The organism is Pseudomonas sp. TE3552 (genome assembly GCF_056278945.1).
In genome coordinates this window covers 2700392-2754899 of the sequence record NZ_JBWBQJ010000001.1, presented here as the reverse complement: position 1 = coordinate 2754899, position 54508 = coordinate 2700392, and the positions used below count along the sequence as shown (strand labels likewise).

55 protein-coding genes (1 of these 55 only partly in view) are annotated in these 54508 nt (G+C 60.0%); 27 read left to right on the top strand and 28 right to left on the bottom strand.

Annotation, left to right across the window (positions count from 1 at the left end; translation table 11 throughout):
- Positions 1 to 182: 182 nt before the first annotated feature.
- From ACZ9BB_RS12160 to ACZ9BB_RS12150, 3 genes are all read left to right on the top strand, one after another.
- Complete coding sequence (locus tag ACZ9BB_RS12160) at positions 183 to 581, top strand: DUF1801 domain-containing protein (RefSeq protein ID WP_476213991.1); 399 nt, start codon at positions 183 to 185, stop codon at positions 579 to 581.
- Positions 582 to 704: 123 nt separating this feature from the next.
- Positions 705 to 1625 carry a bifunctional helix-turn-helix transcriptional regulator/GNAT family N-acetyltransferase gene (locus tag ACZ9BB_RS12155; protein WP_476218283.1) on the top strand — a complete coding sequence of 307 codons (921 nt, stop codon included), beginning with the start codon at positions 705 to 707 and terminating at the stop codon, positions 1623 to 1625.
- Positions 1626 to 1933: 308 nt separating this feature from the next.
- On the top strand, positions 1934 to 2446 hold the full coding sequence (locus ACZ9BB_RS12150) for a hypothetical protein (protein ID WP_476213990.1): 513 nt from the start codon (positions 1934 to 1936) through the stop codon (positions 2444 to 2446).
- A 134-nt stretch (positions 2447 to 2580) separates the two neighbouring features.
- On the opposite strand, the gene ACZ9BB_RS12145 is transcribed toward ACZ9BB_RS12150, so the two are convergent.
- Both ACZ9BB_RS12145 and ACZ9BB_RS12140 read right to left on the bottom strand, forming a co-directional pair.
- On the bottom strand, positions 2581 to 3228 hold the full coding sequence (locus tag ACZ9BB_RS12145; protein ID WP_007904465.1) for a helix-turn-helix domain-containing protein: 648 nt from the start codon (positions 3226 to 3228) through the stop codon (positions 2581 to 2583).
- Positions 3225 to 3386, bottom strand: coding sequence for a hypothetical protein (locus ACZ9BB_RS12140; protein WP_008011108.1), 162 nt, complete (start codon positions 3384 to 3386; stop codon positions 3225 to 3227). The genes ACZ9BB_RS12145 and ACZ9BB_RS12140 overlap by 4 nt, the downstream gene beginning before the upstream one ends.
- 232 nt (positions 3387 to 3618) lie before the next feature.
- Here ACZ9BB_RS12140 and ACZ9BB_RS12135 point away from each other — a divergent pair, with 232 nt between their 5' ends.
- Positions 3619 to 3834: a TOBE domain-containing protein gene (locus ACZ9BB_RS12135; protein ID WP_007904463.1), complete on the top strand. Its 216-nt coding sequence runs from the start codon at positions 3619 to 3621 to the stop codon at positions 3832 to 3834.
- Positions 3835 to 3987: 153 nt separating this feature from the next.
- Positions 3988 to 5007: an ABC transporter substrate-binding protein gene (locus tag ACZ9BB_RS12130; RefSeq protein WP_476213989.1), complete on the top strand. Its 1020-nt coding sequence runs from the start codon at positions 3988 to 3990 to the stop codon at positions 5005 to 5007.
- 5 nt (positions 5008 to 5012) lie between these two features.
- Here ACZ9BB_RS12130 and ACZ9BB_RS12125 read toward each other — a convergent pair whose 3' ends face one another.
- Positions 5013 to 5873 carry a LysR substrate-binding domain-containing protein gene (locus tag ACZ9BB_RS12125; protein ID WP_008011114.1) on the bottom strand — a complete coding sequence of 287 codons (861 nt, stop codon included), beginning with the start codon at positions 5871 to 5873 and terminating at the stop codon, positions 5013 to 5015.
- Positions 5874 to 6125: 252 nt separating this feature from the next.
- Between ACZ9BB_RS12125 and ACZ9BB_RS12120 the strand changes: the two genes are divergently transcribed.
- The 9 genes from ACZ9BB_RS12120 (at position 6126) to metC (ending at position 16497) form a co-directional block, all read left to right on the top strand.
- Positions 6126 to 6968: a transporter substrate-binding domain-containing protein gene (locus tag ACZ9BB_RS12120; protein ID WP_476213988.1), complete on the top strand. Its 843-nt coding sequence runs from the start codon at positions 6126 to 6128 to the stop codon at positions 6966 to 6968.
- Between the two features lie 64 nt (positions 6969 to 7032).
- On the top strand, positions 7033 to 7884 hold the full coding sequence (locus tag ACZ9BB_RS12115; RefSeq protein ID WP_476213987.1) for a transporter substrate-binding domain-containing protein: 852 nt from the start codon (positions 7033 to 7035) through the stop codon (positions 7882 to 7884).
- Positions 7881 to 9305 (top strand): FAD-binding oxidoreductase, encoded by a 1425-nt coding sequence (locus ACZ9BB_RS12110; RefSeq protein ID WP_476213986.1) that lies wholly within the window; start codon positions 7881 to 7883, stop codon positions 9303 to 9305. Before ACZ9BB_RS12115 ends, ACZ9BB_RS12110 begins: the two co-directional genes overlap by 4 nt.
- The gene (locus ACZ9BB_RS12105) at positions 9302 to 10513 is read left to right on the top strand and encodes an aminotransferase class I/II-fold pyridoxal phosphate-dependent enzyme (RefSeq protein ID WP_476213985.1); all 1212 of its coding nucleotides are present in this window, start codon (positions 9302 to 9304) and stop codon (positions 10511 to 10513) included. Before ACZ9BB_RS12110 ends, ACZ9BB_RS12105 begins: the two co-directional genes overlap by 4 nt.
- Positions 10510 to 11244 (top strand): amino acid ABC transporter permease, encoded by a 735-nt coding sequence (locus tag ACZ9BB_RS12100; protein WP_476213984.1) that lies wholly within the window; start codon positions 10510 to 10512, stop codon positions 11242 to 11244. Before ACZ9BB_RS12105 ends, ACZ9BB_RS12100 begins: the two co-directional genes overlap by 4 nt.
- Positions 11234 to 12022 (top strand): amino acid ABC transporter permease, encoded by a 789-nt coding sequence (locus ACZ9BB_RS12095; protein ID WP_476213983.1) that lies wholly within the window; start codon positions 11234 to 11236, stop codon positions 12020 to 12022. Before ACZ9BB_RS12100 ends, ACZ9BB_RS12095 begins: the two co-directional genes overlap by 11 nt.
- A complete protein-coding gene (locus ACZ9BB_RS12090) occupies positions 12009 to 12845 on the top strand; it encodes an amino acid ABC transporter ATP-binding protein (protein WP_476213982.1) in 837 nt (278 codons plus the stop codon). The genes ACZ9BB_RS12095 and ACZ9BB_RS12090 overlap by 14 nt, the downstream gene beginning before the upstream one ends.
- A gap of 17 nt (positions 12846 to 12862) precedes the next feature.
- Complete coding sequence (locus ACZ9BB_RS12085) at positions 12863 to 13459, top strand: cysteine dioxygenase family protein (protein WP_476213981.1); 597 nt, start codon at positions 12863 to 12865, stop codon at positions 13457 to 13459.
- Between the two features lie 278 nt (positions 13460 to 13737).
- Positions 13738 to 16497, top strand: coding sequence for a cystathionine beta-lyase (metC, locus tag ACZ9BB_RS12080; RefSeq protein WP_476213980.1), 2760 nt, complete (start codon positions 13738 to 13740; stop codon positions 16495 to 16497).
- Here metC and ACZ9BB_RS12075 read toward each other — a convergent pair.
- The 4 genes from ACZ9BB_RS12075 to ACZ9BB_RS12060 all read right to left on the bottom strand — a co-directional run bounded on the left by ACZ9BB_RS12075 (position 16494) and on the right by ACZ9BB_RS12060 (position 19831).
- Entirely contained in the window at positions 16494 to 17681 is a 1188-nt protein-coding gene (locus ACZ9BB_RS12075) for an MFS transporter (protein WP_476213979.1), read from the bottom strand. The two genes, metC and ACZ9BB_RS12075, sit on opposite strands and share 4 nt — an antisense overlap.
- 43 nt (positions 17682 to 17724) lie before the next feature.
- The gene (locus tag ACZ9BB_RS12070) at positions 17725 to 18423 is read right to left on the bottom strand and encodes a dienelactone hydrolase family protein (protein ID WP_476213978.1); all 699 of its coding nucleotides are present in this window, start codon (positions 18421 to 18423) and stop codon (positions 17725 to 17727) included.
- 47 nt (positions 18424 to 18470) lie between these two features.
- On the bottom strand, positions 18471 to 18986 hold the full coding sequence (locus ACZ9BB_RS12065; protein ID WP_476213977.1) for an HvfX family Cu-binding RiPP maturation protein: 516 nt from the start codon (positions 18984 to 18986) through the stop codon (positions 18471 to 18473).
- Between the two features lie 215 nt (positions 18987 to 19201).
- Positions 19202 to 19831 carry a ferric reductase-like transmembrane domain-containing protein gene (locus tag ACZ9BB_RS12060; protein WP_476213976.1) on the bottom strand — a complete coding sequence of 210 codons (630 nt, stop codon included), beginning with the start codon at positions 19829 to 19831 and terminating at the stop codon, positions 19202 to 19204.
- A gap of 229 nt (positions 19832 to 20060) precedes the next feature.
- Here ACZ9BB_RS12060 and glsB point away from each other — a divergent pair, with 229 nt between their 5' ends.
- The 4 genes from glsB to ACZ9BB_RS12040 all read left to right on the top strand — a co-directional run bounded on the left by glsB (position 20061) and on the right by ACZ9BB_RS12040 (position 24322).
- The gene (gene glsB / locus ACZ9BB_RS12055) at positions 20061 to 20969 is read left to right on the top strand and encodes a glutaminase B (protein WP_476213975.1); all 909 of its coding nucleotides are present in this window, start codon (positions 20061 to 20063) and stop codon (positions 20967 to 20969) included.
- Positions 20970 to 21056: 87 nt separating this feature from the next.
- Positions 21057 to 22175 (top strand): DUF3616 domain-containing protein, encoded by a 1119-nt coding sequence (locus ACZ9BB_RS12050; RefSeq protein WP_476213974.1) that lies wholly within the window; start codon positions 21057 to 21059, stop codon positions 22173 to 22175.
- Positions 22176 to 22258: 83 nt separating this feature from the next.
- Entirely contained in the window at positions 22259 to 23761 is a 1503-nt protein-coding gene (locus tag ACZ9BB_RS12045) for an aldehyde dehydrogenase family protein (RefSeq protein ID WP_476213973.1), read from the top strand.
- Between the two features lie 219 nt (positions 23762 to 23980).
- Positions 23981 to 24322 (top strand): BON domain-containing protein, encoded by a 342-nt coding sequence (locus tag ACZ9BB_RS12040; protein WP_008006780.1) that lies wholly within the window; start codon positions 23981 to 23983, stop codon positions 24320 to 24322.
- 91 nt (positions 24323 to 24413) lie between these two features.
- Here the strand turns inward: ACZ9BB_RS12040 and ACZ9BB_RS12035 are convergent, their stop codons facing one another.
- Entirely contained in the window at positions 24414 to 25073 is a 660-nt protein-coding gene (locus tag ACZ9BB_RS12035; protein WP_476213972.1) for a carbonic anhydrase, read from the bottom strand.
- A gap of 76 nt (positions 25074 to 25149) precedes the next feature.
- Positions 25150 to 25617, bottom strand: coding sequence for a cyanase (gene cynS / locus ACZ9BB_RS12030; RefSeq protein ID WP_476213971.1), 468 nt, complete (start codon positions 25615 to 25617; stop codon positions 25150 to 25152).
- A 119-nt stretch (positions 25618 to 25736) separates the two neighbouring features.
- Between cynS and cynR the strand changes: the two genes are divergently transcribed.
- Positions 25737 to 26621 carry a transcriptional regulator CynR gene (gene cynR / locus ACZ9BB_RS12025; RefSeq protein ID WP_476213970.1) on the top strand — a complete coding sequence of 295 codons (885 nt, stop codon included), beginning with the start codon at positions 25737 to 25739 and terminating at the stop codon, positions 26619 to 26621.
- Between the two features lies 1 nt (position 26622).
- Here the strand turns inward: cynR and ACZ9BB_RS12020 are convergent, their stop codons facing one another.
- From ACZ9BB_RS12020 to ACZ9BB_RS12005, 4 genes are all read right to left on the bottom strand, one after another.
- Positions 26623 to 26925 (bottom strand): hypothetical protein, encoded by a 303-nt coding sequence (locus ACZ9BB_RS12020; RefSeq protein ID WP_476213969.1) that lies wholly within the window; start codon positions 26923 to 26925, stop codon positions 26623 to 26625.
- Between the two features lie 149 nt (positions 26926 to 27074).
- Positions 27075 to 27404, bottom strand: coding sequence for a hypothetical protein (locus ACZ9BB_RS12015; RefSeq protein WP_476213968.1), 330 nt, complete (start codon positions 27402 to 27404; stop codon positions 27075 to 27077).
- 461 nt (positions 27405 to 27865) lie between these two features.
- Positions 27866 to 28399 (bottom strand): GNAT family N-acetyltransferase, encoded by a 534-nt coding sequence (locus tag ACZ9BB_RS12010; RefSeq protein ID WP_476213967.1) that lies wholly within the window; start codon positions 28397 to 28399, stop codon positions 27866 to 27868.
- 78 nt (positions 28400 to 28477) lie between these two features.
- Positions 28478 to 30427 carry a DNA topoisomerase III gene (locus tag ACZ9BB_RS12005; RefSeq protein WP_476213966.1) on the bottom strand — a complete coding sequence of 650 codons (1950 nt, stop codon included), beginning with the start codon at positions 30425 to 30427 and terminating at the stop codon, positions 28478 to 28480.
- Positions 30428 to 30665: 238 nt separating this feature from the next.
- Between ACZ9BB_RS12005 and ACZ9BB_RS12000 the strand changes: the two genes are divergently transcribed.
- Positions 30666 to 31028, top strand: coding sequence for a DUF427 domain-containing protein (locus ACZ9BB_RS12000; protein ID WP_476213965.1), 363 nt, complete (start codon positions 30666 to 30668; stop codon positions 31026 to 31028).
- 254 nt (positions 31029 to 31282) lie between these two features.
- On the opposite strand, the gene ACZ9BB_RS11995 is transcribed toward ACZ9BB_RS12000, so the two are convergent.
- Positions 31283 to 32905: an MFS transporter gene (locus tag ACZ9BB_RS11995; protein ID WP_476213964.1), complete on the bottom strand. Its 1623-nt coding sequence runs from the start codon at positions 32903 to 32905 to the stop codon at positions 31283 to 31285.
- 152 nt (positions 32906 to 33057) lie between these two features.
- Complete coding sequence (locus ACZ9BB_RS11990; protein WP_476213963.1) at positions 33058 to 34707, bottom strand: GMC family oxidoreductase; 1650 nt, start codon at positions 34705 to 34707, stop codon at positions 33058 to 33060.
- 133 nt (positions 34708 to 34840) lie between these two features.
- Here ACZ9BB_RS11990 and ACZ9BB_RS11985 point away from each other — a divergent pair, with 133 nt between their 5' ends.
- Positions 34841 to 35737 carry a LysR family transcriptional regulator gene (locus ACZ9BB_RS11985; protein ID WP_476213962.1) on the top strand — a complete coding sequence of 299 codons (897 nt, stop codon included), beginning with the start codon at positions 34841 to 34843 and terminating at the stop codon, positions 35735 to 35737.
- A gap of 668 nt (positions 35738 to 36405) precedes the next feature.
- Positions 36406 to 36765 carry a DUF6124 family protein gene (locus ACZ9BB_RS11980; RefSeq protein WP_476213961.1) on the top strand — a complete coding sequence of 120 codons (360 nt, stop codon included), beginning with the start codon at positions 36406 to 36408 and terminating at the stop codon, positions 36763 to 36765.
- A 199-nt stretch (positions 36766 to 36964) separates the two neighbouring features.
- Here ACZ9BB_RS11980 and ACZ9BB_RS11975 read toward each other — a convergent pair whose 3' ends face one another.
- Complete coding sequence (locus tag ACZ9BB_RS11975) at positions 36965 to 38059, bottom strand: DNA alkylation repair protein (protein WP_476213960.1); 1095 nt, start codon at positions 38057 to 38059, stop codon at positions 36965 to 36967.
- 88 nt (positions 38060 to 38147) lie between these two features.
- Positions 38148 to 39956, bottom strand: a complete 1809-nt coding sequence (locus tag ACZ9BB_RS11970; protein ID WP_476218281.1) for a monovalent cation:proton antiporter-2 (CPA2) family protein — start codon at positions 39954 to 39956, stop codon at positions 38148 to 38150.
- Positions 39957 to 40151: 195 nt separating this feature from the next.
- On the opposite strand from ACZ9BB_RS11970, the gene ACZ9BB_RS11965 reads away from it, so the two are divergent.
- Positions 40152 to 41066, top strand: coding sequence for a LysR family transcriptional regulator (locus ACZ9BB_RS11965; RefSeq protein WP_007940114.1), 915 nt, complete (start codon positions 40152 to 40154; stop codon positions 41064 to 41066).
- Here ACZ9BB_RS11965 and ACZ9BB_RS11960 read toward each other — a convergent pair.
- Entirely contained in the window at positions 41056 to 41832 is a 777-nt protein-coding gene (locus ACZ9BB_RS11960; RefSeq protein WP_476213959.1) for a substrate-binding domain-containing protein, read from the bottom strand. The two genes, ACZ9BB_RS11965 and ACZ9BB_RS11960, sit on opposite strands and share 11 nt — an antisense overlap.
- Positions 41833 to 41864: 32 nt before the next feature.
- Positions 41865 to 43157, bottom strand: coding sequence for a tricarballylate/proton symporter TcuC (gene tcuC / locus ACZ9BB_RS11955; protein ID WP_476213958.1), 1293 nt, complete (start codon positions 43155 to 43157; stop codon positions 41865 to 41867).
- Positions 43158 to 43537: 380 nt separating this feature from the next.
- Here tcuC and ACZ9BB_RS11950 point away from each other — a divergent pair, with 380 nt between their 5' ends.
- Together ACZ9BB_RS11950 and ACZ9BB_RS11945 are read left to right on the top strand one after the other, a co-directional pair.
- Positions 43538 to 44002: a hypothetical protein gene (locus ACZ9BB_RS11950; RefSeq protein ID WP_476213957.1), complete on the top strand. Its 465-nt coding sequence runs from the start codon at positions 43538 to 43540 to the stop codon at positions 44000 to 44002.
- Between the two features lie 96 nt (positions 44003 to 44098).
- Positions 44099 to 44437 carry an FKBP-type peptidyl-prolyl cis-trans isomerase gene (locus tag ACZ9BB_RS11945; RefSeq protein WP_018929733.1) on the top strand — a complete coding sequence of 113 codons (339 nt, stop codon included), beginning with the start codon at positions 44099 to 44101 and terminating at the stop codon, positions 44435 to 44437.
- A gap of 193 nt (positions 44438 to 44630) precedes the next feature.
- Here ACZ9BB_RS11945 and ACZ9BB_RS11940 read toward each other — a convergent pair whose 3' ends face one another.
- From ACZ9BB_RS11940 to ACZ9BB_RS11930, 3 genes are all read right to left on the bottom strand, one after another.
- Positions 44631 to 44966 carry a hypothetical protein gene (locus ACZ9BB_RS11940; RefSeq protein WP_476213956.1) on the bottom strand — a complete coding sequence of 112 codons (336 nt, stop codon included), beginning with the start codon at positions 44964 to 44966 and terminating at the stop codon, positions 44631 to 44633.
- A gap of 157 nt (positions 44967 to 45123) precedes the next feature.
- Positions 45124 to 45408: a DUF6124 family protein gene (locus ACZ9BB_RS11935; RefSeq protein ID WP_476213955.1), complete on the bottom strand. Its 285-nt coding sequence runs from the start codon at positions 45406 to 45408 to the stop codon at positions 45124 to 45126.
- 344 nt (positions 45409 to 45752) lie between these two features.
- Positions 45753 to 46874, bottom strand: a complete 1122-nt coding sequence (locus ACZ9BB_RS11930) for a cytochrome P450 (RefSeq protein ID WP_476213954.1) — start codon at positions 46872 to 46874, stop codon at positions 45753 to 45755.
- An 81-nt stretch (positions 46875 to 46955) separates the two neighbouring features.
- Between ACZ9BB_RS11930 and ACZ9BB_RS11925 the strand changes: the two genes are divergently transcribed.
- Complete coding sequence (locus ACZ9BB_RS11925) at positions 46956 to 47720, top strand: ArsR/SmtB family transcription factor (protein ID WP_476213953.1); 765 nt, start codon at positions 46956 to 46958, stop codon at positions 47718 to 47720.
- On the opposite strand, the gene ACZ9BB_RS11920 is transcribed toward ACZ9BB_RS11925, so the two are convergent.
- A complete protein-coding gene (locus ACZ9BB_RS11920) occupies positions 47717 to 48325 on the bottom strand; it encodes a LysE family translocator (RefSeq protein WP_476213952.1) in 609 nt (202 codons plus the stop codon). The genes ACZ9BB_RS11925 and ACZ9BB_RS11920 overlap by 4 nt on opposite strands.
- Before the next feature lie 104 nt (positions 48326 to 48429).
- Here ACZ9BB_RS11920 and ACZ9BB_RS11915 point away from each other — a divergent pair, with 104 nt between their 5' ends.
- The gene (locus ACZ9BB_RS11915; RefSeq protein WP_476213951.1) at positions 48430 to 49356 is read left to right on the top strand and encodes a LysR substrate-binding domain-containing protein; all 927 of its coding nucleotides are present in this window, start codon (positions 48430 to 48432) and stop codon (positions 49354 to 49356) included.
- Here the strand turns inward: ACZ9BB_RS11915 and ACZ9BB_RS11910 are convergent.
- The 5 genes from ACZ9BB_RS11910 to ACZ9BB_RS11890 all read right to left on the bottom strand — a co-directional run.
- Complete coding sequence (locus tag ACZ9BB_RS11910) at positions 49346 to 49687, bottom strand: hypothetical protein (RefSeq protein WP_476213950.1); 342 nt, start codon at positions 49685 to 49687, stop codon at positions 49346 to 49348. The genes ACZ9BB_RS11915 and ACZ9BB_RS11910 overlap by 11 nt on opposite strands.
- A 135-nt stretch (positions 49688 to 49822) precedes the next feature.
- Positions 49823 to 50842 (bottom strand): branched-chain amino acid aminotransferase, encoded by a 1020-nt coding sequence (locus ACZ9BB_RS11905; protein WP_476213949.1) that lies wholly within the window; start codon positions 50840 to 50842, stop codon positions 49823 to 49825.
- 288 nt (positions 50843 to 51130) lie between these two features.
- Positions 51131 to 52513: a dihydrolipoyl dehydrogenase gene (gene lpdA / locus ACZ9BB_RS11900; RefSeq protein ID WP_476213948.1), complete on the bottom strand. Its 1383-nt coding sequence runs from the start codon at positions 52511 to 52513 to the stop codon at positions 51131 to 51133.
- Positions 52514 to 52516: 3 nt separating this feature from the next.
- The gene (locus ACZ9BB_RS11895) at positions 52517 to 53791 is read right to left on the bottom strand and encodes a dihydrolipoamide acetyltransferase family protein (protein ID WP_476213947.1); all 1275 of its coding nucleotides are present in this window, start codon (positions 53789 to 53791) and stop codon (positions 52517 to 52519) included.
- On the bottom strand, positions 53792 to 54508 hold the 3' portion of the coding sequence (locus tag ACZ9BB_RS11890) for an alpha-ketoacid dehydrogenase subunit beta (protein ID WP_476213946.1). The gene runs 342 nt beyond the window's last position; 717 of the gene's 1059 nt are visible here — the last part of the coding sequence; its start codon lies beyond the right edge, outside the window — the gene reads right to left on this strand; its stop codon occupies positions 53792 to 53794.

Sequence of the window (54508 nt, the reverse complement as noted above, 5' to 3'; positions counted from 1 at the left end):
TCGCAGAACATCAGATTTGCGATGCCGCTCACTTTTCCACCGGCGTGTACCGCGTATGTGTCCTGATCCAGCGAGTCTTGTAACGCTGTGTAAGATCGCCAAAGAAAATACAGACCGTTACACATCACCGGCCTGGCTCTGCGGACGCAACTTGATGACCACCCTGAGGAGTGACAACCATCATGAAGAAGTTCGACACAAAGGACGGCGGGGAGGAAGGCTCTGCCTCTGCGCTGATAGAAGCGAAAATCAAGGCGTTGACTGACTGGCGGGGTGAGACCCTCGCTCGGGTTCGAACGCTGATCAAGCAGGCCGACCCGGAAGTGGTCGAGGAATTGAAATGGAGAGGGGTTCCGGTGTGGTCGCACGCCGGCATCATCTGCACCGGTGAGACGTACAAGAATGTCGTAAAGATGACCTTCGCCAAGGGTGCTTCGCTGGAGGATCCTTCAGGTCTTTTCAACGCCAGCCTCGAAGGCAACACCCGACGTGCCATCGATTTGCATGAGGGTGAGCGGATTGATGAGCACGCATTAAAGGCACTCATTCGCGCGGCGGTGGCGCTCAATATGTCGGTGTGAATCGCCTCAATTGACGATCACTTGGTTGTGCTATACAACTAAGTGATCGTTTCGTTCGAGGTGCTTGCCGTGACTCATTCCCCATCAGACCTGATTAACCAGGTCCGTTCAGCATCGCGTCTCATGGTGCGAGAGTTGGGCTTCATGCAAGCCACGCTGGCGGCGACGGACTATCCACCTTCGTCCGTTCACACGATCGTGGAGATCGGAGAGCGGAATTCGTTGACGGCAGTAGAGCTTGTGGAGCTGCTTGGTCTGGAAAAGTCCAGTGTGAGCCGGATGGTGCGCAAGCTCATCGAGGCCGGCGAGATCGAAGAAATTCCACATGAGGAGGATGCGCGCTCCAAGAAACTGCGACTCACGGCGCAGGGCAAGAAAACCCTGCGAGCCATTGATTCGTTCGCCAGGGAACAGGTGCGCGCAGCCCTGGCTTGCCTGACACATGAGCAACAGCAAACGGTGAGCGAGGGCATCGCCCACTATGCCTTCGCCCTGCAAGCTCATCGACTCGGCACGGAGTCGCGACCGTCGGCGCAACTGGACATAGCGCGAGGCTACCGACCCGGAATCATCGGCCGCATTGTGCAAATGCATGCTGACTACTACGCCAGGCATTCGAACTTCGGCCAGCCGTTCGAGAGTCTGGTCGCATCAGACATGGCGGAGTTGATGGGGCGTTTGCACAATCCGCGCAACGAGGTTTGGGTGGCTTTGGACGGCCAGCGAATTGTAGGTTCCATCGCGATAGATGGCGAAGGAGAGGGCGGCGAAGCGATCCTGCGCTGTTTCATTCTGGATGACTCGGCGCGAGGCAAAGGGGCAGGCAAGCGCTTGTTGGCTGAAGCGATAAAATTCTGTGACGAACACGGCTTTTGCGCGACACGGCTTTGGACGTTCAAAGGTCTTGATGTCGCTCGTAAACTGTATGAAGACTCCGGTTTTAAACTGGAGCAGGAGCAAGAGGGGGAGCAATGGGGGGGAAGAGTTACCGAGCAGTGTTTTGTGCGGCCTGGCCCATCTTCTTTGGCAGCACGTGTGGAATAAGTCCAAGACCCCCGAACCAGAGCCGTCGGATAAAAAACGGCACTGTTTAGATCGATTATTTCTTTCGGCTATTTATATAGCGCTCGGTCGAATATCCATAACCGACAAAACCATGCTCTGGTTTTGATTCCATATGCGATGAAATCCATAGGGGCGTTACAGCAGACAGCTGCGTCCCGACCACGCCACTACAGCGGTTTCAACATCAAATCCTGCTGCTCGGCCATCATCTTGTCGTCCCTGCGCCAGTCCTTAGAATCCGCCCCATCAGCTTCGTCCAACTATCGAATCGCTTAGGGAGTTACACCATGATGAACGCCATGCAGATGCCAATGCCGATGATGAACGCCAACATGCCGATGATGCCAATGACGGGCATGCCGATGATGATGGCGACCATGAGCTGCGAAATGATGGACGACGGCATGATGTGCAAAATGATGCCGGCAATGGGCATGGACATGGCCATGTTCAAGAACAGCGCTGAAATGATGCAGATGATGATGAACTGCGGCATGCCGATGATGATGCACTGCGGCAATATGAGCATGATGTGCATGTCCCAGGCGAGCATGGCCATGCCGATGATGAACATGATGATGCCAATGCCGATGATGGGCATGCCGATGCCCTCGATGAAGTGCGTGATGGAGTGCCGCATCGAAGCCGACTGCATGATGTGCAAAATCATGCCGATGGCCGGCATGAACATGGACATGATGAAAAGCTGCTGCGCCTTGATGATGAAAATGATGAACGATTGCAGCATGCCGATGATGATGAGCTGCAATGGCATGCCAATGATGTGCTGCACCTGCTGATCCCGGCAAACAGCACAAAAAAGCCCCCGCGACCTTATGGTCGCGGGGGCTTTTTCATTTCACAGGCACCACATTCCCCTGTGGAGCGAGGCTCGCCCGCGCTCCCGCCGGGGATCTGCGATGCATTCAGGTGTTTAATCCAGGCGTTCCGGATAGGTCACCACCAGATAAGCCACCGCCTCGCTGTCGGCGGGGTTGCGGTAGCGGTGGGGCTGGTCGGCGTAGAACAGGATCGAGTCGCCGGTAGACAGCAGGTAACGTTCATCGTTGACGCTGATTTCCAGCACGCCCTGCGACACCACCAGGTTTTCCTGGACACCGGGGCCATGCCCCTCGCTGTGGTCTTCGCCCAAAGGGCTCAGGCGCAGTTCGTAAAACTCCGATTGGCGTGCCACGTCGAACGGGAACAGGGCGCGGCTGACAAAGGCTCCGCTGGCGCTGACCAAGCGTTTGCTCTCTCGCGCCGACAGCACGGCCACACCTTCGAAGGCCCGATGCTCCAGAAAGGCGGCCACCGAGACCTTCAGGCCTTTGGCAATTTTGCACAGTACTTTGATGGACGGCACGCTGCGTCCAGACTCGATCTGCGCGAGCATTGCCCGACTCACACCGCATTGCCGGGCCAGCGCGTCGAGGGACAAGTGACGCTTGCCCCGCAGCCGTTGCAGGTTCTGTGCGACCCGCTCACAGATCGGGTCTTCCTCCAGTGGTTCCAGATTATTCAAGTCCGTCACGGGTTCGTCTGCACTCGCCAGAAAACGCGAGGGTTGCTGCGCGTTCATGCGTGACGGGTCTCGGTCGAATGAGCGGCCTGGACCCATTGATAGGCCTGTAGACCGGCGTTGCGTGCGTACATCTCCCACATGGCCCGTGCCCGTTGCTGAGCCTGTTTGCGTTTGCGGTAACTGGCGAAGTCGATGAGGTTGTCAGTCGGATTCATGGGGCACTTCACTGTGGTGATGAATGACGGGATGAGCTGAGAGTACGTGGATATTTTTATAACGATAAATACTGATTTTGTATTTGTTAATTCATTTTGGTTATTTGAATTTATATTCCATTAAGGAATAAACAGATAATTATCTATTCCTTTTGTTGTTGGTTCAGGTGGTGCACTTTGAGGGCCTGCACATCCATGTGGATGCGCCCGACACCAGACAGGAAGCCTCATCATGACTATCAAAGCGATCAACGTCCGCAACCAGTTCAAGGGTGTCATCAAGGAAATACTAGAGGGCGAAGTGGTATCCGAAATCGACGTGCAAACCGCTTCCGGGATCGTCACCTCGGTGATTACCACCCGTTCGGTGCGCGACCTTGAATTGAAGGTGGGGAGCGAGGTGATTGCCTTCGTCAAATCCACCGAGGTGTCGATCGCCAAGCTCTGAAATTGAAATTTGAGTGACGAAAATCCTGTGGGAGCGTGGCTTGCCCGCGAAGAACGATGACGCGTAATACCTGAAAAACTGCGGTGCATTCTTCGCGGGCAAGCCACGCTCCCACAGGGTCTGCGTCTTGACTTCCATAACGTTGAGGTTTTCATGGCGACTCCTTTCAAGCGCTCCGCATTGGCACGGTTGGCAGCCTCCGTGGCTGCGGTGAGTGCGTTACTCAGCCCTGGCGCTCAGGCCGAAGGCAAAATCAGCATTGCCCAGCAATTTGGTATCGGTTACCTGATCCTGGACGTGGTGCGCGATCAGCAGCTCATCGAGAAACATGGCAAGGAGCAGGGCCTCGACATCAAGGTCGACTGGAGCAGCATCTCGGGTGCCACGGCGATGAACGAGGCGTTGTTGGCTGGTGCGCTGGATGTGGTGTCGGCCGGCGTGCCGCCGATGCTGACGATCTGGGACCGGACCAAGGGCAAACAGAACGTCAAGGCCATCGCCTCGCTGGGGTCGATGCCCAATTACCTGCTGACCAATAATCCGAACGTAAAAAGCCTCAAGGACTTCACCGAAAAGGACCGCATCGCGGTACCGGCTGCAGGGGTAGGTTTCCAGTCGCGCACTTTACAAATCGAAACGGCGAAACAGTTTGGCGCGCAAAACTTCAAGAAGTTTGACGACATCTCGATCAGTCTCGCCCACCCGGATGCGACGTCGGCGCTGATTGCCGGCGGTTCGGAGATCAACTCACATTTCTCCAGTCCGCCGTTCCAGTACCAGGAGCTGCAGAGTCCCAACGTACACAAGGTGCTGAGTTCCTACGACGTATTGGGTGGCCAGGCCACGTTTAACGTGCTGTACACCACCGAGAAATTCCACGACGAAAACCCGAAAACCTACAAGGCGTTTTACGCGGCACTCGCCGAGGCCGAGAAAATAATCAAGGCCGATAAGCCCGCAGCCGCCCAGACCTATATCCGAGTGGAACAATCGAAGCTGGCGCTGCCACTGGTTGAGAAAATCGTCGCCGACCCTGAAATCGACTTCACCGTCGTGCCCCAGCGCACCTTCATCTACGCCGAGAAACTCCAGGAACTCGGTGTGCTGAAAAACAAGGCTGCCAGCTGGAAGGATTACTTCTTTGAAGAAGCACACAGCAGCGAGGGAAGCTGAGCGGGTCAGAGCCCCCGGCTGCTTCTGATCAACTCATAGGCCCGACGCACCAGCGGATTCACGGTGTTGGGCCGAATCCACAAGTGGTAGGTCACGTCCGGCAGCCGTGGCAGGCCATCGGTCTCGCCGAGTACGCGCATGTCCGGGCCGAGCATTTCCATGCTTCTGGGCGTGACGCCCAGCCCGGCACGGGTCGCGGCTTTGATGCCGATCAGGTTCGACGCCAGGTACGCCTGGCGCCATGGAATATTGGCGCGCTCCAGCGCCTCAAGGGCGTACCGACGATAAATACTCGGCTCATCCACCAGGATCAGCGGCAAGGGCTCGCCGGGCGTATGGATGTACTGCGCCGAGCAGATCCACCACACCGGCGAGGTGCGCAAGGCAAAGCCTTCGAGCGTCGGGTCTTGGCGAGTGGAAATCACCATGTCGACCTTGCCCCGGTGTAGGTCATCCATCAAAAACGGACTGCGGCCGACATCGATCTCCAGGCGCAAACGAGGGGCCGAGCGAGCGATGTGGCTGAGGATCGGCGGCAGGATGGTGTCGGCAATGTCATGGGGCGAGCCGATGCGCAATACACCGCTCAAGTTGCTTTCGCGCAGCGAGTTCAATGCATCGTCGTTGAGCGAAAGCATCTGCCGTGCATGGCGCAGCAACTGCAAACCGGGTTCGGTGAGTTGCTTCTGTCGCCCGCGCTTCTCGAACAGGCTCACCCCCACTTGTTGTTCCAGGCGTTGCATGTGTTGGGTGACCGACGACTGCGTGCGCGCCAGTTGCGCGCCGGCCTCGGCAAAGCTGTGGTGATCGACCACGGCAATGAAGGTGCGCAGTAATTCGAGATCGAGGGTAGATGAGGTCGACATGGCCATTCCCGAGGCTGTTTTTATATCAAGGCTGCAAACATAAACATTACATTTATTTATGTGTTTTTGGCGATATTTTATTGTGAAAGCCAAAAATGTCAGTGGTTGCGGGTGTTTCGAAGATTGTCGTTTGGCGGCAATACGGCAAGTTATAACGATATTAGATATTTGAATTTCCGTTACATCAACGCTGTACCTAGGATGCCTTCACATCAGGTCGGGGGACGCCGATCATTCCATGAGGGGAAATCCATGTTGCTTGAGCGCTCACCTGTAAAACGATTGTTGCCTGCCATGCTGGGCGCCTTGATCTCATTGGCCGCCTGTGCCGGTGCTCAGGCTGATGCAACGCTGGACAAGATCCAGCAACGCCATGTGCTGACAGTGGGGGTTGTACTGTCCGGCGGCCCCTTTGGCAGTATCGATCCGGGTACCCAGAAGCCACGGGGTTTGAACGTCGACCTCGCTCAGGAGCTGGGCCGGCAATTGGGCGCCGAGGTGCAACTGGTGCCGGTATTGCCCGCCAATCGCGTGCAGTTTTTGCAGCAGGGCAAAGTTGATCTGCTGATAGCCAACATGGAATGGACGGCTGAACGCGGCGAGATTCTAGGTTTTGTGCCGACGCCGTTCTACCGTGTCGGCGGTACCGCGGCGCTGCTCAAGGACAGCAAGATCACCCGTTGGGAAGACCTCAAAGGCCAACCCGTTTGCACCTCCCAGGGCAGTAGCTACATCAAGCCGCTCACCGAGTTGGGCGTTGAGATCAAGGCCTTCAAGAGCTCGTCGGAATCCTTGCTCGCGTTGCGTGGCAACAACTGCGTCGCGGCGGTGCATGACGCCACGCTGATCAACCCGTTGATCGCCGACAACGCCGAATGGCAGGGCTATCGCGCGCTCAGCCCGGAACTCAACCCGGCCCCTTCAGTGATCTGGACCCGACCAGGCGAAAGCGATACCCAGGCTCGACTCGACCCGATCGTCAAGGAGCTGCATCGCAGCGGTTGGCTGATCGAAGCCCAGACCCGCAACCGCATCACCCCCGCGTCACCGGCCTTGGTGGATTTACAGAAACAGTTCCAGGCCAACGGTGCCTGACCGGTTCACCTCATCGTTTCAATAAGCCGCCGACTGGCTCGGCGGTCGTTCAAGGAAGTCGTGCATGAACCGATATTTTTCCGCCAGAGGCCTGGCCACGTTGTGCCTGGCAGGATACGCCGTGCTTGGCGCCAGCCTCGCTCAGGCCGACGGCACACTGGACAAGATCGAGCAACGCCACGCCATCAGCGTCGGGGTGATTCTCAGTGGCCCGCCATTCGGCACTCTCGACCCCAAGACCGGCGAACACCTGGGGTACAACGTCGAACTGGCCAAGGGCATCGCCAAGGCGCTGGGCGTCGAGGCGCAAACGGTTTCTGTGCTGGCGCCCAACCGGGTGCAGTTCCTGCAACAGGGCAAGGTCGACATCCTGATCGCCAATATGCAGTTCACCGAAGAGCGTGCCGAGATTCTCGATTACGTGCCCACGCCTTATGAAGAAGTCGGCGGTGCCGCGTTGATTCGCAAAGGTGCGGGCATCACCCAGTGGGCCGACCTCAAGGACAAACCGGTGTGCGTGTCCCAGGGCAGCAACTTCATCAAGCCGTTGCAGGAAACCTACGGCGCACAGATCAAGGCATTCCGTAGCCAGTCCGAATCGCTGTTGTCGTTGCGCGGCAATGGTTGCGTGGCGGCGGTGCATGTCAGTCCGACCATGCATACCCTGTTGAGCGATGCCGAGTGGGCCGGGTTTGAGATCCCGCTGCCGGGTGATTTGATCCCGTCGAACTCGGTGATCTGGATCCGCAAGGGCGAACGCGATACCCAGGCGAAACTGGATGCCATCGTGCGCGACTGGCACCGCAGCGGCTGGTTGATCGAATTGGGCGAGCGCACCGGCATGGCGCCGTCGCAGGCCTTGCGTGACCTGCACGAGCAATACCGCAACGCGGCGCCGCTGGCTGTGCGGCCATGAGTCGGCCGTTGTTCGTCGCCTTGCAGCAACTGCTCGGCGCCCGTCATGTGCAGAGCAACGAAGAGGCCGCCGCGTACCTGACCGACAAACAGGGCCGTTATGCGGGGCAGGTGATTGCCGCTGTCCATCCGGCCAGCACCGAAGAAGTCGCGGCGGTGGTTCGTGCCTGTGTGGCTTGTGATACGCCGGTGGTGGTGCAGGGCGGCAACACCGGGCTGATGGGCGGCGCGACCCCGGACGCCAGTGGGCGTGCGGTGTTGTTGCTGCTCGACCGGATGAATCGCGTAAGGGCGGTGGACACCGACAACGACACCTTGACCGTCGAGGCGGGCTGCATTCTGCAAACCATTCAGGATGTCGCCCGTGACGCCGGGCGTCTGTTCCCGCTGAGCCTGGGCGCCGAAGGCAGCTGCACCATCGGCGGTAATCTGGGCACCAATGCCGGCGGCACCGCGGTGCTGCGTTACGGCAATACCCGCGAATTGACCCTCGGCCTGGAAGTGGTCACCGCTCAGGGTGAAATCTGGAATGGCTTGCGCGGTTTGCGCAAGGACAACACTGGCTACGACTTGCGCGACCTGTTTATCGGCAGCGAAGGCACCCTCGGCATTATCACCGCCGCGACCCTGAAACTGTTCCCGCTGCCCAAGGCCCAAGCCACGGCGCTGCTAGCCTTCGATTCGTTGGCCCAGGCGGTGACGTTCCTGTCCCATGCCCGCGCCGGTTTCGGTGCCAGCCTCACCGCGTTCGAACTGCTCAGTGCCGAGTGTCTCGTGCTGCTGCGCGAGCAGTTTGCCGAAGGTCCGCAACCCTTTCCAGGCGCCCGCCAGCCTTGGTTCGCGCTGTTGGAATTATCCGATAACCATAGCGAAAGCCATGCCCGCGAAGCGTTTGAACAGGTACTGGGCGAAGCCTTCGAACAGAGCTTGCTGGCCGATGCGCTGATCGCCGAAAGCCTCGCCCAGAGCCAGGCGTTGTGGCTATTGCGCGAAAACATGAGCGAGGCGCAGCAACGAGCCGGTCGCAACATGAAGCACGATATCTCGGTGCCGATTTCCCAGGTGGTGGCGTTTGTCGCCCATACCGATGCTTTGTTGCAGCGTCATTTTCCCGGTGTGCGGCATTACACCTTCGGCCATCTGGGCGACGGTAACCTGCACTACAACGTCGCCCATCCGCAGGGTTCGACGGTCGAGGCGCACATGATCCATTACGCGGCACTCAGCCAACTGGTGCACGACAGCGCCCATGCCCATGGCGGATCCATCAGCGCCGAACACGGTATTGGCCAGCGCAAGCGGGAGCTGCTCGGGCGCTACAAAAGTCCGGTGGAGCTCAACCTGATGCGGCGGATCAAGCAGGCCCTGGACCCGAAAAACCTGCTCAATCCGGGCAAGGTACTGGAGGCGGTCGAGTCATGAATGTTCGCCTGTCCAAACGCGTGCAGCGCGTCTCGCTGTCGGCCAATGCCGCCGCCAAATTCCAAGCCACGGCCCTGCGCGAGGCCGGTCGCGACATCCTCGACCTGACCACCGGCGAGCCGGATTTCGACACCCCGGAACACATCAAGCAGGCCGCTTATGCCGCCATCGCTGGCGGTGCCACCAAGTACACGCCGACACCGGGCGTGAAGGCCTTGCGAATTGCGGTGCAACGCAAGCTCCGGCAAGAAAACCATCTGGACTACCCGCTGGAATCGATCGTGATTGCCAACGGTGCCAAACAGATCATCTTCAATGCCTTCGCCGCCACCCTCGATGACGGCGATGAAGTACTGGTGCCAACGCCTTACTGGCCGTCGTTTCCGGACAGCGTGCGCTTCAATGGCGGCGAGCCGGTGTTTATCGAATGCGGGCTGGTGCAGGGTTGCAAGCTGACCGCCGAACAATTGGCGCTACACATCGGCAAGCGAACTCGCTGGCTGATCCTCAACGGCCCCGGCAACCCCAGTGGCGCGGTATACAGCGCGGCCGAGTTGCAAGCCTTGGCCGAGGTGCTGCGGCACCATCCTCAGGTGCTGATTCTGCTGGATGAGCTCTACGAACATATCCGCTTCGACGGTCGGCCGGCCCAGAGCCTGCTCAACGTCGCGCCGGATTTGCAGTCGCGCTGCCTGCTGGTGGGCGGTGTGTCCAAGACCTACGCCATGACCGGTTGGCGAATCGGTTTCGGTGCCGGCCCGCAAGCGCTGACCCATGCGATGACCGTCGTGCAATCACAATCCACCTCGGGCGCTTCTTCGGTAGGGCAAGCCGCCGCGTTGGCAGCCTTCGACGGTGGGCTGGATTTCTTGCGGTCGCAGGTCGCGGCCTATCAGCAACGCCGGGATTTACTGGTGAGTGCTTTACGCAAAGTCGACGGCCTCGAAGTGCTCGAACCTCAAGGTGGCTTCTTCGTATTTATCCGCTGCGCCGGATTATTGGGCCGCTATCGCCCGGACGATCAGCGCTTGGAAACCGATGCCGACGTCGTCGCGTATTTGCTGGAGGAGGGCGTGGCCGGCGTAGCGGGCAGCGCTTATGGCTTGTCGCCGTGGTTGCGCCTGTCCATTGCCACTGCGACTGAAACCATCGCCGAGGCCGGACGACGCATCGCTCAAGCCTGCGGGCAATTGCGGGGCGAACCATGAGTCATTTGCTGGAGCTGTTCGTCCACTGGGCTGCCGGGTTCGGCCTGAACTACGGCTTTCTGCTGGACGCCTACCAACGCGGCACCCTGGAGCAGGGCGCGCTGACCACGGTATGGCTGTGCCTGTTCACCATCGTCGGCAGCTTGCTGGCGGGTGTCGGGTTGGCGGCAATGTTGACCTCGGGCAAACCCTGGCTGGCAAAACCTGCGCGGGTGTTTGTCGAGGTCACCCGCAACACGCCGACGCTGGTGCAGTTGTATTGCGCGTTCCTGGTGCTGAACATGCTGCTGACCCAGGCCGTTGGCGCGGCCAACCCGCTGACGCCGTTCGCCTGGGTGGTGATCGTGATCTCGCTGCACAAGGGCGCGTTCCATGCCGAGGCCTTGCGCGCCGGCATCGAAGCCGTGCCGGCGGTGACGATGGAGGCGGCCAGTTCGCTGGCGTTCAGCAGTCGCCAGTTGTTGTGGAATGTGCAACTGCCGCTGGCCCTGCGCTTCGCCTTGCCGTCGCTGATCAACAACCTGATCGACCTGGTGAAGATGACCGCCGTCGCCTCGGCCATTGCCGTCGGTGACATCACCTACGCGGCGATCATGATCTGGACCCAGAGCGACAACGTGCTGGAGCTGATGATTCTGATCCTGACGTTTTTCGGCCTGCTGAGTTTTACCGTCAATTGTGTGGGGCGCCTGCTTGAAGCGCGCCTGAGGATGCCCGGTTATGGCCATTGAATCGTCCGTCACCGCGCCAGTGGCCTGGCCACGGCGGCATGTCGGCAAGTTGCTGTTGTTGACGGTTGCCGTGCTCTGGCTGGTGTATTTCGCCCCGCAAAGCCCGGTGCTCAAAGCCCTGTTGCAATGGTCGCCAGCCCTGGTTGTGGGCTTTGGCCAGAACATTCTGATCAGCCTGGTGGCGATCGGGTTGGGGTCGTTGCTCGGATTGTTGGTGGGGGCCCTGGCATTGTCGCCGGTGTGGCTGCTGCGCTTGCCGGCACGGATCTGGGTGCAGGTTTTTCGCAATGCGCCATGGCTGGTGCTGATCTATTTCACCACCTATGTGTTCCCGTTCGAGATTCATATCGGCAGCGCCTATGTCGCGTTCCCTGACTGGGTCAAGGTCACTCTGGGGCTGGCATTGCCGGCCAGCGCCAACGTTGCGGAAATCTTCCGGGGCGCCATTGCCTCGATCCCCAGTACTCAGTGGGAAGCCGCGCGTTCACTGGCGTTCACTCGCGGGCAGATTTTTCGCTCGATCATCCTGCCGCAGTGCTTCAAACGCATGTTGCCGCCGTGGATGAACCTCTACGCGGTGATCACCATGGGCACCGCGCTGGCCTCTCTGGTGGGCGTGCATGACGTGATCGACACCGCGCAAATCGCCAGCAACACGGTGAACCTGACCGGTTTTACCGTGGTGATTTACCTGAGCCTGTTGGTGCTGTTCTTTGCTTATTGCTATCCGATTTCCCGACTCACCCAACGCCTGGAGCGACGTTATGCCTTCTACTGAAACCGTCGCCGAGCCCTTGGTCAGCCTGCGCGACTTGCACCTGTCGTTTGGCAGCAACCCGGTGCTCAAGGGCATTGACCTCGACGTGCATCGCGGCCAGGCCGTGTCGATCATCGGCCCGTCCGGGTCCGGCAAGTCGACGATCCTGCGCTGCATCACCGGCCTGTTGCAGCCCCAGCGAGGCAGTATTCGCGTCGGTACTACCGAGGTTCACACTCTGGCCCGGGAAACCCAGCGCATCGAGTTGCGCAAGCGCGTGGGGTTTGTGTTCCAGCAGTACAACCTGTTCCCGCATTTGTCGGTGCTGGAGAACCTGGTGATCGCACCGCGCAAGGTGCTGGGACGCAACCGCGCCGAGGCCGAGAAAGACGCCCGCGCCTTGCTGACCAAGGTGCGCATGGAGCACAAGGCCGATGCCTATCCGGGCCAATTGTCCGGCGGTCAGCAGCAGCGAGTGGCGATTGCTCGCGCATTGGCCATGCGCCCGGAATTGATTCTGTTCGATGAGGTGACTTCGGCCCTCGACCCGGAAACCGTCGGCGAAGTGCTGACGGTGATTCGCGAGCTGACCGAAGAGGGCATGACCTGCGTGCTGGTGACCCACGAAATGCGTTTCGCCGAAGAGATCAGCGACATCGTCTACTTCACCGAAAACGGCGTGATCGTCGAGCACGGCAGCGCCGCGCAGATTTTCCAGCACCCCACCAGCGAACGCACTCAAGAATTCTTGCGCCACGCACTGGGCGATCCGGGACGCCGGCCGCACATCGCCAACGATCCATATCTGTTGACCAACCTGGGCCGCTACAGCCTGTCTGTCTAATACCGAGGAGCCTGTTCATGAGTACCGATAACCGTGCCGCCGTCATCGAAGATTTCCTCAAGAAAATCCGCGTCATCCATCAACGCGGCGTCGACCGTGCTGCATTGACGCAAATCGTCGCTTTGCTCGAAACCCTGGCCGAGCGCCGCGACCTGTTCAATTTCGAGGCGTTCCCGGCGCCTGTGCCGGGGCAGGGCAGCACCGCGTTCCGCTACCGTCTCAACGACGATGGCGACACGCCGACGCTGTACCTCAACTCGCTGTTGCCGGGCAAAAGCACCATCCCGCACAACCACGAAACCTGGGCGATTATCAGCGCCGTCGAAGGCCAGGAAATCAATTACGTCTACGCCCGTGATGACGAGGGTCGCTCGCCTGGATTCACCACTTTGCACCTGGAAAAAGAAGTGGTCGTGCAGCCTGGCACGTCGATTTCGTTTCTCGGTGACGACCTGCACGGCATCCGTGTCGAAGGCGAACAACCGACCCTGCATTTCCACCTTTATGGCTTGCCGCTGGAATCGCTCAACGGCCGTTACGGCGTCGAGGCCGACGGGCGCATTCTCAACTACAACGCCTCGCAAATGGCGCCGTCGATCAAGGCCTACGCATGATCCATATGGCCCACTGGTAATGGCTTGAAGATCGGCATCTTGCGCAAGGATCTGGGGCGAACACAAAACCTGTGGCGAGGGGGCTAGCCCCCGTTGGGTCGCGAAGCGGCCCTGATTCCTGTGATCGCTGTGTGTCAGATACGACGCATGCACTGGTTTTACGACTGCTGCGCAGCCGAACGGTGGCAAGCCCCCTCGCCACAGGTTTTGTGTTCGCCACGGTTTGGTCGTTAGCCCTTCAATAATTTCGTTTTTTTATCTTTCAAAGCGGGACTCTCATGAGCCAGACCGTAACCCCAGGGCAACTGCAGCAATGGCTGTTCGACGGGCAGGAAATTGCCCTGTTTGATGTGCGTGAGCATGGCCAATATGGCGAGGCTCACCTGTTTCACGGGGTGAATTTGCCCTACAGCCGCCTGGAACTGGAGGTCCGACGCCTGGCGCCGAATCCACAGGTGCGGTTGGTGATTTATGACCAGAACGGTGGGGACATCGCGGCGCTTGCCGCTCGGCGTTTGCAGGCGTTGGGGTATGGCCGTGTGCATATTCTCGACGGCGGTGCCGACGGTTGGCAGGCGGCAGGCCTGCAACTGTTCGCCGGCGTGCATGTGCCGTCCAAGGCCTTTGGCGAATTGGTGGAAGAGGTCAGTCATACGCCGCACGTCACCGCCAGGCAGTTGGCCGAATGGCAAGCCCGGGGCGAATCGCTGGTGCTGCTGGACGGTCGGCCGTTCGACGAATACCGCAAGATGACCATCCCCGGTTCCGTCTGTTGCCCGAATGGTGAACTGGGCTATCGCGTGCAGGATCTGGTACCGGATGACAGCACGCCGATCGTGGTCAATTGCGCCGGTCGAACCCGCAGCATTATTGGCGCCCAGACCCTGATCAACCTGGGTTTGAAGAACCCGGTCTACGCCCTGGAAAACGGCACCCAGGGCTGGGATCTGGAAGATTTTCAGCTGGAGCATGGCAGCACCCGCCGCTATGCCGAGGAGGTGTCATCGACAACCTTGCCGGCACAGCGCCTCGCGGCGGCACAACTGGCCGAACGGGCCGGGGTACAAACCGTTGCGGCCGCGCAGGTCGAACAATGGGCCGCAGAGGCCGGACGCAGCCTGTTTTTGTGCGATGTGCGCACCGCCGAGGAGTTTGCCGCCGGCAGCCTGCCGGGTGCGCAACACACCCCGGGTGGCCAGCTGATTCAATCCACCGATCTGTACATCGGCGTGCGCCAGGCACAGCTGGTGCTGATCGACAGCGATGGCGTGCGGGCGCCGATCGTTGCCAGTTGGCTTCGGCAATTGGGGCATGAGGCTTATGTTCTGGCCGATGGGGTGAACAGTAGTCTGGCGTTGCCCGCGCTTGAGGTGCCTGCACACCAGGCGTTGCCAGTGATCACGGCACAGGCCCTGGCCGATGCCCTGAAGGATAACGCGGTGGCACTGATTGACCTGCGCCCGAGCATGAACCATCGCAAAGCCCATATCGCGGGCTCGCGCTGGTCAATCCGCTCGTTGCTGGCGAGTGACGTGGCCGGTGAACAGCGGCCTCTGGTGTTGCTGGCCGATGACCCGCTGCTGGCCGCTTTCGCTGTACTGGAATTACCCGACGTTCAGCAGGCGCAAATCCGGCTGCTGGATGGCGGTGTCGACGCCTGGCGTGCGGCGGGGTTTGCCGTGCAAGAGAATGCCGACACACCGCCCGATCACCAGTGCATCGATTTCTTGTTCTTTACCCATGATCGCCATTCCGGCAACAAAGATGCGGCGCGTCAGTACCTGGCCTGGGAGATCGGTTTGTTGGCGCAGATGAGTGCCGACGAAATCGCCAGTCTCAAGCCGCTGCGTGCGCAGTCTCAGGCTACTCGTGATGGGCGGGTGCGTACTCGTCTGGTGCATGCGGCGCGTACCGAAAAGGGCAGTGGCAGCCGGGGCGTCAACGTGCCGGTCACTCGTTTGAGTACGGTGCTGTTCGACAACCTGGCGCACATGCGCGACGCCCGTGCTCGCCGTGATAGCGAACGGGTTCTGAGCTATGGCGCCCGGGGCAATCCGACGGCTTTCGCCCTGGAAGATCTGGTGACGGAACTGGAAGGCGGTTATCGCACACGATTGTTCGGCACCGGGCTGGCGGCGGTGGCGCAGACGTTCCTGGCCTACTTGCGGCCCGGCGATCATGTGCTGATCACCGACGCGGTGTACGCGCCCGTGCGGCGTCTGGCCCGGGAGTTGCTCGAGCCGTTCGGCATCCAGGTCAGCTACTTCGCGCCTGACGGCAGCGGCCTGCAAACGCAACTGCAAGCCAACACCAAAATGGTCTACACCGAGGTGCCCGGCTCGCTGCTGTATGAACTCTGCGACCTGCCGGCCATCGCCGCATTGTGCAAACCGAGAGGCATTCTGCTGGCCGTGGACAACACCTGGGGCTCGGGCTACCTGTATCGGCCACTGACCCTGGGAGCGGACATTTCGATCATGGCGTTGACCAAGTACCTGTGTGGTCATAGCGATGTAGTCATGGGCAGCGTCTGTACCCGGCAAGAGGTCTGGCAGCCACTGGCGTCCATGAGCGACACCTTTGGCATCACCGTCAGCCCCGACGATGCCTATCTGGTATTGCGCGGTGCACGAACCCTGGCACCGCGCCTCGACGTACACGAACGCCAGGCCCTGGAAATCGCTCAATGGCTACAGGCGCAACCGCAGGTGAAACGGGTGTTCCATCCAGCGCTGCCCGATCATCCCCATCACGCACTGTGGCGGCGGGATTTCAATGGCAGCAACGGGTTGCTGTCCTTCGAACTGCGCGAGGCCGACGCCACGTACGTCGAGCGGTTCATTGATGCGCTGCAGGTGTTTGGTCTGGGCGCGTCCTGGGGCGGCTATGAAAGCCTGGTCACTATCGCCGATACCCAGGATCGCAACAGCGCGGCAGATCGGGCATTGAATCCGGTATTGCGGCTGCACATTGGCCTGGAAGATGTCGACGCGTTGATCGAAGACTTGCAACGCGGGTTCGCCGCGGCGCTGGACTAGGGCCTGCGCAGCACAAGCAACAGCAGCGCCGCGGCTGCCAGCACCGCCCCGACGAGGAAGGTGCTGGCTGAGCCGGAGGTCTCCCACAATGCGCCGGCGAGTACGCTGGCGATCAACAGGCACACGCCGCTGATCAGGTTGAACAGGCCGAACGCCGTGCCCCTGAGCTGTTCGGGCGCGGTGTCGGCGATCAGCGTCGCGAGAATGCCCTGGCTGAAGCCCATGTGCAGGCCCCACAGGGCCACGCCCGCGAGCATGCTCATGATCGAATCCGCTTGCGCCAATAACAGGTCCGCCAGGATCAGCAGGACTATGCCGACACACAGCACTTTGGTGCGGCTGATCCGGTCGGACAGCCAGCCGGCCGGGTAGGCGGACACGGCGTAGAGCAGCGACATGACCACCATCACCATCGGCACCCAGGTGGCCGTCAGGCCTGTTTGCTGCGCTTTCAATACCAGAAAAGCCTCGCTGAAACGGGCCAGGGTAAACAGCCCGCCGACGATCACCACCCACCAATAACCCCGTGAGAAATCCCGCAGCACTGTCCAGTGGATGGGGGAGCGAAAGGCGCGTTCGCCGGAAACAGCCGTTGGCTCTTTTACCCCGCCGACAATCAGCGCTACCGATATCACCGCCGGGATCACCGCAAACCACAACACCAGATGGATCTGCCCGAGCCAGAGCATCAGCACGATCGCCAGGATCGGGCCAAGAATGGCGCCCACGGTGTCCATCGACTGACGCATGCCAAAACAGGCACCACGGATTTCGGCGGGTGCGACATCGGCAACCAGCGCATCTCGCGGCGCCCCACGAATGCCTTTGCCGATGCGATCCAGAAAGCGCGCGGTGAACACCACATCGACCGAGTGTGCGAGGGGAAAGAGCGGTTTGGACAAGGCTGCCAGGCCGTAGCCCATCAACAGCAGGCCTTTGCGCCGGCCGAGAAAGTCGCTGATGGCGCCGGAGAATATCTTGACCAGCATCGCGGTCGCCTCGGCGATGCCCTCGATCACCCCGACGGTCAATGCGCTGGCGCCCAAGGTCGTGACCAGAAATATTGGCAGCAGGCTGTGCACCAGCTCTGAAGACAGGTCCATGAACAGGCTGACAAAACCCAGGGCCCAGACCGTGGAGGGGATACGCAATGAGGCCGGCCTGGGCTTTGAGAAGTTGTCCATGCTTGTACCGATTGTTTATATCGCCAACCCCGGCGATCAGCCCTTAAAGGTTCTGACTCAAAAAGAGCAACGTATTGCCATGTGCCTCGACCGCCGCCCGCTGGTTGTAACTGCTACGGTGTGAGCAGTTGAAGCCGTGTTCGGCCCCCGGATACACCTCGATATCGACGTCATCGTTGAACTCGAAACGCTCGGCAATCTGCTTCACGGCGTCGATGGGGATGTGGCTGTCCTGTTCGCCGAAGTGCATCAGCAGTGGCACCTTGATTTCCCCGGCCCGGTCCAGTTGGTTCTGGATGCCGCCGCCGTAATAGGCGATCGCTACGTCCACAAAACCATTGGCCGCGGTGTTGTACGACAGCATGCCGCCGAAGCAGAAACCGATGGAAGCGATCCTGCCGTCCAGCCCCGGATGAGCCTTCAGGGCGTCGATGGCCAGTTTGATGTCGGCCTGCGCTTTTTTGGTGTCGGTGGCGTTCATCAATTCGACGGCGCGTTTCCAGCCGGCTTCGTCGTAGCCCAGTTCGATCCGGTGGCCGTGGCGCCAGAACAGGTCCGGCGCGATCACCAGGTAACCGTCGGCGGCGTATTGCTCGGCGACCGAGCGGATGTGCTCGTTGACGCCGAAGATTTCCTGAATCAGCACGATCCCCGGACCTTTAAGCGTGTGGGGAATGGCCAGGTAAGCGCCGAATGTGCCGTCGGCGCTGGTGATCTCGATCCATTGGGTGGTCACGCTCATGATGGCTCCTTTACATAAGTTGGGTGGGTTATCGAGACGCTGGCGTATCAGCGCAGACTGCGCCGCCAGAAGTATCGAGCCAGCAACGCGTCCACGCTGAGTTTGCCGGCCCCCGAGAGCAACAACGGCATGAGGGCTGCGAGGTAGATCAGCGGCAGTTTGAAGTTGCCGTGGCCTTTGTTGCTGATGGCATAACCCTGAGCAAGTTCACTCAATGTAGACCAATCGGCCGGCCAGTGAACGGCAGCGGTCGCAACGATCGTGACCACGCTCAGGATAATCGCCGAGACCCGCGTCCCCAGGCCCACCAGCAGGGCGAGGGCACAGATCAGTTCGGCCCACATCGACAGTTCCCAGTTCAGCGTGGCGGGCACGTGGTTGAAGGGGAACGGGAAGCCGTTCTGGATGTCGGCGAACCAGTTCTGACCGTGCCATTTTTCCAGGCCAGACTCGAAAAACTCCCAGGCCAGAAACACCCGCAAGGTCAGGGGCGCGATCCAGTGGCCGGCGCGGTCGAGGTTCAGGTGCAGGCCTTTGACGGCCGACGAGAGGGATACATTCATGGGCTTGAGCTCCGGGGTTTGATCGACAGGTGCATTCATTGTGGGAGCGGACTTTTGTGGCGAGGGGGCTTGCCCCCGTTGGGTCGCGAAGCGGCCCCGGCATTTCAAAGTTAAACCGCATGTAACGGGTTTACGACTGCTTCGCAGCCGAACGGGGGCAAGCCCCCTCGCCACAAAAGCTCGCTCCCACAGGGGATTGTGATGTTCCAGGGGTTTCATTCGGTCAATAGCGTGTTTCTGACCGACCGTTTGTACTTCAGCGCAATCTTGCCCAGCAGCCGAACGACGATCGCCGAGAACATCAGGCCGAACGGCAATACGTACCAGGCGCTCAAGGGGATGCGTTTGAAGTTGGAAAAGATGAACACCGCGGCGATTACCCACATGCCGCTGACGTGCAGGGCTTTCCAGGCCTTGGGGCCGATCAGGCGCGCCGTGGTTTTGAATGAGGTCAGCGCCATCAGCACAATGAACAGATAACCGACCGAGCCCGGGATGTTGCCGACCGTGGTGCGGCCGGGCCAAAACTCGGGGTTCAGTTGGCCATAGCTGTAGATCAGGATGGCGTGCACCAGGTGGGAAAACGCGAAAGCCAGGCCGATGAAGCGTCGTTCGCGCACCAGCGATCGGGTGAAAGGCGAGGGCACCAGCACGGCGAGGGCCGATGCGGTGAACGCGGCAAGAAACAGCGCAAACGAAGTGCGTGCGGTGGCGCGAATGGCGCTGCGGGTGGCTTCCACCAGATCCGGGTTCAGCAGCAGGATCAGGCCGGTCATCAACAGCACCAGCAAGGACAACAGGCCAAACAGCGACCAGCCGTGGTAACGGGGAACCTGGGTCATCATGACAACACTCCTGAGCAAGGGCCGACCCGGTTTTGCCGGTGGTCAGCGGACAGCAGGAGTGTTTCAATCGGGTGTGTGGGCGATATGTCGCAAAAGTCGCCCGGTGCAACTTCGTGTATCCCGGATCGCGATAGATACATTCCCATACAAAACTGTGATTCAGCGCCGGTCAGCGGCGTCTAGCGACAGTGTCCCCGCAATCCCATGGGGCGAGACTTCGGAACCCGGCATGCAAGCGCTGTTGAACGAGATCCTTGACGCAGTCCGACCGTTGATCGGTCAGGGCAAAGTGGCTGACTACATTCCTGCCCTCGGCACTGTGCCGGCCAACCAGTTGGGCATTGCCGTGTATGGCAACGACGGCGAGCTGTTCTGCGCGGGAGACGCCGACACGCCGTTCTCGGTGCAGAGTATTTCCAAAGTATTCAGCCTGGTGCAGGCCATCGAGCATTCCGGCGAAGCCATTTGGGAACGCTTGGGCCACGAGCCGTCCGGCCAGCCGTTTAACTCGCTGGTGCAGCTGGAATTCGAACGTGGGCGCCCGCGCAATCCCTTCATCAACGCCGGTGCGCTGGTAATCTGCGACATCAACCAGTCACGTTTTGCCGCGCCGGCGTTATCGATGCGCGATTTTGTCCGGCGCTTGTCCGGCAACCCCAATGTCCTGGTCGACGGCAAGGTCGCCGAGTCCGAATACCAGCACCGCGCGCGCAACGCGGCCATGGCGTATCTGATGCAGTCGTTCGGTAACTTCCATAACGACGTCGAAGCCGTGCTGCGCAGCTACTTCAGCCATTGCGCACTGCGCATGAGTTGCGTGGACCTGGCCCGGGCGTTCTGCTTTTTGGCCAACGACGGTTTTTGCAAACACAGCGGCGAACAGATCCTCAGCCCCCGCCAGACCCAGCAAGTCAACTCGATCATGGCCACCAGCGGGCTATACGACGAAGCGGGCAACTTTGCCTATCGCGTCGGTCTGCCGGGCAAGAGCGGCGTGGGCGGGGGAATCGTCGCGGTGGTGCCGGGGCAATTCACGGTGTGCGTCTGGTCCCCGGAATTGAACACCGCCGGCAACTCCCTCGCCGGCATGGCGGCGCTGGAGTTGTTGAGTCAGCGGATCGGCTGGTCGGTGTTCTGATGGCATTTCTTGACTAGCGCTCGATGACCGCTACCGTGAAGCAGGCATTCTTTGACTCACCCGAACGGGTGAGGGGCGGGTGACTTCATGGTGAATTTCGGTTCCGCGCTTCTAGTCTTCAATGACCCGGACACTCATTTGCGCAAAGGGTTGTCTGCCGTGGTCCAGATAGGCGACACCCTGTGGGTCGCCAATGATGAATCCTTGAGCCTGGAGCGCTTCACCTTGCGTGAGCGCGTCGGTGCGGGCGAGTTTCTATTTGACCAGCACAAACAGTTCCCGCTGGCGTCCCTGTTGGCGCTGCCGGTCATCCCGACGATTGGCGAAGAATTCGTTGAGGCAGACCTGGAAGGCATGAGTTACGACCGCGACACGGGGTATCTCTGGATTGTGGGGTCTCACAGCCTGAAACGGAAAAAACCCGATAGCACCAAGTCCTGGAAGAAAAACGCCGAGCGTTTGGCAACTGTCAGTCGTGATGGCAATCGTTTTCTCCTGGCCCGGATTCCGGTGGTTGAAGAAAACGGGACGTTCACTTTGGTAAAGAGCACCGTTAGCGATGGTCGAGTCGCCGCCCAATTGGCCGGTAATCAACTGGGTAACGAATTGCTCGATGAACTCAAGGACGACGAGCATGTGGGGGCATTTCTGCACATCCCTGGCAAGGACAACGGGTTCGATACCGAAGGCCTTGAGGTCAACGGCAAGCGTGTTTTTATCGGGTTGCGAGGGCCTGTGCTGCGGGGATGGGCAATCATTCTGGAGGTCGAACCCGAAGACCATCCCAAGGTTGCTCACACACTGAGGCTGAAGAAAATCGGGCCGGGTGGGCGGAAGTATCGAAAGCATTTTTTCCAGCTGAATGGACTCGGCGTCAGGGACTTATGCCTCGATGGTGACGATATGTTGATCCTGGCTGGACCGACGATGGACCTCGACGGGCCCGTCACTGTATTTCGATGGCGCGACGGCGCCAGGCCAGCAGATGAAGGTTTCGTTTTCAGCGAACAATTGACGTCGGTCCTGGAGGTTCCTTACGGGCAAGGAGAAGATAAAGGCTGCGATCATGCCGAAGGGATGACCTTTATAGGCACCGAGGGCGTAGAAGAGCCCTTGCTGCTGGTGGTCTATGACGCGAACGCCGCGTGGCGCAAACAGGGGAGCAATCGCCTGGAGCAAGATGTATTTCGACTTGCGAAAAAGTAACCGCCACCGCGTCCCGGTGAATGACGCTCCACGGATTTTCCTATACATTTTCTGGCCGCCCCTCTGCATGGTGAAACCGTTTCATGTCTCTTGCGCTCGAACGTCTAGTCGCTGGCACGCCGATCCCTTTTGCCGGTAATCGTGTCACTGTCGTCAGCCCCGAACTGGCGGCGCGCTTTCAGCCCGGCGACCATCTGCTGGTGGAGCAGGTCAGCGGCGAGTTGTTGTTGATCCCGGTGGCGGACCAGCAAGCGGCGATGGTCGCCATCGAGCGCGCCGAAACGGCGTTCGCCGCGATGTCCAGCGTTTCGGATCAAGCCATCAGCGAATTCTTCGATCGCTTTGCACAACGCCTGGAAACCCCGGAATGCTGGGCCTTGATTGCGGCCGCCAACCTGGCCGACATCGAGCGGGCCAAGGCGCGCGGGCGTTCCACCACACGGTTGCTGGCCGATGAGCGCATGCGCGGCGACATGATCGCTGGCCTGCGGGCCTGGCGCGATGCACCGGCCACCCGCGGCAAGGTCGCGAGCTGCGTCGAGCACGACGGCTGGAAAGTCGAGCAAGTGGTCGCGCCGCTGGGCATAGTCGCCTTTGTGTTCGAAGGTCGGCCGAATGTCTTTGCCGACGCCGCCGGTGTATTGCGCACCGGTAACACTGCCGTGCTGCGCATTGGCAGCGATGCATTGGGCACCGCCCAGGCCATCGTCACCCATGCATTGAATCCGGCACTGGCCGACGCCGGGTTGCCGAGTGGCGCGGTGTCGCTGGTCGAAAGTGTCAATCACGCGGCCGGCTGGGCGATGTTCGCCGACCGCCGTTTGTCGTTGGCCGTGGCCCGTGGTTCGGGGCGTGCGGTCAGTCAGTTGGGCAGCATCGCCCAACAGGCCGGCACCGCCGTCAGCCTGCACGGTACCGGTGGCGCCTGGCTGATCGCCGACAAAGACGCCGATGCCCAGCGCTTTGCCGCCGTGGTGCGCAATTCGCTGGACCGCAAAGTCTGCAACACCTTGAACGTTTGCCTGATCCAGCGCGACCGCGCCGCCGAACTGGTGCCGCTGTTTCTGCAGGCACTGCAACAGGCCGGCACCGCACGTGGTCAGGGCTGCAAGTTGCATATCGTCGAGGGCAGCGAGGCCTGTTTGCCGGCCGATTGGCAGACCGCGAGCGTCGAGGTGTACCGCGCCGAAGGCTATCAGACCGAAGCGATGGCCGAACCGCTGCCCGAGGAGCAATTGGGGCGCGAATGGGAATGGGAAGAAACCCCGGAAGTCAGCCTGAAGATCGTCGACGACCTGGACCAGGCCATTGCCTTGTTCAATCGCTACAGCCCGCAATTCACCGTGTCGCTGATCAGTGAAGATGCCCAGGCCCAGGAGCGTTTCTACAGCGCGGTCAACGCGCCTTTTGTCGGCAACGGGATTACCCGTTGGGTCGACGGGCAGTACGCGCTGAACAAGCCGGAACTGGGGCTTTCGAACTGGGAGAGTGGCCGTCTGTTTGCACGTAGCGCGATTCTCTCCGGTGATGGCGTGTTCACGATCCGTAGCCGTATGACCCAGACGAGTCTGTCGGTCAAACGCTGAGGTGTAAGCCGCGCAAACCTGTAGGAGCGTGGCTTGCCCGCGAAGAACGATGACGCGTTATACCTGAAAAAAACGCGGTGCATTCTTCGCGGGCAAGCCTCGCTCCAGGATCAGGGGCAGCCCTCCGACCGTAGGCAATGGCACGCACTATACTTAATGTGTGTCCGTGTCTGCGTGGGGACGGACAGCGCATCTGATTACGTCAGGGAGGGTTGCGCCATGAAACTTCATTCCTTTCAACATTATTCTCATGGTCTTGAAACGGTCGTTCACGACACTTGGACTACCGCCCGGGTGAAGTCGGCCCTGGCATTAGCCGAAACCACCCTAGGCCTGAATGTCCATGTCAAAACCCATGCGGGCACGGTGGCATTGAGCGGTCGTGTCAACACCCACAGGCAGTGTGAGCAGGCTGTTGCTCTGGCTCGTTCGGTGCCTGGTGTCGTCAACATTGATGCCAGCGAATTGCTCACTCACGTGTTCACCCCAGGACATTCTCCAGAAGCACCGAATGCCGAAGAGACCACTGAGCGTCGGCCACCCTCGTCAGACGACAAATGACCAGGGCGATCTTGTGAGTGTCGTGCCTGCTTCGCAGCGAAGGGCGGGCGCAGTCGCGTGCCTGCCCATTTTGTAACGCTGCGCCAAGCCTTCAGGCAGCTTCGACCGCTTTGCCATAAACGGCACAGGTGTCCGGATGCTCGGCCAGCGACACGAAGTTGCGACGGCTGGCATCCAGCGCATCGACGAAGCCGGTCTCGATGTCATAAACCCAACCATGCAGGTTCAGCAGGCCTTTTTCCTGGGCCAGGCGCACGCTTGGGTGGGTTTGGATATTCGCCAGCTGCGCGATGACATTTTCCCGGACCATCGAACTTACTTTTGCCGCGTCGTTGGCGTGAGGTCGGGATTCGTTGATCACCCTGGCCGACTCGGCGTGTTGCAACCAGCCACTGACGGCGGGCAGGTGATCCATGCATGTGCACTGGGCAATGGCGGTCATGGCGCCACAATCCGAATGCCCGCAGATCACGATGTCCGTCACCCCCAATACCGCGACCGCATATTCCACCGTGGCCGATACACCGCCAGGATGCGGACTGTATGAGGGCACGATGTTGCCGGCATTGCGCACCACGAACAATTCGCCGGGCTCTTGCTGGGTCAGCAGTTCCGGCACCACGCGGCTGTCGGAACAGGTGATGAACAAGGTGCCGGGATGCTGGGTGGTGGCCAGGTGTTTGAACAGATCGGTACGTTGCGGGAAGGCTTCCTTCTGGAACTTCAATAAACCGTCGATGAGCGCTTTCATGATTGCGTCCTCATGTATGAGTTGGGAAACAGTCCTGTAGCTGTCGCGTGGCCAGTTGGTGCGGGCCGGGGCTGTTTTAGAACGGACGCAATGGCAGGAACTTGCCGTCCAGGGTAATCACTGCGCGAGAACCGCCTTCGGGATCTTCGACCTTTTTCAGATCCAGCTTGAAGTTGATCGCGCTGATGATGCCGTCGCCGAATTGCTCGTGAACCAGGGCTTTGAGCGTAGTGCCGTAGATCTGGATCATTTCATAGAAGCGGTAGATGGTCGGGTCGGTCGGGATTCCCGAGAGGCTGCCGCGCAGCGGGATGATTTGCAGGCGGGCCACGGTGTCGGCGTCCAGTTCGAGTTTTTCGCCAACCACCCTGGCGGCGGCTTCCGGCAGCGGATGCTGGCCGAGCAGGGCGGCGGTGACGTAGGCCAGACCCAGGCCGGTGCCGTCTGTCAGGTCCTGCCAGGACAGATTTTTTCGCGCCTTGGCATCAAGGATCGAAGTGGTCAGGGCCAGACTTGGGTCCTGGTAAGCGTGGGACTGTTGCATGGTGTGACTCCTATCGGTGTGTGGCTGGAAAGTGCAGCCATCTTCGGTCGAATGACTCATAGCGTCCAAGACCGATATACAATGCTTCGCATAAGTCCTGCCTATAGATGGTGTCTCTCATGCTGCTCCGACATTTGCGCTACTTGCTGGCGGTCGCCGACCACGGCGGCTTCACCCGCGCGGCTGAGGTGTTGCACGTCTCTCAACCGACGCTGTCCCAGCAGATCCGGCAACTGGAGGACACGCTGGGTGTCAGCCTGTTCGACCGCACCTCGCGCACGGTCAAGCCGACCGACGCGGGGCAGGCCTATATCGAATGCGCCCGGCGGGTGCTGGTGGAGCTTGAAGCGGGGCAACGCGCGCTGCATGACGTGAAAGATTTGTCTCGCGGCACGTTGCGACTGGCTATGACGCCAACGTTCATGGCGTATCTGGTGGGGCCACTGGTGCGCGACTATGCGGCGAAGTTTCCAAACATCCACCTGCAGATTTTCGAGTTATCGATGGATGACATCGAAGCGGGGTTGCTCGATGACTCGCTGGACATCGCCATTGCCTTTACACCCGTGAGGAGCCCCGACATCGAGTGCCTGCCGGCGTTTGTCGAAACCCTGGGCATCATGGTCGGGCACAATCATCCGTTGTACGAGCGCCAGAACCCGCTATCGCCAAAGGAAGTGGCGCAGCTGGAGTTCGCGTTGCTGACGCCGGACTTCATCACCCGATCTGCCATCGACGGCTATTTTCGGCAACAGAACATCACGCCCAAGGTGGCGATCGAGGTCAACTCGGTGAGTACGCTGTTGGAGGTCATTCGCCACACGCCGATGGCCACCATTCTCCCGGAACCCATCGCCACGGCGGAACGGGCATTGCGCAGGATTGAATTACAGGGCGAAGCACCCCGGCGCGACGCGGCGCTGCTGCGCAGGAAAAACAATTATCACAGTGCCGCGTCGATGGCGTTCGCGAACCTGGTGATGGCCAGCAGCGCCAATGTGTAGATCAATCATCCACGGACTGGCAGATGCCATTGCCGCCTTTCTTGGTGGTATAGGTCACGGCGACCGAGTCGTCATCGGCGATGCTGATCGAGATCGTCACATCCGGGCCCTTGGCCTCGAAAAGGCGATCGTTGATCATTTTGGTCTGGGCTTCTTTGCTGTTGATCATGACCGGGCCATCCTGGTCGGCGTGGACCATGATTTTCCCGGGGCAGTCCACATCGAAGGCGGGAACACCAGGAACACTGTTCGCATGAACTGCCCCCGCCAATGCCAGTAGCATGAATGTCAGGATTGTTTTCATCGCAGGCCTCCAGTGGATAAACCGATGTCCAGCGTTCTGTTAACCATAGCCCTGTTCTTTTGACTCGGTGCAAGGTTAGAGGTGCATACGCGACAAACAAAAAAGGCCCCGCTCGATAAAACGAGCGGGGCCTTTTTTGAGTGGGGATATCAGTACAACCGATCAATCACCCGAACTTCGTTCTGGTTCTGCATCGATGCCCACGTCTGTTTCAGCGTTTGCAGCACATTGCCAATGAAGTCCTTGTCGGCCGCGGCTTTCTTGCCAACATAGCCCTGGCCGCGACGGTACATCTTCAGTCGGGCGAGCAGGTTCTGGTTGTTCTTGTCGAACTCTTCTTCATGGGCATGGGGCGACAGGCAGTCAATATGAACCTGGCCCGATTTGCTGATCCACAGAATATGGTTGTCATGGCTGTCTTTTTGCGCAGCGAACAAGCGAGCCAGTTCATCGATAGTAGGTTGATTGTTCAGATTCATTGTAACCCCCTTGACCATTTGGTGATCTTTCAAAGTTGATTCGCTAATACAGGTAGCCCATCGGTTAGTTGATCCCTGGCACCGAAACCAGGACGTCAGCGGTCGACCGTCAATAGGACGGGGGCCCGCGTCTGTTGCATGTAGTCGTGTTGAATAACTGCTACGCAATAGCGTCACAACGAGAGAAGCAGCGAAAACCTGGAGGCCACTGCCAACGTTTTCAGGGTCGGCCACAAGCTTCATGAGGATTGATCGCCAGCGCTTCTCGTCCTTGTACTGGACGTTCAGGCCAGGTCAGCTTCTTCAATCTGCCTTGTGGGCAGCGTGTATCCGGGAAAAACAGCTCGGCGGTCAGACGAACTTGCTCAAACGTGTTGCCTGTCTCCCGATCGGGGAGACGTCTGCATCATGCAAGGGCAAATCGGAGGCGTCAACGGTTTTGTAGTGATTATTTTTAGTCACTACATATTGTCGGACAAAGTGCTTTTGGAATTAGAGAAGCGGTAAAAGGTGCAGGGGTGGCCGTCCACTGGCAGCTGATGCACGGTGAATGCTGAGCCCGTGAGATCGGGTATCACCTTGGCCCAGAACCGCCGTGCAGGCTGGTTGGCATCGATGTGGAAAATCTGCCATTGACCGGGGAATCGGCTCAAGAGGGCAGAGACGACAAACTTCGCGACGCCTTGGCCACGAAAGCGCCGACTGACAAAAAAATAGCCGATGTTGTGTTGCGCGCCGTGTAGATGGGTTTCGTCATCCACGGTCACGAATCCCGCCAGCTCACCGTCGACCCTGATCAGAAATGGCCGGGTTGCCGGGTTTCGCCAGTAGTCCAGCTTGGGCTGGGTGTTGAAGAAGCCATGTTCACCCAGTTTCAACGGCAACCATTCGCTGAAATCGTACGTATAGAACTGCATCAGGTTTTCGATGGTTTCCAGTTCGTCGCGCTGGGCGGCGTGCAGTTCTATCGAGGGCTGGCTCCTGATTGTCGACATGGTCGTACCTTCTGAAAAAGCAGGGCTGTTGCCTGATGCGCCGCAGCTCCTACAGGTTTCGATTCGTTGCAAGTGCCCTCAAGCCTTGCCCGTCGGTTTTGCCGCCCGTTTGGTGCCGGTCGAAGGCTTGCGTTTAGCGGGTTTGCGTTTGTTTTTCCACGGTGTGGCGCCACGCCCGGCGGGGCTTGCCGGCCCGCTGATGGTCAGGTTCAGGCCGGCGCAACGGGCCACTTGCTTGCTCATCCACGCCGCCTGTTTGGTGACGAATTCTTCCAGGCTCATTTCACCGCTCTGCACCATGTCCAGCGCCTGTTCCCAGATCGCCGTGGTGCCGGGGTCGGCAATCGCTCGCGGCACGGCATCGATCAGGCTGAACGCTGCCGGCGTCGCGGCGAGGGCCTTGCCGTTCTTGACCAGATAACCGCGGTCCAGCAGGCCCTGGATGATCGAGGCACGTGTGGCTTCGGTGCCGATGCCGGTGGTGTCCTTGAGCTTTTGCTTGAGCAGCGGGTCTTCCACCAGTTTAGCGACATTCTTCATCGCCTTGATCAGATCGCCTTCAGTGAACGGCTTGGGTGGCTGGGTCCAGAGGTCCTTGAGCTTCACGTCGGCCACCGCGCACTCACACCCTTCAGCCAATGCCGGCAGTGTTTGCGGCGCGGGTGCTTCGCGACCCTTGGCAGGCGCAAGGGCTTCGGGCAGGGCGCGTTTCCAGCCGGGCTCGACAATCTGTTTGCCCACGGCGCGCAAGGCTTCACCGGCGCAGTCGAAGTCGGCCTGAGTCCGATCGTATTCATGGTTGGGCAGGAACTGCGCCAGGTAGCGTGCACGAATCAGGGTGTAGACCGCCCGTTGCTTGCCCACCAGTCGGTCGAGGTTTTTCGCTGCCGCCGTCGGAATGATGCCGTGGTGAGCGCTGACCTTGGCATCGTTCCAGGCCCGTGAGCGGCGCTGGGGTTCCAGATAATCGTGCAAGGCATTCAGGGCCGGATCGGCCTGCCTCAGCGCGGCAAGAATACCCGGGGCTTCGCTGTGCTGGCTCAGCGGCAGGTATCCGCAGTCGCTGCGCGGGTAGGTGATGACTTTATGGGTTTCATACAGGGCCTGGGCGATGTCGAGGGTTTCCTGAGCACCGAGCCCGAGCTTTTTCGAGCAGACTTCCTGCAAGGTACCCAGGTCGAATGGCAGCGGCGCGACTTCGCGCATGCGTTCGGTGCGCAGTTTGATCACCCGGGCGCTCGCCGCACCGCCAATGGCCGCAGCCGCCTGTTGGGCCAGCGCCTGATTCAGGCAGCGATCCTGATCGTCGCAGGCGTCCGATGCCGCACGCCATTGGGCCATGAATGCCGTGCCATCGTGCAGCAGTTGCACGTCAATCGCCCAGTACGCCACCGGGACGAAATCGGCAATGCTGCGGTCGCGATCCACCACCAGCCGCAGGGTCGGCGTCTGCACCCGACCGACCGGCAATACACCCTGATAGCCGGACTGACGCCCCAGCAGGGTGAACAACCGACTCATGTTCATCCCGATCAACCAGTCGGCCCGGGAGCGCCCCAACGCCGAATGATAAAGGCTGAACGTCTCGGCCCCGGGCTTGAGCGCCGCCAACGCCTTGCGGATCGACGCATCGTCCAGTGCCGACAACCACAGCCGCCGAATCGGTCCGCGATAACGACAATGTTCCACCAGTTCCCGGGCGATCATCTCGCCCTCACGGTCGGCGTCGGTGGCAATCACCAGTTCACTGGCCTCGCCGAGCAGGCGTTTGACCGCTTTGTACTGGCTGGCCGTGCGCGGCTTGACGGTCATTTTCCATTTTTCGGGAATGATCGGCAGATCCGCCAGTACCCAACGCTTGTAACGCGCGTCATAGGCATCCGGCGGTGCGGTTTCCAGCAGATGGCCGATGCACCAGGTCACCGTGACGTCCGTTCCCAGCCAGCAGCCGTCGCCCCGGCGTTTGGCGCCGAGCACGGCCGCGATGTCTTTGGCCTGGGAAGGTTTTTCACAGAGGTACAGCCGCATAACCACCATCGTCGTTCAGGACCGAGAGGTGCACAGGATGGCGGTTGATGAGCGATGGAGCAATCTTTATCTGTATGGATGTACAGCTTTAGCTGTTGCGGTTGATGTCAGCGATCTATCCACCCGTTCGGCTGCGAAGCGGTCGCGATGCCGAAACATGAGGTATACCTGATGGGGCGCGCGACTAGAGGTTGGGGTCGCTGCGCAACTTCGCAACGGCAATAGAGGAACTTATTCCATGAAAGCCCCAAGTCCCGGTAATCCCATTGCCATCACCCCTCAACCCGGCTGCGTAGTGGTGAAGTTCCATGGCATTCAAGTCGCGTCCTCCGATCGGGCGCTGGTCATGCATGAGGCCAATTATCCTCCGGTGTACTACATCCCCCGCGAAGACATTGCCGAACAGTATTTCGCCCGCACCGATCACACCAGTTATTGCCCGTACAAGGGCGATGCCAGTTATTTCAGCCTGCAAATCCCCGGACATGAAGGCGCCAATGCGGTGTGGAGTTATGAGCATCCCAAGGTGTCGGTTGCGCAGATTCGCGGGTATGTGGCGTTTTATCCTGAAGAGGTCACTTTTGAGGTGCTTGATGCCTGAGGTGCAGAAAGCATTGTGGTGAGGGGGCTTGGCCTGATGTCAGCCAGTTAACAGAGATTCAGAGTCTCGCGAACCATTGTGGCGAGGGAGCTTGCTCCCGCTGGGGCGCGTAGCGGCCCCGAAACTGTCAACGCGCGGGATTCAGATAGAGCATGGTGTTCGTTTTGCGACTGCTTCGCAGTCGAGCGGGAGCAAGCTCCCTCGCCACAGGAAGCCCGCTCCCACAGGTAAGCCTGGGCTAGAGGTTCGTGCCGTCAGTTCTTGTCCAGATCCACATTCTTGGTCTCGCGCAAGCACATCATCCCCACCACCAGGCTCACCCCGGTAATCACCACCGGGTACCACAGCCCGTAGAAAATGTCCCCGGTGTACACCACCAGGGCAAACGACACCGTCGGCAGGAAACCGCCGAACCAACCGTTACCGATGTGATAGGGCAGGGACATCGAGGTGTAGCGGATACGGGTCGGGAACAATTCGACCATCAGCGCCGCCAGCGGGCCGTAGCACATGGCGGAGATGATGATCAGCGCGACGATCAACACCACGATCATCGGTTTATTGATCAGCTGGATGTCGGCTTTAGACGGATACCCGGCCAGGGTTACTGCGCCGCGCAGGGCCGCTTCGTCAAAGCCATCGAGCTTCACGTCCCCGACGCTCACCTGCACGCCACTGCCGGCCGGTGCTGCTTCGCTGTTGTAGGGCAGGCCCTGTTTGACCAGGAAGGTTTTGACCTTGTCGCACGGGCTATCAAATTTCGCCTTGCCCACCGGGTCGAACTGGAAGGTGCAGGTGGCCGGGTCGGCCAGTACGGTGATCGGTGCCTGGCGGCTGGCCAGGTCGATTGCGGGGTTGGCGTAATGAGCCAGGGTCTTGAAGATCGGGAAATACAACGCGGTGGCCAGTAGCAGGCCGATCATCAGCACCGGTTTGCGTCCGACCTTGTCCGACAGCCAGCCAAAGAAGATGAAGAACGGCGCACCGATGATCACGCTGACGATCAGCAGGCTGTTGGCCAGGGCCGGGTCCATTTTCAGGAACTGGGTGAGGAAGAACAGCACGTAGAACTGCGCGGCATAGAAGGTCACCGCTTGCCCGGCGTTGATGCTGAACAGGGCAATCAGCACCACTTTAAGGTTTTCCCATTTGCCGAAGGAATCGCGCAGCGGCGACTTGCAGAGTTTGCCTTCCTCTTTCATTTTCACGAACGCAGGCGACTCGTGCAGGCTTAGGCGAATCCAGGTGGAAATGCCCAGCAGCACGATCGAAAACAGGAACGGAATGCGCCAGCCCCAGACTTCGAACTGGTCACCGGTGAAGTAACGGCAGCCGAGCACCACCAGTAGCGACAGCAGCAAGCCGAGGGTGGCGGTGGATTGAATCCAGCTGGTGTGGAAACCGCGTTTGCCGATCGGTGCGTGTTCGGCGACGTATGTGGCAGCGCCGCCGTATTCACCGCCCAGCGCCAGGCCCTGAAGCATGCGCAACACCACGAGGATGATCGGTGCGGCGATGCCGATGCTCGCATAGGTCGGCAGCAAACCAACACAGAAGGTTGCCAGGCCCATGAGGACGATGGTCGCGAGGAACGTGTATTTACGCCCGATCATGTCCCCCAACCGTCCGAACACCAACGCACCGAACGGCCGAACGATGAAGCCAGCGGCAAACGCCATCAGGGCGAAGATGAACGCCGTGGTGTCGTTGACCCCGGCAAAAAATTGCTTGCTGATCACCGCCGCGAGGGCGCCGTAGAGGAAAAAGTCATACCACTCGAACACCGTCCCCAGGGACGAGGCGAAGATGACTTTCTGGGTTTCCTGACTGGTGCCCGCGCTGCGGACGGCTTCCAGGGGCTGAACGTGTTCTGACATATCGATATCCCTCACAGTGATTGTTTTTGTTGTTCCACTGGTGTTGCGTGTTCCTTGCAGGGGTAAATCCAACATCCGCAAATCAAATGCAATCTTTGTGGGAGCGAGCCTGCTCGCGAAGGCGGCGGATCAGTCAACAATAATGTTGAATGTCATACCGTCATCGCGAGCAGGCTCGATCCCACAGGGGGGCTGCCTACGGTAGTGGCAAGGATCAGTTGCGCAGCTTTCTCGGCGATCATCAGCGTAGGCGAACAGGTATTACCCGAGGTGATGCGCGGCATGATCGAGGCATCGGCGATGCGCAGCCCCGGGATACCGTGGACGCGCAACTCGGCGTCGACCACCGCGTCGGCATCGTTGCCCATCCGGCAGGTGCCTACCGGGTGGAAAATCGTGGTGCCGATCCGGGCGGCGGCTTCGTGTAATTGCTCTTCACTCTGCAAGCTGTCGCCGGGCAGGTATTCCACCGGTTTGAACGCTTGCAGGGCCGGTGCGCGAACGATGCGGCGGGTCAGGCGGATGGCGTCTGCCGCCACTCGCAAGTCTTCAGGATGGCTCAGGTAGTTGGGCTGAATCAGCGGCGCTTCCCGCGGGTCGGCGGAGCGAATGTCGATGCGGCCACGGCTGTGCGGGCGCAGATCGCAGACCGATGCAGTGAAGGCGGGGAAGGCGTGCAGCGGCTCGCCGAAACGCTCCAGCGACAGTGGTTGCACGTGGTATTCGAGGTTCGCCGAGGTCTGTTCCGGCCCCGAACGGGCGAAGGCGCCGAGTTGGCTTGGCGCCATGGACAACGGGCCGCTGCGGTCATACAGATAACGCAGGCCCATGCCCATCTTGCCCCACAGCGTGCCGGCGATCTGGTTCAGGGTGCGGGCGTTTTCCAGTTTGTAGATCAGCCGCAGTTGCAGGTGATCCTGCAGGTTGCCGCCAACACCGGGCAGTTCATGGGCAACGCCAATGCCCAGTTTTTGCAGCAGCAGGCGAGGGCCGATGCCGGAGCGCTGGAGGATGCCCGGTGAACCGACGGCACCGGCACACAGGACGATTTCCTTGCGCGCCTTGAAGGTTTTCGCCTGGCCTTGCCAACGCGCACTGACCGCCGATGCACGGCCGTTTTCCAGCAATACGCGGTCCACTTCAACGTTGGTCAGCACGGTGAGATTGGCGCGCTGGCGGATCGGCTTTAGAAACGCCTTGGCTGCGTTCCAGCGTACCCCGGCCTTCTGATTGACCTGGAAATAGCCGCAGCCTTCGTTGTCGCCCTGGTTGAAGTCATCGATGCTGGCGATGCCGCTTTGCTCGGCCGCCGTGCGGAAAGCGTCGAGGATCGGCCACGACAGCCGCTGGCGCTCGATCCGCCATTCGCCGGCAGCGCCATGAAATTCCGAATCACCGGCAAAATGGTTTTCGCTCTGTTTGAACAGCGGCAGCACGTGTTGCCAGCCCCAGCCGGGATTGCCCTCGGCCGCCCAGCCATCGTAGTCGCCGGCCTGGCCGCGCATGTAGATCATGCCGTTGATCGAGGAGCAGCCGCCGAGTACCTTGCCGCGCGGGTAGCTCAGGGCGCGGCCTTGCAGGCCCGGTTGTGCTTCGGTCTTGAAGCACCAGTCGGTGCGCGGGTTACCGATGCAGAACAGGTAACCCACGGGGATGTGAATCCACGGGTAGTTGTCGCGGCCACCGGCTTCGAGCAGCAGCACCCGGGTTTGCGGGTTGGCCGAGAGTCGATTGGCCAGCAAACACCCGGCCGGCCCGGCGCCGACCACGATGTAGTCGTATTCATCAAGGGAAGTCTGCATCCCTGACCTCGTATTGTTGTTCTTGTTGTCGGTCATCCTAGTTGTTAGCTTTCGTCAAAAGAATGTTAGTTTTTGCGCAGCTGCTGTGCGTTTTTAAACAGCGTCGTTATCGGCATCGCCTCAAGGATGGTTCATGTTCGACTGGAATGACCTGCGGTTTTTTCTCGAATTGCAGCGCAGCGGCCGCTTGCTGACCGCCGCGCGCCGTTTGAATACCACCCACGCCACCGTGGCCCGGCACATCGAGGCCATCGAAAAAAGCCTCGGCACCGCGCTGTTCGTCCAGCATGCCCAGGGCTACGAACTGACCCCGGCCGGCGAAGCGCTGCTCAAGCACGCCGAGGCCATGGAAAACGTCGCGCTGCTGGCTCAGGAAGAAATCACCCAATCCACCGCGCCGCTGGGCAAGATCCGCGTCGGGGTGACCGAGGGGCTGGGCATCATGTTCCTCGCCAGCCGCATGAACGGGCTGTTCGAACGCTATCCGGGGCTGGAAGTGGAACTTGTGGCGGTGCCGCGCTTCGTCAGCATCCTCAACCGTGAAGCGGAAATCAGCATCCACCTCGAACGCCCGGCTGCCGACATGCTGGTCACCCGCAAACTCACCGACTATCGCCTGGCGCTCTATGCCAGCCAGGCCTATCTGGACCGCTCGCCACCCCTGCGCAGCCGCGAAGACCTCGGCCGCCATGCGTGGATCGGCTACGTCGACGATTTGCTGTTCAGCCAGGAACTGATGTTCCTCAACAGCTTCTGCCGCAACCCCCAAGTGGTGTTTCACAGCACCAGCGTCATCGCCCAACAACAGGCCGCACGCTCGGGCCTGGGGATCGCCGTGCTGCCGTGCTACATGGCCAGCGCCGATCCCCAACTGGTGCCGCTGCTGCCGGACGAAAGCATCCAGCGCAGTTATTGGATCAGCACGCGGCGCGAGCTGCACAAATCGGTGCGGCTGCGGGTGTTGTGGGATTACGTGGTGGGGTTGTGTGAGCGTGAGCAGGATCTGCTGCAAGGCTCCATTCCCCTGTAGGAGCGAGCGGTGCGGCGATCCGACTTGCCCGCGAAGGCGTCAGGTCTGGCACACCGCGTTATCGTTCTTCGCGGGCAAGCCTCGCTCGGGTAATGGAATCTTGAGTCAGTGAGAAACGTGTGGCGAGGGAGCTTGCTCCCGCTTGAGTGCGTAGCACTCACAAAAATCGGCGATTGTTCAGATTTTGGGGCCGCTACGCAGCCCAGCGTCGGAACGCCGCCCGGAGCAAGCTCGCTCGCCACAAAGGTAGGCATGACTGAAGAGTCGCGCTTAAGTGAACAGCATTACGCTCCTACGGGGCACGTTTTAAACAAGAAAAATCGCGATTGTTTAAATGAAGCTTGCCGTTACCATCCAAAGGCTACGACGCCTTGCGCCACCCCCTACACGTAAGACAGAATCCGCCGGCTTGTGCGCCTTGGACCCGCTCGGTAACTTGATTCCCGTCACTGCCCATCAGTGATCGGGTTTAGCAGCCCGGGGTTATAAGCAAGCTGCACAAGCTCTTGTCAGTCAGGCATTCCCATGCCTGCACTTGATGGTAGTTGTGCGCAGGGCGCCTTCGGGCGCGCCGGCTTTGCTAGCTTCCCCGGTCTGCTAACCTGCGTACAGCTGCCTCCCTCTCGTTTAGCAGCAGGAGGGTGGCACCCAATCAGAGAAGCCAGCTTATGTTCAAGGTTACGCCCAATCCGCCGGACGCCGATCCGGTCTCCCCGTACGAACCCGATTCAAAGAAGCTCAACGAGGCCGCCGAGCGGGCTCTGAACTTCCACTTTCCGTCGAATGCCGACATCAAGGCCACCGCCCGTAAACCCAGCAAGCTGTTTGCCGTGGCCCCAGAGGCCACAGCCGAAACCCTGGCGGTTTTTTTGGTCGAGACGCTGGCCTCGGTCGATGTGATGGTGCACCAGTTGGTGGATCATCTGGAGGGTGAGTCGCGCTACGCCCTGCTGGGTATTTCAAACAGCATCATGGTGGCGGAGATCACTGCGAACCGGGTTCTGGATCACGTTAATACGCCAGAATAGGTGTGGGCTGTTGTGGTGAGAGAGTGACTGACGCAGTGTTGTGCAGTGATCCTTTTTTGGGGCCGCTGCGCACCCCAGCGGGAGCAAGCTCCCTCGCCACAGATTGTTCAGCGGCCTTTTGCCCTTGATCGGCGCCTTAATAAGCCTTTGCCTAAAAGATCGCAGGCTTCGTCAGCTCCTACGGGGACCGTATTTCACTTCACGCGAGAATTTCAAATGCGGTCGTGGCCAGACGTTCGCCGTTGACCAGAATGTGCACGGCGTGCAGGCCAAGGTAATGCTTTCGGGTGGTGAGTTCTTTGATGTGCTGACTACGCGCAATGGACTCGGTAGCCTTGCCGGGCAGCGTCAGGGCTTTGAGCTTGAATACCTTCGCCGAGGTGCTGCCGTTGGCTTTTACATAATCGATGGCGTAGTCGATCACCAGTCGCTGACTGTCCGCAACCATGGATTTCACCGCGAAGGACAGGGTGATTTTTTCGCCCAGGCGAATCACCGCCGGTTCAACCTTCACGTCAATGATTTCAACATCAGGCTTGCCGCCCGCGCCGATGATCGCCAGCGCCCGTGGGTTGCCCTGTTTGATCAAACTGCGCAGGGCATGTCTGGCGATCCACGCCGTGTGTTTGTTGTCCAGCGACCAGCCTTCGATCAGGTCCAGCACCCACTCGGGATGGTCCTTGGTGATGTCGTTGAGGTGGTTGGCCACGGATTTGCGCACGTACAGGCTGTCGTCGGCCTTGAGATTGTCGAGGATCGCGGCCGCCAGTGTCGGGTCGGCCTGGATTTGTTCCAGCCGAAACGACCATGGCAGGCGCGGCCGGCTGCCTTCGCTGGCCAGGCGCCGGACATGTTCGTTGTCATCCAGTGACCAGTCGTGCATCCGCGCCAACGCGCGCTCGATATCGCTGCGCAGGAAGTGCCGGATCGCGAATTCTGATGAGCCGAAGGTTGTGAAGTATTTGAGCGCGTCCATCGACAGATCGAACGTGTGAGCGCCGTAGGTCGCGACATAGTGCGGCAAAAACATACTGACGAAGGAGCTGTTCAGACGCGGGGCGAGGGCGCGCAGGACGTCGAGGGATTCTTCATAACCGAGCGGCAACACTGCGTGCAGGCATTCGCTGACGCGGGCCATGCGTTGCATGACCGAGAGGTCCGCCAGACCGGTTTTGGCCAACTTCAGGAAGGCCTTGGCATCGAACCCGGGATAGACGGCCGTCATTTCGGTGGCGATGTGTGCAAGGCGCTCGGCGTTGAAGATTTCCTTCAGGGCGGGGGAGTCAGCAGCCATTGTGGATTCCTTGGTTGTTGTTATTTATCCAATGCACTGCGTTATCGTTCATCGCGGGCAAGCCCGCGATGAGGCCCTCACAGTCACCTCAAACCTTACCCGCTTCCTCTTCCAGCTGATCCGACTCAAACAACTTCGCCAGTTCCGCCCGCGCTTCCTGCGCCGTCTGCATCACCTTGGCCGCATCGTCATACACCGCGTGCTGCGCCTCCAGCACCTGTTCGTCGTGATGGGTAAAGCGCTTGATCCGCGCATCCGCCTGGGCTTGGGTCAGCCCAAGGCCAACGAGGGTGCGCCGGGTCATTTCCAGGCTGGAGTAATAAGTTTCCCGCACCGCCTGCGCCCCGACATCCACCAAGCGGTGCACATGCTGACGGTTACGGGCACGGGCGATGATTTTGATGTGCGGATAAAGCTTGTGCACCACCTCGGCCGTCTTGATGTTGGTGTCTGGATCATCGGTGGCGATGACGAAGAACTCCGCTTGCTCGACCTTGGCCGCACTGAGGATTTCCGGGCGCATCGGGTCGCCGTAGAACACCGGCACACCGCCGAAGCTGCGGGACAGTTCGATGGTTTCCACCGAGGTGTCGAGGGCAATGAACTTGATGTTCTGCGCCCGCAGAATCCGCGCCACGATCTGCCCCATACGGCCCATGCCGGCGATGACGACACGGGGCGTGTCGGCGTCGATTTCGCGGAACTTCTGTGGCACCTCCACGGGCTGAACCTTGGGGCTGACCAGTCGGGCGCACAACAGCAACAACAGCGGTGTCACGGCCATGGACAAGGTAATCGTCAGCACCAGCAAATCGTACAGGCGTGGCTCGAACAGCCCCTGATCACGACCGATCTTGAACACCACAAATGCGAACTCGCCACCAGCCGCCAGCACGATGCCGAGGCGAATCGCACTGACCTTGCCCAAACCTCCAGCCAGTCGACCGACAACGAACAGCAGCGGCAACTTGATAGCGATCAGCAACAGGGTCAGACCCAGCACCACGACCGGCGAGCTCAGCAGCAGACTCAAGTTGGCGCCCATACCGACGCTGATGAAAAACAGCCCCAGCAGCAGGCCCTTGAACGGCTCGATCTGCGCTTCCAGTTCGTGGCGGTATTCAGAATCCGCCAGCAGCAAACCGGCGAGGAACGCGCCGAGTGCCATGGACACGCCGACCAGGTCCATCAGCCACGCCGTGCCGATCACCACCAGCAACGCGGTGGCGGTGGACACCTCCGGCAGACCGGTTTTGGCCACCACCCGGAACACCGGGCGCAGCAAGTACCGTCCGCCAATCACCACCACCGCGATGCTGCCCAACACCCGTAAACCATGGTTCAAATCTTCGGCGGCGCTGGTGGTGTGATCGCCACCGGCCAGCAGCGGCACCATCGCGATCAGCGGGATCGCGGCGATGTCCTGGAACAGTAAAATCGCGAACGCCAGTCGTCCATGGGGGCTGGTCAGTTCCTTGCGCTCGGCCAGGCTTTGCAAGCCAAACGCTGTGGACGACAACGCCAGGCCCAGGCCCAACACGATCGCGCTATTCAGCGATTGGCCGAACACAAACAACGCCAACACACCAATCACCGAACCGGTCAGCAGCACCTGCGCCAGGCCCACGCCGAACACCGATTTGCGCATCACCCACAAACGTCGCGGCGACAGCTCAAGGCCGATGATGAACAGCAGCAACACCACCCCGAGTTCGGAAATATGGCTGACGCTTTGCGGATTGCCGATCAGGCCCAGCACCGACGGCCCGATGATCACCCCGGCAAACAGATAGCCGAGTACCGCCCCCAGTTGCAGGCGCTTGGCCAAGGGGACGGTGAGTACCGCCGCGAATAAAAAGACGACAGCGGCTTGTAACAGGTTGCCTTCGTGGGGCATGCGAAACTCCAAAAACTCGATACGGCGGGGGCGATAAGGATAAAGGCTGGAGCCGGATGCGTCAGCCATGAACGAAAACGTTTGGGCCGACACACCGGTATCGCGAGAAAGCACCCAAGATGTCGTTACATTTAGCATCAATTAGTGACATTCATAGGATAAGCTGATCAATCTGTTCGTTCCCGAGTGCGTACCATGGCCATCAACTTCGACCTTAACGATCTGCAAGCCTTTCGCGCTGTGGTGGAGCAGGGCAGCTTTCGCAAGGCCGCGGACACCGTACGCATCTCCCAACCGGCCCTCAGCCGGCGGATCGAAAAGCTCGAAGACGCTCTGGGCGTGAAATTGTTCGAGCGCACCACTCGTCGGGTCAGCCTGACTCAGGCCGGGCGTGGTTTCATGCCCAGCGTCGAGCGCCTGCTGGATGACCTGGACGTGGCGCTATTGGGCATCAGCGAAGTCGCCTCGACCCGGCTCGGGCATGTCACCGTCGCCTGTGTGCCGTCGGCGGCGTACTACTTCATGCCGCGCGTGATCGCCCACTACCACCGGCAATTTCCGCGGATCAAGGTCAAGGTGCTCGATTCCAGCGCTCACGAGGTATTGAGCGCCGTGGTCAACGGTGAAGCGGACTTCGGCCTGAGCTTCATGGGCACCCTGGAGGCCGAAGTCGATTTCGAGCCATTGGTGCAAGAAGGTTATGTGGTGGCGTGCAGACGAGATCACCCCTTGGCGGGACGCAGCAGCGTGACGTGGGATGAGTTTTATCAGCAGGATTACATCTCACTGGATAAGACTTCGGGTAATCGCTTTTTGCTGGATCAAGCGCTGACTGGCGTGGTGCCGCAACGGCCGAGCATCTGCGAAACCCGTCATGTGACGACCATGATCGGTCTGGTGGAGGCTGGGTTGGGCGTGGCTGCCGTGCCGTTGATGGCGATGCCGGCGGCGGATCACCCGATCCTGACGCGGGTACCGCTGACCGATCCACAGGTAATGCGCAGTGTTGGTTTGATCAAGCGCCGGGGCCGTACGTTAACCCCGGCGGCATTGGCGTTGGAGCGCCTGGTGGTGGAAATGAAAGTCCAGCAACCCTCGGTCAGCGGCTGACCGAATCCAGCCCTGTGGCTTTTACGTCCGGCTGGGCTGCGGTGGAGGCCAGGTACTCAAGCAACGCCTTGGCCTCGGCCGGGTGTTGCGCATCGACCGGAATACCAGCGGCGAAACGAGTGACTGATTGCACCGATTCTGGAATTTTCGCCACAAAACTCACCCCGGGCACCGGTAGCAATTCGCTGACCTGCTGGAAGCCCAGTTGATAATCGCCGGTGGCAACCACCGAGCCCACCGGGATTTTCGGGATCATCTTCGATTTGGGTTTGAGCTGGTTTTCGATGCCCAGACGCTTGAACAGTTGATCCTCGATATACACGCCGCTGGCACTGTCGGAGTAAGCGACTGACTTGGCGTCGAGCAAGGCTTTTTTCAGGCCTTCCACCGAGCTGATGTCCGGCTTCGGCGCACCCTCACGCACCACCAGGCCGATCCGCGAATCCGCCAGTTCGACCCGTGAAGCGGGATCGATTTTGCCTTGCTTGATCAGGTCGTCGAGGGCATAGCCGACCATGATGACCACGTCGGCTTTTTCACCACGGGCCAGACGATTGGGAATCGCTTCTGGGGCTTTTCCCATGGATGGCCCGAGGGCGGTGTCGAGGGTGTTGCCGCTAGACTCGGCGAATTTCGGACCGAGGATTTTGTAGGCTGCTGTGAAGCCACCGGACGTCATCACACGGATTTCTTCAGCCTGGGCGATCGAACTCAGACCGAGACTGGCCACCAGGGCCAGGGCGGTGAAGTTGAAAAACCTTTTCATCAAATAGCTCTCGCAGTTAGAGGTTGGGTGGTTCACGACACAGCCGATTGCAGGCGGCCAGAGGCACGGCGATAGAGAAACAGCGTCGCGCACAGCGCACAGAGCGCGGCGAAACTCATCCAGTAACCGGGCGCAGCCTTATCGCCGGTGTACTGGATCAGGAAGGTCGATATGGCTGGTGTGAAACCGCCGAACACCGCCGTCGCCAGGCTATAAGCCAGAGAGAAACCTGCGACCCGAACCTCGACCGGCATGATTTCCGTCAGCGCGGCGATCATCGCGCCGTTGTACAGGCCATAAATGAACGACAGCCACAGCAGCACCAGCAGCATGTTGATGAAACTCGGTGCGTGTACCAAATAGGTCAGCGCTGGGTAGGCCGTGGCCAACGTCAGCAGCGCCATGGCGATCAGTACCGGGCGACGACCGATGCGATCCGACAGCGCGCCACCAATCGGCAGCCAGAAAAAATTCGAAACGCCCACCAACAAGGTCACCAGCAGCGCATCGGAGGTGCTCAGGTGCAGCACGGTTTTACCGAAGGTCGGCGCGTACACGGTGATCAGGTAGAACGCGGTCGTGGTCAGGGCGACCATCATCATTCCGGCGAACACGATGCCCCAGTTCTGCGCCAGGGTACGGAACACATCGCCCATGCCTGGCCGATGTTTGCGGGCGGCGAACTCTTCGGTTTCTTCCAGGTTACGGCGCAGGAAGAAGATGAACGGCACGATCATGCAACCGACGAAAAACGGAATCCGCCAGCCCCAATCGGCAATCATCGTGGGCGCCATCCATTGGTTCAGGCCATAACCCAAAGCCGCCGCGACGATGATCGCCACTTGCTGGCTCGCTGATTGCCAACTGGTGAAGAAACCTTTGTTGCCGGGCGTGGCGATCTCCGCGAGGTATACCGATACACCGCCCAGTTCCGCACCGGCCGAGAAGCCTTGCAACAATCGGCCGATCAGCACGATGGCCGGGGCGAACAGCCCGATGGTTTCGTATCCGGGCACCAGCACAATCAGAATCGTACCGCTGGCCATGATCGACAGGGTGACGATCAGCCCCTTGCGGCGCCCCACATCATCGATGTAGGCGCCCAGTATCACGGCGCCCAACGGACGCATCAGGAAGCCGGCGCCGAACACCGCAAACGTCATCATCAGGGACGCGAACTCGCTGCTGGCCGGGAAAAACACGGCAGCGATCTGCGTGGCATAGAAGCCGAAAAGGAAGAAATCGAATTGTTCGAGGAAGTTGCCCGAGGTCACCCGGAAAATCGCACTGGCCCGGGAGCGACCGGAATGGATTGATGCTGTCATTGACGTGTACTCCACCGCTTTTATGACGTGCACTGCCTGGACGCGGTGCACGGTTCTTATTGGGGTGGATAGTGGAGCAGGGGCATCGATATGTTAATTGCATAGTTGGTATGTATTGATGCATGGAGCGGATCAATGTGGCCGACCCAGAGACTTGGCGTTTACCCAAGGCTATTCGCTGTGAACGCGTATCGGGCTGATGCTCCCCAACCGATACTGATTATTCCCGCTGCGCTTGGCCTCATACATCGCCAGGTCCGCGATATCAGTGCCACTTCAAGCCGTCTGAAACAATCAGCCACGGCGGACGGATTGATATTGTCCACCGTTCGAGTAAAACGCATAGGGTGTTTGAGTGACTGGATGTCAGGAGCTACGTGTTGGAAAAGAAACCCCTCTACCGCAAGATCAACACTCGTACCTGGGGAGTTCGGTTGAATGAATACTCGGGTGAGTACCGGTATCAGCGCCATACCAAAGCCGAAATCCACAATGAGTCGTCACGCGGTTCGATGCATGGAACTCGTCGGCACGGGTTCGATTACACACCATTGTTCCGGTTCCTGCTGTCCCGCGTCGGTCGGCAATGGGATGAGGTTTTCAGCGAGGCGGTGGCTCGCCTGGATCGACCTGAGCCTGTGTTCTGGATGGTTGCCCTGCATGAAAAGGACAGGCAGGAGCAGGTGCGGCTGGGGGAGTCGAGCTATTTCAGCGGTTTGTATATCGATGATCAAGGCTGTTTGCAGATCGTCAATCCTGAACTGACGGCTGAGTACATGACCCCTTACTGCTCTTGTTGCACGCACACCTTTAACGGCATTCCTTTTGGCCACCGCAAGGAGTGAACGGGTTAGTCGACCCGGCTTGCCAATAGCCCACGTTTCTGGGAAAACGGCGCCCATCAAGCCCGTTCGGGCACGCGCACAGATAGAGTGAATGTCATGAATGATGAATTGCAGGTAATCGACCTTGAAGTGGGCGACGGCAAAGCCGCCGTCAAAGGCGCGCTGATCACCACCCAATATCGAGGTTGGCTGGAAGACGGTACCGAATTCGATTCCTCCTACAGCCGGGGCAAACCTTTCCAGTGCGTGATTGGCACGGGGCGGGTGATCAAGGGCTGGGACCAGGGAATCATGGGCATGCAGGTCGGCGGTAAGCGCAAGCTGCTGGTGCCGGCGCACCTGGCCTATGGCGAGCGGTCGATGGGGGCGATTACGCCGAATTCGAATCTGATTTTCGAGATTGAATTGCTGGAAGTGCTGACGCGGGATGATTGATGGTTGTGTGAGCTGTGGCGAGGGGGCTTGCCCCCGTTGGGTTGCGCAGCGACCCCAGTCCGGGTATCGCAGTTCTTCAGGCATGACTGCATGCGCCGATTTTACGACTGCTGCGCAGCCGAACGGGGGCAAGCCCCCTCGCCACAGTTCAGTGTTCGGCTCGCGGAAAAAGGTTCTTTTACGAGACGGTGAGTCAGGTGAATACCTCAATATCATCAAGGGTGTCCGCCACAGTCCCTTCCAGTGAGGGGAATTTTTCCTTCACCTTTTCAAGAGCGGGGAGTACAGCACCCAAGTCCAGACCACCCTGTCTGCGGGCTATGTGACCGAGCGCGGTGACGGCAGCTGCGGCAACCGATTCAGACTCACTCTCGAGGTGCTTCAGGCAGGTGTTCTGAGCCCAGGTCTTGTCTTGTTCATTCAGACCGATAGAAACCAGTGCGGCGACAATGCTGGTTTCTACGTTGCTAGTTAGAAGTCTCGTCGCTTCTTCGTGGCTCATTGTTGGATCTTGGTAGATAAAGCTCACATTTTTACTCCACTCTGTGGCGAGGGAGCTTGCTCCCGTTGGGCTGCGCAGCGGCCCTGAAACCCGTGAATGCGGTGTGTCAGGTAATCTCCGCTCGTCAGTTTTGCGGCTGCTGCGCACCCGAGCGGGAGCAAGCTCCCTCGCCACAGACCATTGGCTATTGCTGCGGATCGATGTTATCCAGTGCCCGGTTCACGGCCAGTTCGCCGAGCATGATGACCTGCTGAATCCCCAGCACTGTGTTGCGATGTGGGCCTTCCAGAAGGGTTGCGAAATCACTGATCATGACGCTGGCCGAGGCCAGTGATTCGCAAGCATTAGCCAGCAGGCTCTCGGTATCGATGTCGGGGGCGACGACGAACATTGTGCTGGGTTTGCGTGGGGTCTTGGGTGAAACCGATTCGGCTTCTGAATCAGGGGGATTTGGAGTGTGTTTGAACATTGCTTAGGTACCTTTATTGATGCTGCAACCTTCTCGCGACTAAACGAAGGGGGTGGCAGCTGCAGGCAGGTTAGTCGACCGGGTACCAAAGCTTTACCGGCGCACCCGAAGGTGCCCTGCGCACAGCTGCCATTGAGCGCAGGCATGGTAATACCTGACTGAACGGAGTGCGTGCTGCTTTGGGAACTACCGAGCGACTAAACCCGATCACTGACCATTCAGTGACGGGAATCAAGTTACCGACGGGCCCCAAGGCGCACAAGCCGGCGGATTCTGGCGTAGTTGTAGGCAATGACGCAAGGCGCTGTAGCCTGTTGCGCAGGTCGGAAATGATGCGTTGTTTGTCAGGCGTTCGGCAGATCAGTGAACAAAGGAATGCGCCCGTTAAGGGAAGGGCGGTAGTGCCAGGTCAACCGGTCCAAAGCAGGTTTCATCGCCAGGATCTCAGTCAGCGTCGCGCTGGCAATGCTTAAGGCCAGCATCTGCCCCGGGCATTGATGACGGCCGGCGCCGAAGGTGAAACTGCGGCGGTTTGGGCGCTCGAGCAGGAACGTATCGGGGTTGTCGTTGAGCTGCGGATCGCGATTGGCCGAGGCCAACAGCACCAGAATGACGTCGCCGGTGTTCAGGCTCACGCCGTCGATTTCGCAGGGCGCTGCGACGAAGCGGCGGGTGTTTTGCACCGAAGGATCGAAGCGCTGCACTTCGGCGATCAGCTCGTCAATCTGAGTCAAATCGAGCTGCGGGTTGCGATTCAACGCCAGTAGCGCATTGCCGATCAGTCCGGCGGTGGCTTCGTAGGTCTGGGAGAACAGGCCGATCAGGTTGGCGATCAAGGTTTCCGGGTCGGTCGATGTCGCCGCGAAACGCTGCCGGATACCGGCGAGCAGGGCGCTTCGATTGTTCGGGTCGTCCAGAAGCTCGATGAAATAGCCCTTCAGCTGTTCCGTCGCGCCATGGGCGGCGTCCAGTTGTACCTGATTGCTGAGGGGCGATAGGCAGGCGACAAAGTCTGCGGTCAGCTCGCTGATAGCCCGGCCCTGAGCCGGAAAAAAACCCAGCAACGCTGCCACCACGCAGACCGGCCCGCGAAACATCGCCATGTATAACCCTTCGGCTCCAGGGGGAATCAACCGAGCGCTGACCAGCGAGTTGACTTCATTCACATCAATCAACGCCAACCCCGGCTCAATCGCCGCCCTCGGGCAACGCTGCCGCTCACCCTCATTCATCCGCATCAACGGACCGAACACCTTGCCGGCCATGCCTTGAGCAATCGCCTGGGGCACCGGCTCATGGGACGGCCGCACATGACAGTCCGGATGCGCCAGCACGGCGGCAACGGCTCGGGCGCTGCTGGCCACCCACAGTTTCAGTCCCTGATGAAAAACCAACCCACCCTCGGCGCGCAGTTGTGCGTAGTAGAGGTAGGGATCGGCGTGAGTCGCAGCGATGATCGGGTCCATGGGTCGCAGCCTTATCGGTGGTTGAAAAGTGTTGCTACTATCTCCAGTCCGAAAGGGCCTTGATTCGTCCGGGAGCGAAATATGAACGCAGAACAACACGACATCGGCGTCTCTCAAGTGGCTGCCGCAATCGCGGAACCGGCCCGGACGAAAATCCTCTGCTCGCTGATGGACGGCCACGCCCGCACCAGCACCGAACTGGCGGCGATTGCCGAAGTCAGCGCCTCGACTGCCAGCGCGCATCTGGCAAAACTCAAGGAGTTGGCACTGGTGCGCTTGCACGTTCAGGGGCGCCATCGCTATTACAGCCTCGCGGACAAACGCGTGGCCCAGGCACTCGAAGCGCTGATGGTGATCGGCCAGAACGCCACGCCAACGTTCAACGTGCGCACCCCGGATCGCCTGCAATTCGCCCGCACCTGCTACGACCACATGGCCGGCACGCTGGCAGTGTTGCTGCATGATCGGATGATCGACGCGGGGTGGTTGCTGGAAGCCGATGAGCAGGTTTATCGATTGAGCGACAGCGGTGAGGTGTTGTTCGAAGGATTGGGCATCGACGTCAAAGACCTCGGCACCTTGCGCCGCCGCTTCGCTTGCCCGTGCCTGGACTGGAGCATGCGTCGGCCGCACCTGGGCGGTGCCTTGGGCGCGGCATTGCTGCAAACGGCGATCAAGCGCAAATGGGTGACGCAGGACCTGGACAGTCGGGCGCTGGCGTTGACGGCTCTGGGGCGTAAGGAACTCAGTAGCCGGTTCGCCATGGAGCTGCCGGTTCAGGCCGCGACAGCACAACCTGCGCCCACCGAGACCAGGCGCCGCGCGATCGCCAGTCCTGCGGCTTAGCGACTGGACGAGGCCATGAGTACACCAAAGCCTGCGAAGGTCACGCCCGAGATTTTCGCCGCCAGCCAGGAGCCCTTCGGGCTCGACAACCAGCCTTTGGCGGCATTGGCAAGCAAGGCATAGCTGCCATGCACCAGGATCACCAGTAAACCGTAGGAGGCAATCAGCTTGAGGAACTGGGTGTAGAAGTGCGCCGAGGTGTCGATGAATTGCGGGAACACCGCCAGAAAGAAAAACACCGCCTTGGGGTTCAACAACTGCATCGAAGCCGCTTCGAGGAAGCGATAGCCAGGGCTTGAGGGGCGCGTTTCAAGCAGGGTGCTCAAACGATCCGAGCGCCAGCTTTTGTAGCCCAGGTACAACAAATAGGCGGCCCCTGCGTATTTCAACGCGGTAAAGGCGTTCGCGGAAGTACTGAGTATCAGCCCGACACTGGTGGCGCTGATGGCCGCGACGACAAACGCCCCCGACGCGACCCCCAGAATGCCCGGCACAGCCCCCGTCCAACCGTGGCGCACCGCGTTGGACAGGGTCAGGACCACGCCAGGCCCCGGGCTCAAAATGGTCAGGGTGGCGAAAAGTACAAAGAGTCCGTAGCTGTTCATGTCTTGCTCCGTCGGTGGCGCTGGCTGCGTGTTGGCAGATTGGCGTGACGAAACGAGCGTGACAAACGCTTTAATTAAAGCGCATAGGTGACTAAATTAGACACATGATCAATCAACTACCTCCGCTTAATGCCGTTCGCGCCTTCGCCGTTGCTGCTCGCCATCAGAGTTTCAGCCTGGCGGCCGAAGAGCTGCATGTCAGCCACAGTGCCGTCAGCCGGCATATCAAATTGCTTGAGGAATACCTGGGCGTGTTGCTGTTCGAGCGGCGTATCCGTCAATCGGTGCTGACGCCGGCCGGCCAGCGCTTTTATGAGCAGGTCAGTGCCGGGCTGTCGCAGATCGCCAACGCCGCCGCTGCGCTCAAGCAGCATGCCTCGCTGCCTACCGTGAAGATCAATGTCCGCCCGTCCTTTGCCATACTTTGGCTGACACCCAGGCTGGAGGATTTTGTTGCGCAGCACCCGGGTATCAAGCCGCAGGTGATCACTCAAACCCGGGCACCCGATCAGGTACGCGACGGGTTTGATATCGTCATTCGTCGTGGTCGTGACGACTGGGCACCGGCAATTGAGGCGCGAGTACTCTTCGAAGACGAACTGTTGCTGGTCGCGGCACCTTCGCTGATCGAGCGCCTGCCACTTGAAGACCTCACTTCGCTGAGCCGGCACACGCTGCTGACCGTCAAGGCGCGTCGCGAAGACTGGCACAATTGGGCCATGCACTTTGGTCAAAGCCAGTCGGTCACTCAGGTAACCCGACAGTTTGATCACATGCACCTGGCGCTTCAGGCCGCCGTGGATGGAGAGGGTATCGCCCTGTGCCCGACCTCTTTGCTGGGCACCCACCTATCGAGCGGACGCCTGATCTGTCCGTTGCCCGAGTTGCCTATGCCGTTGCCGCGTTATTACTACGGCGTTGCGCCGGACGTGACGGTGCAGACACGGGTGTTTGTGGAGTGGTTGTTTGCCCGGATTGCCCAGGATGAGCTGCGTTGGCAAACACCTCGTGCCGTGACCGCTACGCCCTGAAATCCCAGACGATTTCCACCACTCGCACTGCCAGGATCAGGTAAACCAGACACAGAATGATCTGGAACGCCGTGTGATACGGCAACCGGGACAGCCGACGCAGGCCGTCGCTGACATTGAGTAGCATCAGCACCGCTGACGTCAGGATCAACCCCCAGCCGGCGAGGCTTGAAGCGAACAGTCCCATAAACAGATCATGGCCGCTGTGCAATGCGTTGGTGCCCGCCGCGAACAACAGGGCGCACACCAGCAGATTCTTGATGTTATCGAACACGCGCGTGGTGAAGTCGGTATCCAGCAAGGCCAGATACTTTCGCCAGAGTTTGCTCATGGTATGGATGGCACCTGTTGATGGCTGTTGCACGTGGCAAGTCTAGTGACGTTTGCCACGAAACGCGGATGAAAAAAAGCCCGGCCTTCAAGATGATGGCCGGGCTTTTGTGTTCAAACGGACAGTTGCGTCAAATCAAACCTTGACGATCCAGCCCGCTGGCGCTTCGACGTCGCCGGTCTGTACACCGGTCAGCTCTTTGTAGAGCTTCTGGGTGACCGGGCCGACTTCGGTTTCGCTGTGGAACACGTGCAGTTTGTCGTTGTAGCTGATGCCGCCGATCGGGGTGATCACTGCGGCAGTACCGCAAGCACCGGCTTCCTTGAAGTCGGACAGCTTGTCGATGAACACGTCACCTTCGACCACTTCCAGGCCCAGACGGGTCTTGGCCAATTCGATCAACGACAGACGGGTGATGCCCGGCAACACCGAAGGGGAATTCGGGGTGACGAACTTGTTGTCGTGGGTGATCCCGAAGAAGTTGGCCGAGCCGACTTCTTCGATTTTGGTGTGGGTCAACGGGTCCAGGTAGATGGCGTCGGCGAAGTGCGCCTTCTTGGCCTGGGAGCCTGGCATCAGGCTGGCGGCGTAGTTGCCACCGACCTTGGCCGCGCCGGTGCCCTGTGGAGCGGCACGGTCGTAGCTGGAGATCAGGAAGTTGTGCGGGGTCAGGCCGCCCTTGAAGTAGGCACCGACCGGGATGCAGAAGATCGAGAAGATGAACTCGGGCGCGGTACGCACGCCGATGTTGTCACCCACGCCGATCACGAACGGGCGCAGGTACAGCGCGCCGCCGGTGCCGTAAGGCGGGATGAAACGCTCGTTGGCGCGGACCACTTCCTTGCAAGCTTCGACAAACTGCTCGGTGGACACCTGAGGCATCAGCAGGCGCGCGCAGCTGCGTTGCATGCGTGCGGCGTTCTGGTCCGGGCGGAACAGGTTGATCGAACCGTCCTTGCAGCGGTAGGCCTTCAGGCCTTCGAAGCACTGCTGGCCATAGTGAAGGGCAGTGGAGCCTTCGCTGATGTGCAGCACGTTGTCAGAGGTTAAGGTGCCTTTGTCCCACTCGCCATTACGCCAGTGCGACAGATAGCGCTTGTCTGTCTTGATGTAGTCAAAACCCAGCTTGTCCCAATTGATGCTTTCGTTACCCATGACACCCTCTATCACTTAACAACCGTCGAAACGGTTCAAGGCTTCTGACATTTTTCTGGATGGGGACAACAATACTTCATTCCGGGCCCATTTCGCAGCCCGGACTATCGGCTCGCTCATTAAATTTGCCGCCGATTATTTATCGTTCGAAATCCTGTGGCGAGGGAGCTTGCTCCCGCTCGGCTGCGAAGCAGTCGTAAAACCAGACAACGCGGTGTGTCTGGAAGTCAGCAGGGGGCCGCTTCGCAGCCCAGCGGGAGCAAGCTCCCTCGCCACAGTTGACCGCGTTTACAGGTGCAGCGCGTGGCCAAGGGCACGCAACGCCGCTTCCTGCACCGCTTCGCCGAGCGTCGGATGTGCGTGGATGGTGCCGGCGATGTCTTCCAGCCGGGCGCCCATTTCCAGGCTCTGGCCGAACGCCGTCGACAACTCCGACACACCGACACCGACGGCTTGCCAACCAACGATCACATGGTTGTCCCGCCGTGCGACGACCCGCACGAAGCCGCTTTTCGACTCCAGCGTCATCGCCCGGCCGTTGGCAGCGAACGGGAAGCTGGACACGATGCAGTCCAGGCCGGCAGCCTTGGCTTCGTCCGGGGTCTTGCCGACCACCACCAGTTCCGGGTCGGTGAAGCACACGGCGGCGATGGCGGTCGGGTTGAATTCGCGGTGTTTGCCGCTGATCAGCTCGGCGACCATCTCACCCTGCGCCATGGCCCGGTGCGCGAGCATCGGTTCGCCGCTCAGGTCGCCGATGGCGTAGACGTTGCGCATGCTGGTCTGGCAACGGTTGTCGATCTTGATCGCCGAACCGTTCATGTCCAGGTTCAAGGCTTCGAGGTTCCAGCCCTGGGTGTTGGGTTTGCGACCGACGGCCACCAGCACCTGATCGGTTGCAAGATTCAGGATGTCGCCGTTGGGGTCACGAACTTGCAGCGTATTTCTTTGTGGATCAAAGCCTTCGACGCTATGTTTCAAGTAAAGCTTAACATCGAGTTGCTTGAGTGCTTCGTGCACCGGATGGGTCAGTTCGGCATCGTAAGCCGGCAGGATACGATCTTGTGCCTCGACCACACTGACCTCAGCGCCGAGCTTGCGATAGGCAATCCCCAGCTCCAGACCGATATAACCGCCACCGACCACGACCAGTCGTTTCGGCACGCTTTTCGGCGCCAGGGCTTCGGTGGAGGAGATGATCGGCCCGCCAATGGGTAGCATCGGCAGGTTCACGCTTTTCGAACCGGTGGCCAGCACCAGGTGCTCGCACTGAATGCGCGTGTCGCCGACTTCAACGGTTTTGCCGTCGATCACTTTGGCCCAGCCTTGAATGACCTGGACCTTGTGCTTCTTCAACAGTGCCGAGACGCCGGTGGTCAGGCGATCAACGATGCCGTCCTTCCACTCGACGCTTTTACCGATGTCCAGAGTCGGCACCGACACGCTGATGCCCAGCGCCGAGTATTGGCTGTGGTGTTGTGTCTGGTGGAACTGTTCGGCGACGTGGATCAACGCCTTGGACGGAATGCAGCCGATGTTCAGGCAGGTGCCACCCAACGATTCGCCTTCCACCAAAATGGTCGAAATGCCCAGCTGACCGGCACGGATCGCCGTCACATAACCGCCAGGGCCGCCGCCGATGATCAGCAGCGTGGTGTTCAGAGTTTGCATGTCTTACTCCACAAACAGGGTTGCGGGTTGTTCGAGCAGGCTGCGAACAGCCTGGATGAATTGCGCCGCGTCCATGCCATCGACCACGCGGTGATCGAAGGAGCTGGAGAGGTTCATCATCTTGCGGATCACGATCTGGCCTTTGACGACCATCGGGCGTTCGACGATTTTGTTCACGCCGACGATCGCCACTTCCGGCAGGTTCAGTACCGGCGTGCTGACAATGCCGCCCAACGCGCCGAGGCTGGTCAGGGTGATGGTCGAGCCGGACAGTTCATCACGGCTGGCCTTGCCAGTGCGCGCGGCGGTGGCCAAACGGGAAATTTCCGTGGCGCTGTCCCACAGGCTGCGGGCTTCGGCGTGACGCACCACCGGCACCATCAAACCGATATCGGCTTGGGTGGCGATGCCCACATGCACCGCGCCGAGGCGGGTGATGACCTGGGCTTCGTCGTCGTAACGGGCGTTGATCTGCGGGAAGTCGCGCAGGGCCACGACCAGCGCGCGGACCAGGAACGGCAGCAGCGTCAGTTTGCCGCGAGTCGCGCCGTGTTTTTCGTTCAGGTGCGCGCGCAGTTCTTCAACGGCAGTGACGTCAATCTCCTCGACGTAACTGAAGTGGGCGGCACGCTGGGTGGCGTCCTGCATGCGCTGGGCGATCTTGCGGCGCATGCCGATCACCGGGATTTGCTGTTCGTCGTTGCGCTGGGCGTAAGCGGCGGTGGCGGTCGATGCATTCGACTGACCCTGAGCCAGCCAGGCTTCGAGGTCTTCGTGCAACACTCGGCCGGCAGGGCCGGTGCCACGCACCAGACGCAACTGAATGCCGAGGTCCAGCGCATGCTTGCGCACGGCCGGGGAGGCCAGCGGACGTTCATCGGCTTCACGCGCGATCATCGGACCTTGGCAAACGGCAGCCGGCCGCGGCGCCGCTGCAGCCGGTTTGCTTTCTACGACGGCTTCAACTTTCGGCGCCGCAACAGGTGCTTCTTTAATAACAGCCGCTGGCGCAGTCGATTCCTTAACGTTGCCCGCGCCTTCGACTTCAATGCTGATCAGCACACTGCCGACCGCCATGACTTCGCCAGGCTGGCCGCCGAGGGCGATCACCTTGCCGTGCACCGGGGATGGAATATCGACCATCGCCTTGTCGGTCATGACATCGGCCAGCACCTGATCTTCGACGACCATGTCGCCGACCTTGACGTGCCACTGAGACAGCTCAACTTCTGCAATGCCTTCGCCAATGTCCGGCATCTTGATAACGTGCGTGCCCATTCAGACCTCCATAACCCGATGCAAAGCCGCGCCCACACGGGACGGACCAGGGAAATACGCCCACTCTTGCGCGTGCGGGTAGGGAGTGTCCCAACCGGTGACGCGCTCGATCGGCGCTTCCAGGTAGTGGAAGCAATGCTCTTGCACCAGTGCGACCAGCTCGGCGCCGAAACCGCAGGTGCGGGTCGCTTCGTGAACAACCACGCAGCGTCCGGTTTTCTTTACCGACTTGACGATGGTTTCCAGGTCCAGTGGCCACAGGCTGCGCAGGTCGATGACTTCGGCGTCGATGCCGGTTTCCTCAGCGGTGACTTGCGACACATAAACGGTGGTGCCGTAGGTCAGGATGGTCACGTCCTTGCCGGGACGGGCGATGGCGGCAACGTCCAGCGGCACGGTGTAGTAGCCGTCCGGTACTTGCGCGGCGGGGTGTTTCGACCACGGGGTTACCGGACGGTCGTGGTGGCCGTCGAACGGGCCGTTGTACAGGCGTTTGGGTTCGAGGAAGATCACCGGGTCATCGTTTTCGATGGAGGCGATCAACAGGCCTTTGGCGTCGTAAGGGTTGGACGGCATGACGGTACGCAAACCGCAGACCTGGGTGAACATCGCCTCGATGCTCTGGCTGTGGGTCTGGCCGCCATAGATGCCGCCGCCGCAGGGCATGCGCAGGGTCATCGGCGCAGTGAACTCGCCGGCCGAGCGATAGCGCAGGCG

Bases quoted from the DNA above. Each gene is read 5' to 3' on its own strand.
- ACZ9BB_RS11895 (WP_476213947.1), bottom strand. From the start codon at position 53,791: ATGGGCACGCACGTTATCAAGATGCCGGACATTGGCGAAGGCATTGCA.
- ACZ9BB_RS12040 (WP_008006780.1), top strand. From the start codon at position 23,981: ATGAAACTTCATTCCTTTCAACATTATTCTCATGGTCTTGAAACGGTC.
- ACZ9BB_RS12115 (WP_476213987.1), top strand. From the start codon at position 7,033: ATGAACCGATATTTTTCCGCCAGAGGCCTGGCCACGTTGTGCCTGGCA.
- ACZ9BB_RS11905 (WP_476213949.1), bottom strand. From the start codon at position 50,842: ATGGGTAACGAAAGCATCAATTGGGACAAGCTGGGTTTTGACTACATC.
- ACZ9BB_RS12125 (WP_008011114.1), bottom strand. From the start codon at position 5,873: ATGTCGACCTCATCTACCCTCGATCTCGAATTACTGCGCACCTTCATT.
- ACZ9BB_RS11910 (WP_476213950.1), bottom strand. From the start codon at position 49,687: ATGAGCAAACTCTGGCGAAAGTATCTGGCCTTGCTGGATACCGACTTC.
- ACZ9BB_RS11925 (WP_476213953.1), top strand. From the start codon at position 46,956: ATGAACGCAGAACAACACGACATCGGCGTCTCTCAAGTGGCTGCCGCA.
- ACZ9BB_RS12085 (WP_476213981.1), top strand. From the start codon at position 12,863: ATGAGTACCGATAACCGTGCCGCCGTCATCGAAGATTTCCTCAAGAAA.
- cynR (WP_476213970.1), top strand. From the start codon at position 25,737: ATGCTGCTCCGACATTTGCGCTACTTGCTGGCGGTCGCCGACCACGGC.
- ACZ9BB_RS12060 (WP_476213976.1), bottom strand. From the start codon at position 19,831: ATGATGACCCAGGTTCCCCGTTACCACGGCTGGTCGCTGTTTGGCCTG.
- ACZ9BB_RS12095 (WP_476213983.1), top strand. From the start codon at position 11,234: ATGGCCATTGAATCGTCCGTCACCGCGCCAGTGGCCTGGCCACGGCGG.
- ACZ9BB_RS11970 (WP_476218281.1), bottom strand. From the start codon at position 39,956: ATGCCCCACGAAGGCAACCTGTTACAAGCCGCTGTCGTCTTTTTATTC.
- ACZ9BB_RS11965 (WP_007940114.1), top strand. From the start codon at position 40,152: ATGGCCATCAACTTCGACCTTAACGATCTGCAAGCCTTTCGCGCTGTG.
- metC (WP_476213980.1), top strand. From the start codon at position 13,738: ATGAGCCAGACCGTAACCCCAGGGCAACTGCAGCAATGGCTGTTCGAC.
- ACZ9BB_RS12065 (WP_476213977.1), bottom strand. From the start codon at position 18,986: ATGAATGTATCCCTCTCGTCGGCCGTCAAAGGCCTGCACCTGAACCTC.
- ACZ9BB_RS11980 (WP_476213961.1), top strand. From the start codon at position 36,406: ATGTTCAAGGTTACGCCCAATCCGCCGGACGCCGATCCGGTCTCCCCG.
- ACZ9BB_RS11920 (WP_476213952.1), bottom strand. From the start codon at position 48,325: ATGAACAGCTACGGACTCTTTGTACTTTTCGCCACCCTGACCATTTTG.
- ACZ9BB_RS12160 (WP_476213991.1), top strand. From the start codon at position 183: ATGAAGAAGTTCGACACAAAGGACGGCGGGGAGGAAGGCTCTGCCTCT.
- ACZ9BB_RS11990 (WP_476213963.1), bottom strand. From the start codon at position 34,707: ATGCAGACTTCCCTTGATGAATACGACTACATCGTGGTCGGCGCCGGG.
- ACZ9BB_RS12120 (WP_476213988.1), top strand. From the start codon at position 6,126: ATGTTGCTTGAGCGCTCACCTGTAAAACGATTGTTGCCTGCCATGCTG.
- ACZ9BB_RS12140 (WP_008011108.1), bottom strand. From the start codon at position 3,386: ATGAATCCGACTGACAACCTCATCGACTTCGCCAGTTACCGCAAACGC.
- ACZ9BB_RS12070 (WP_476213978.1), bottom strand. From the start codon at position 18,423: ATGAGCGTGACCACCCAATGGATCGAGATCACCAGCGCCGACGGCACA.
- ACZ9BB_RS11930 (WP_476213954.1), bottom strand. From the start codon at position 46,874: ATGGACCCGATCATCGCTGCGACTCACGCCGATCCCTACCTCTACTAC.
- ACZ9BB_RS11975 (WP_476213960.1), bottom strand. From the start codon at position 38,059: ATGGCTGCTGACTCCCCCGCCCTGAAGGAAATCTTCAACGCCGAGCGC.
- ACZ9BB_RS11960 (WP_476213959.1), bottom strand. From the start codon at position 41,832: ATGAAAAGGTTTTTCAACTTCACCGCCCTGGCCCTGGTGGCCAGTCTC.
- ACZ9BB_RS11995 (WP_476213964.1), bottom strand. From the start codon at position 32,905: ATGTCAGAACACGTTCAGCCCCTGGAAGCCGTCCGCAGCGCGGGCACC.
- ACZ9BB_RS12090 (WP_476213982.1), top strand. From the start codon at position 12,009: ATGCCTTCTACTGAAACCGTCGCCGAGCCCTTGGTCAGCCTGCGCGAC.
- ACZ9BB_RS12015 (WP_476213968.1), bottom strand. From the start codon at position 27,404: ATGAATCTGAACAATCAACCTACTATCGATGAACTGGCTCGCTTGTTC.
- glsB (WP_476213975.1), top strand. From the start codon at position 20,061: ATGCAAGCGCTGTTGAACGAGATCCTTGACGCAGTCCGACCGTTGATC.
- ACZ9BB_RS11935 (WP_476213955.1), bottom strand. From the start codon at position 45,408: ATGTTCAAACACACTCCAAATCCCCCTGATTCAGAAGCCGAATCGGTT.
- tcuC (WP_476213958.1), bottom strand. From the start codon at position 43,157: ATGACAGCATCAATCCATTCCGGTCGCTCCCGGGCCAGTGCGATTTTC.
- ACZ9BB_RS12045 (WP_476213973.1), top strand. From the start codon at position 22,259: ATGTCTCTTGCGCTCGAACGTCTAGTCGCTGGCACGCCGATCCCTTTT.
- ACZ9BB_RS12155 (WP_476218283.1), top strand. From the start codon at position 705: ATGGTGCGAGAGTTGGGCTTCATGCAAGCCACGCTGGCGGCGACGGAC.
- ACZ9BB_RS12135 (WP_007904463.1), top strand. From the start codon at position 3,619: ATGACTATCAAAGCGATCAACGTCCGCAACCAGTTCAAGGGTGTCATC.
- ACZ9BB_RS12075 (WP_476213979.1), bottom strand. From the start codon at position 17,681: ATGGACAACTTCTCAAAGCCCAGGCCGGCCTCATTGCGTATCCCCTCC.
- ACZ9BB_RS12000 (WP_476213965.1), top strand. From the start codon at position 30,666: ATGAAAGCCCCAAGTCCCGGTAATCCCATTGCCATCACCCCTCAACCC.
- ACZ9BB_RS12100 (WP_476213984.1), top strand. From the start codon at position 10,510: ATGAGTCATTTGCTGGAGCTGTTCGTCCACTGGGCTGCCGGGTTCGGC.
- ACZ9BB_RS12110 (WP_476213986.1), top strand. From the start codon at position 7,881: ATGAGTCGGCCGTTGTTCGTCGCCTTGCAGCAACTGCTCGGCGCCCGT.
- ACZ9BB_RS11945 (WP_018929733.1), top strand. From the start codon at position 44,099: ATGAATGATGAATTGCAGGTAATCGACCTTGAAGTGGGCGACGGCAAA.
- ACZ9BB_RS12105 (WP_476213985.1), top strand. From the start codon at position 9,302: ATGAATGTTCGCCTGTCCAAACGCGTGCAGCGCGTCTCGCTGTCGGCC.
- ACZ9BB_RS12005 (WP_476213966.1), bottom strand. From the start codon at position 30,427: ATGCGGCTGTACCTCTGTGAAAAACCTTCCCAGGCCAAAGACATCGCG.
- ACZ9BB_RS12010 (WP_476213967.1), bottom strand. From the start codon at position 28,399: ATGTCGACAATCAGGAGCCAGCCCTCGATAGAACTGCACGCCGCCCAG.
- ACZ9BB_RS12150 (WP_476213990.1), top strand. From the start codon at position 1,934: ATGATGAACGCCATGCAGATGCCAATGCCGATGATGAACGCCAACATG.
- ACZ9BB_RS11985 (WP_476213962.1), top strand. From the start codon at position 34,841: ATGTTCGACTGGAATGACCTGCGGTTTTTTCTCGAATTGCAGCGCAGC.
- lpdA (WP_476213948.1), bottom strand. From the start codon at position 52,513: ATGCAAACTCTGAACACCACGCTGCTGATCATCGGCGGCGGCCCTGGC.
- ACZ9BB_RS11915 (WP_476213951.1), top strand. From the start codon at position 48,430: ATGATCAATCAACTACCTCCGCTTAATGCCGTTCGCGCCTTCGCCGTT.
- cynS (WP_476213971.1), bottom strand. From the start codon at position 25,617: ATGCAACAGTCCCACGCTTACCAGGACCCAAGTCTGGCCCTGACCACT.
- ACZ9BB_RS12035 (WP_476213972.1), bottom strand. From the start codon at position 25,073: ATGAAAGCGCTCATCGACGGTTTATTGAAGTTCCAGAAGGAAGCCTTC.
- ACZ9BB_RS12050 (WP_476213974.1), top strand. From the start codon at position 21,057: ATGGTGAATTTCGGTTCCGCGCTTCTAGTCTTCAATGACCCGGACACT.
- ACZ9BB_RS12020 (WP_476213969.1), bottom strand. From the start codon at position 26,925: ATGAAAACAATCCTGACATTCATGCTACTGGCATTGGCGGGGGCAGTT.
- ACZ9BB_RS12145 (WP_007904465.1), bottom strand. From the start codon at position 3,228: ATGAACGCGCAGCAACCCTCGCGTTTTCTGGCGAGTGCAGACGAACCC.
- ACZ9BB_RS12130 (WP_476213989.1), top strand. From the start codon at position 3,988: ATGGCGACTCCTTTCAAGCGCTCCGCATTGGCACGGTTGGCAGCCTCC.